This is a genomic window from Erysipelothrix anatis, from assembly GCF_009828745.1.
Taxonomy (GTDB): Bacteria; Bacillota_I; Bacilli_A; order Erysipelotrichales; family Erysipelotrichaceae; genus Erysipelothrix; species Erysipelothrix anatis.
The window spans coordinates 1-57,671 of sequence record NZ_WTSX01000008.1 but is presented as its reverse complement, the minus strand read 5'-3'; the positions used below and the strand labels follow the sequence as shown (position 1 = coordinate 57,671).

Here is a 57,671-nt window from a genome sequence, read left to right as displayed (position 1 = left end):
GTGGAGGAAAGTCAACCGTTGTCACATCAAAAAAAAGGATGGGAGACATTTACGGATACAGTTATTGCAACGCTTGGAAGTCAAGATAAACCAATTGTTTTCGTCTTGTGGGGTAAGAAGGCACAAGAAAAAAAAGTACTGATAAAAAAGCATCATATTTTTGTTGAAAGCAGTCATCCTTCACCATTGGGTGCCTATCGCGGATTTAATGGATCGCGCCCTTTCTCAACTATAAATCACCATTTAGAAGAACTTGGCGAAACGCCAATTGATTGGAGTCTCAATGTATAACGATATTCATATAGCTTTAGATGCGTTGATGCAACGTAAGAACCAAACATACGGCATCGATCACTTTAGAAAACTTTTGAAAAGTATGGGCAACCCCCAAGACCAACTGCAGACCATTCATATTGGGGGAACCAATGGGAAAGGTTCAACTACAAACTACACACGCTCAATCTTGCAAGAAGCAGGGTTTCGTGTGGGAACATTTACATCGCCACATCTCATTGTTCACAATGATCGAATTCGCATCAATAATGTACCAATTGCGGACGATATCTTCTTAAACTATATCAATCAAACATATCCTCTATGGGATGAGCATCATCTGAGCATGTTTGAGATTGATATGTTGATTTCAATTCTCTATTTCTTGGATGAAGGTGTCGATTATGTTATCTATGAAGTAGGTTTAGGCGGCCGTTTGGATGCAACCAATGTAATTAACCCAGAGATATGTGCTATTACGAATATTGGTCTCGATCACCAAGGGATATTAGGTGATACGATTACAGCAATTGCACATGAAAAGGCTGGTATTATCAAAGAGGGTGTGCAGCTTGTCACAACAATCCAAGATCGCGAAGCTTTGGATGTGATGATTAATACGGTGCACGACCACCATGGAAAACTAAAACAATTATGCATTCCTCGTTACAAGCGGGTGGACAAATCCTATTTTTTTGAACATGAAAATGTAACGTATACACTTACGAATCAGGGCAGTTATCAAGTCGGTAATGCAGCATTAGCGGCGTCAATCGTTCGGTTCATAATTCCAGAATTAGCGGCCGATGTCTTTCAACGCGGTGTCCGTCTTGCGTCATGGGCAGGACGTTTTGAAGAAATATTGCCTAATGTTTACGTTGATGGTGCGCACAATGAAATGGGAATTGAGCGTTTGGTTCAAAGTGCTGAGATTTTACCACGTCCACATGTTGCCGTTTTCGCAGCACTTAAGGACAAAGAATATGAGAATATGGTGCATCAACTTACGGAGGCATTTGATACAGTGATTGTTACAGAGTTTGATTTTTTCCGTGCTGCTCGAGCACAAGAACTTGCAGAAAATCAAAATGTCCAAACAATGACACCTTATACACAAGCGATTGATACAGCCCTCGAGAATCAAGGAACAGGGAGTATCATCGTAACGGGTTCACTTTATTTTATTTCGGAAGCACGAGAGTATTTAATTAAAAAGGTCAATGAATGACCTTTTTTTTCACGCTAATGGCACAAATGGAATCGGTAATGTTTTTGTCGATTGATTCATCGGCTTCTTGGTTGCAATTTTATACGCGTTGTATATAATGAACATGAGGAAAACGTTTTCTCGGAGGTTTGCATGAAACGTATTTTATTACAAAATTTTGAGTGGTATATGAAACCAGAAACGAATCTATGGGCAGAAATTGCACGTGATGCTTATCAGTATGCGCAAGATGGAATTACGGAATCATGGTTGCCACCAGCATATAAAGCTAAGAATGGAATTAATGATGTTGGGTATGGAGTCTATGATTTATACGATCTTGGTGAATTTAATCAGAAGAACACGGTTCGGACCAAGTATGGAACATGTTCAGAATATGAGCAAGCAATCAAAGCACTTCAAGCGCAGCGTATTAAAGTCTATGCAGATATTGTCTTAAATCATAAAATGGGTGCTGATGGCGTTGAGCGTGTGAATGCGACGGTATCACATGCCACGAATCGTCTAAATATGAAACACCAAACTGAGATAGAAGCATGGACTGTTTTTAATTTCGATAATCGTAATAACATGTATTCCGATTTTAAGTGGAACAAGCATCATTTCAAAGCAGTGGACTTTGATCATCGCTCTAAGACATCTGAAATCTATCTTTTTGATGGGAAGTCATGGTCTGAGAACATCGATGTTGAGTTAGGAAATTATGACTACCTTATGGGTGCAGATATTGATGTGTCGAACCCTGAAGTGCGCCAACATTTAAAAGATTGGGGTCACTGGTATACCAAGCGTTTCGGTTTGGATGGCTACCGAATTGATGCTGTTAAGCATATTGATTTTGACTTTTATTATGAGTGGCTTCAGGAAATGCAGTCTGAGGCACCGAAGTATGCAGTCGGTGAATATTGGAGCCCTGATTTGCGAGCGCTTCATAACTATCTTCAAGAAACACAGTACAGTATGTCATTGTTTGATGTCCCATTACACTTTAACTTTCATATTGCGAGTTTTCTTGGAGATAACTATGATTTACGAAAAATATTCAATGGCACACTCGTTGCAACACAACCTGATTTTGCAGTTACATTTGTGGACAATCACGATACCCAAGTGGGCCAATCGCTGGAGTCGTATGTCAAACATTGGTTTCGTTATCATGCGTATGCATTGATTCTATTACGTACTGAAGGTGTACCGTGTGTATTTTATCCTGATTATAAAACGCATCTTCCCAAATTGGCACGCATGATGCGCGTATCACATCGACTTAATGGTAAACAGTTCGATATGATTGATGATACTCATGTTATTGGATGGAGTTTTGACGGCGACTATCCTGGGGCGGTCGTCATGAGTAACCGCTACAATAGTATTAAAAAAATGTATGTTGGAAAACAACATGCAGGTAAAGAGTTTGTTGATTTGATGGAACACACTGAAGGTGTGGTAACGATCAATGAGAAGGGAATTGGCTTGTTCCCGGTTGCTGCTAAAGTATGCAGCGTCTATATCACAAAGGAGAATTATCATGAAAGTATTTTATGATACACTTGGAAAATTAACGTGGCGTGAACCCATTAATTTATATTATCATGGTGTGCTAATTGAAAATGGTGTTGTACCTAATTTAGAATTGGGAATTGACCATGTTGTGACGGATCAATTTGGAACGGTCTATCCAATCATCTATCGTGGTATTGTACATACGACTTGGTTTGATACTACCTTTGATGCAACGGATGAGCGCTTAGGCAGTTACGTTGAAGCAGATGAAACGACTTTTAGTGTTTTTGCTCCAACGGCAATTGCAGTATACCTACGCGTAGATAATGCCCGTATTTTAATGCACCGCAAAGATAACGGTGTTTATACGCACACGATTGCACAAAATCTTCATGGGATAATTTATAACTATGAAGTGCATGTCAACGGGGACGTCAATATCACGACAGATATTTACGCAAAAGCATCGATGCCGAATGGTTCTGCCAGTGTAGTGGTTGATTTTAATCAAATGCATCTTGAAACGAATCCAATTGAGTCTCGCTCAGGGGTCATTTTGGAAACTCAGGTTCGTGATTTTTCAATGGACCCGAATGTTGCATTTAAGTATCGTGGTAAGTTCCTTGGCATGCTGGAGTCTTATGGCGACTATGGGATGCAACATATCCTCGATATGGGAGTCAGCCATATTCAGTTGATGCCAATCAATGATTTCGGAAGTATTGACGAACTCAATCCTTTGGAAAACTATAACTGGGGCTATGATCCAATGCAGTATATGGCATTGGAAGGATCATACAGTACCGATCCCAATGATCCACTTCGTGTCATTTCCGAGTTTTCCACATTGGTGAATGGTTATCACAAACACGGTATAGGAGTTAATGTTGACGTTGTTTTTAATCATGTCTATGAAGTCGCACCATCAGCGTTTCATCAAACGGTCCCATACTATTACTTCCGTTACGACAATGTCTTTGAACTTTATAATGGAACATTCTGCGGAAATGAGGTTGCCTCAGAGCGTCCTATGGTTCGAAAAATGATCGTCGATGCATGTCGCTATTATGTTGAAACATTTAGAATTGATGGTTACCGTTTTGATTTGATGGGCATAATGGACATCGACACCATACTCGCAATTCAAGAAGCCATTCCGAATACAACGTTATACGGAGAAGGATGGCATATGGCATCAGGACTCCCTGATAGTCTTAAAGCGAGTATGGAAAATACCGCGAGCTTGCCAAGTATCGGCCATTTCAATGATCAATTCCGAAATCTAGTAGGAGGAGACACGGATGCTCGTAATTTAGGATATGTCGATACGGGGCTGACGCCACTCATAAAAGAAAGTATTTTGGGAAGTAGTAATCTTTTCGCTGACGCTGCTTTAAGTATTAATTACATTGAATGCCATGATAATTATGCCCTTGCAGATAAAGTTGTTTTAAATCATAAGCAGGTGGAAGCCATCGATGTCTTAAATGCCTTGGTGATTTTATCGAAGGGTGTTCCTTTCATGCAAATAGGTCAAAGTTTCTTCCGAAATAAACAACGCAACCATAACTCCTATAATTTACCAGATGCAATAAATCGGATTGATTGGTCTTTTGTGAAGACATATCGCGATTATCATGAAAATGTGAAGCGATTCATTGAATTTAGAACAAAAAACAAAAATTATTCTATAAATTTTGTAGGTGATGAAATTGTGTTCAAAGGTACTCATGGAGCGATATCTGTAACACCTAACAATGTTATCTTCCACGATGAATAATGTAAACGTATACATTTCCCTCTTTACAAATACAAAAGTCTTGTTATAATATGCTTAAGAAAACGATTTCCTAAATCGTGAGGAGGAAGAAGTAGTGAAACGATTTGTTAAAGTTATGACGGTACTTATGGTATCACTAGCACTAGCAGGATGTTCATCAGGCAAGCCAGCATCCGAAACAATTAATCTGAAAGTATGGGGTTCCCAAGATTCTCAAGAGTTCCTATCAAAACGTATTGAGAAGTTCAAAGAACTAAACACGGACAAGACATACAATATTGAATTAGGTGTTGTCGGGGAACCTGACGCACGTGATTATGTAACACAAGATATCGAAGCAGCTGCAGATGTCTTCGCATTTGCTAATGACCAAATCACAGACTTGGTTGAAGCAGGTGCATTATATGAAATCACTAAAGACAAAGAACGTATTGTTAAAGACAATGTTCCGGGATCAGTTGATGCAGCAACAATTGATGGTAAACTTTATGCTTACCCAATGACTGCAGATAATGGATACTTCATGTACTATGACAAGAGTGTCTTCACAGAAGAAGATGTTAAGTCATTAGATTCAATGGTTAAAGTTGCTGAAGAAAAAAATAAAAAAATCTTCATGGACGTTTCAAACGGTTGGTATAATGCATCATTCTTCTTAGGAGCTGGTGGAAAACTTGCTGTTGAAAACGGTAAACAAGTCACTGACTTCAATAATGCTCGTGGACTTCAAGTTGGTGAATACATGCGTTCATTCACAGCATCACCAGCATTCTTAACTGGCGATGACACAGTTTTACAAGCTGGTATGGGTGATACAATTGCTGCTGGTGTATCTGGAACATGGGTTGCAGAATCAATGGAAAAAACATTGGGTGATAACTATGCAGCGACAAAACTTCCAACATTCAACATTGGGGGCGAAGATGTTCAAATGGCAAGCTTCGGTGGTTATAAACTCATGGGTGTTAAAACAAAAACAGAACATCCAATTGAAGCAATGGCATTAGCAGACTTCTTAACAAATGAAGAAAGTCAATTAGAACGTTTCAACACATTGAAACTTGGACCATCAAATATTAAAGCTGCAGAAAGTGAAGCAGTTCAAGCTAACGTTGCATTAAGCGCTTTAGCAGAACAAGCACAATTCGCACACAGTCAAAAGAGTGTCCTTTCAAACTACTGGACACCATCTGAAGCATTCGGCCTTGCACTTGAAGATAAGAATCCTGCACCTATGCAAGAACTCTTAGATCAAATGGTCAAACAAATTCAAGAAGGTGTAATAGAGTAACAATTAGGGGCGTAAGCCCCTTTATTTATTAAGGAGAACGTGAAATGGAGAAACTAACTCTACCGTTTAAAAGGTATATCAACGGATTTGTTAAGGGTGATACAGCCACACGATGCGCATACTTTATCATGGGTTCGGGGGCCTTCTTAAGAAAGCAATTTATAAAAGGATACCTGTATCTATCCGCACAAATTCTATTTGTGTTGTATATGCTACGATTTGGTGTAAACCAGCTCGCAGGGCTCGTGACATTAGGAACTAATGTCCAAGGAAAAGTCTTTGACGAAGCATTGGGGATTTATATTTATACTGAGGGTGATAACTCGATGCTTATGCTTCTATTTGGAGTATTTTGTATCTTTATCATTTTAGGATTTTTACTGATTTACTTTATTAGTGTTAAAGGGGCAATTAACAATCAAAAAATGATTGAAGAAGGGCACCCTTTACCAACATTCAAAGAAGAACTTAAAACACTTCTTAACGAACGCTTCCACATTACAATTTTAGCGCTACCAACAATTTTGACCTTTGCATTCACAATTGCACCGCTAATTTTTATGATTTTAATTGCATTTACCAACTTTGATAAAAATCACCAACCTCCAGGTAATATCTTCGGCTGGGTTGGAATCAAAAACTTTACAGATATGCTCTATAATAATAAAATCATTTCTGGAACATTCTTTGCATTATTGAAATGGACCTTTATTTGGGCAATCTTTGCAACATTCTTGAACTATATCTTTGGAATGTTGTTAGCGATGCTTATCAACGCCAAAGGCATTAAAATTAAAAAATTCTGGAGAACAATTTTTATTGTCTCGATTGCGATTCCGCAATTTGTAAGTTTAATGATAATGAGTCAACTTTTACACGATCTTGGCCCTGTTAATGTCTTGCTTCAAAACTGGGGTATCATCAACGAACCGATTCGTTTCTTAACGAACGGTACATTGGCCAAGATAACAGTTATTGTTGTTAACTTATGGGTTGGGGTTCCTTATACAATGTTAATCACATCTGGAATCCTTATGAACATTCCACAAGATATGTACGAAAGTGCACGAATTGATGGTGCCGGACCGGTCCGCCAATTCTTTAGCATTACGTTACCGTACATGTTAAGTGTTACGACACCTTATCTTATTACACAGTTCATTGGTAACCTCAATAACTTTAACTTAATTTATCTATTAACAGGTGGTGGTCCATTATCCTTGAATTACTACCAAGCTGGTGAAACTGACCTCTTAGTAACGTGGCTCTATAAGCTAACGCTTACAGACAAAAACTACGCACTTGCATCAACGGTCGGTATTATTATCTTCATTATCAGTGCAGTATTATCATTAGTAGTCTTTAGAAGGGTTACATCGAAGGAGAGTGATTTCCAATGATCCGAGGTATTAAAGCAAAACGCCGTGCAACAAGTGCAGCAGGCCATACTGTCCTAACAATCCTAAGTTTTATCTGGTTACTACCAGTAGCATGGGTTGTCATGACATCGTTCCGTGGAGAAGGTGGAGCATTTACAAGTTACATTATTCCTAAAACATGGACACTCGATAACTATACACGTCTGTTTACAGATACGACATTATTTAACTTTCCACGTTGGTTTATGAACACGTTGATTGTTGCTATCTTTACATGTGCGATTTCGACTGTTATTACACTTGCAACATCGTATGCATTTTCACGATTACGCTTCAAATTGCGTAAACCCATGATGAATGTGGTATTAGTTATTGGGATGTTCCCTGGCTTTATGGCAATGATTGCAATTTATTATCTAATTAAAGCAATTGGGTTGGACCAATCACTAGCGGCACTTGTTCTTGTTTATTCAGGTGGAGCAGCGATGGGTTACTATATCTCCAAAGGATTCTTTGATACGATTCCAAAGGCCATCGATGAATCAGCGATTATTGATGGTGCGACTCGTAACGATATTTTCTGGAAAATTACGTTACCACTTTCAAAACCAATTATTGTCTATACTGTATTAACATCATTCTTAGCACCATGGGTCGATTTTATCTTTGTAAGTTTTATCATGCGTGATAACTACAATAACTATACAGTCGCTCTAGGACTCTTCGAGATGTTGAAACGTGAGAACATCTATCAATACTTTACCCGCTTCTGTGCGGCAGCGGTATTGATTGCGATTCCGATTACAATTCTCTTTATCTTTATGCAAAAATACTATGTAACAGGTGTTACCGGAGGCTCTGTTAAAGGATAATGAAAAAATTGAGTTTACTTCTAATCTTAGTCTTAATGATTTCAGGATGTGCATCGTCACAAACATCGTATGTCCATCCTGAAATACCTTCAGTCTATTACGAAATATTTGTTGCATCGTATTATGACAGTAATGGTGACGGTATGGGTGATCTTGATGGTGTTCGTGAGAAACTTCCATATATCCAAGAAACATTGGGGATTTCAAATGTATGGTTTATGCCTGTGATGCCATCACCGTCATATCATAAGTATGATGTCACCGATTATAAGGCAATTGATCCTCAGTATGGGGATTTGGAATCAATGAAAAACTTATTAACCGCAATGGAATCTCGAAGCATGACCTTGATTCTCGATTTGGTACTCAATCATACATCTATTGAGCATCCATGGTTTACCCAGGCAGTTGCTGCGAAACAGACCAACACATGTGATTCAAACAAATATTGTGAATACTACAATTTCAGTGATACGTGGCAAACGGGATATCGTGAATATGCACCGGGTATTTGGTATGAATCGGTGTTCTCTGAACATATGCCAGATTTAAATTTGGATAGTTTAGAAGTGCGCCGTGAAATCTCGGATATCGTTACATATTGGCTCGACATGGGTGTTAAAGGCTTTCGTCTTGATGCAACCAGTCATTATTATGCTGATGATGTAGCGCGTAACAATGAATTTTTAGATTGGCTCAATACTGAAGTAAAAACACATACAAAAGATGCATATATCGTTGCGGAAGCATGGATTCCGAATGCGATTGTAACGGATATGTATGCATCAAATATTGACTCTTTCTTTAATTTTGGTCTCAGCCAAGCCAACGGTATGATTGCAAAGAGCGTGAAAAAAGGTGACGGTCAATCACTTGCACAGTTTGTTGCAGAATATAATCAAGCAATTAAAGTTAATAATGAAAATGCTTTAGATGCACCCTTTTTATCGAATCATGATCAGGGTCGATCCGCAACATACTTTAATGATGTAGATCAACAGAAGATGGCTGCGTCATTATACTTGATGATGCCAGGAAATCCGTTTGTTTACTACGGCGAAGAGATTGGGATGAAGGGAAGCGGTGTTGATGAAAACAAACGCTTGCCTATGGTCTGGTCTCAAAAAGAAACAACGGGTCAAACGAAAGCACCACAAAATGCGGACTATACAGTACCTTTTGATTCGTCAGTTGCGGATCAAGAAAAGGATAAAGCATCGTTACTTAATCATTATGCACACGCAATTAAAATACGGAATAAGTATCCGCAGCTGGTTACGAGCTCACCCACTGCAGTGACATCCAGTGCAGCATTATACGTCATGAGACATGACGATATTACCGTTATTCATAATTTATCGCAGGAATTACAAACGCTGCCAGGCTCGTATTCCATTCTAGATACCATTCAAGGATCTGCAAAAGCATCGTCAGATGGATTGCAAATCGAAGGCATGAGTAGTATTATCGTTAGAGACAAATAAAACAAAAGATATGTGATACTTGCTGAAAAAAGCGTGATTTTCCACGTATTTACAGTCAGGATGCTATAATTAATCAGTGTAAGGGAGGCAACACATGGCCAGTATAAATGATGTCGCTAAAAAAGCAGGCGTAGGGGTTTCAACTGTTTCTAAGGTTTTAAACAACTACAATAATATTAGTGATGCAACACGTGCAAAAGTACTTGCAGCAGTTGAAGAACTCAACTATGTGCCAAACTCCATTGCATCTGCATTATCATCCAAGCAAGGCAAAAGGGTGGCGTTGGTCATTTTTATCAACAACCACCGCCAAGCAATTGATGAAATTAATATGCAGTATCTCTTTGGGGCGATGAATCATTCCAAAGAACTTAAAATTGAAGTAATACCTGTCTTCTCTAATCTTCTTGAAGGAAAGAATGCGAAAGAAATTCTTCAGCATTTTAATTCACTTCGAGTGAGTGCAGTTATCTACTATGGATTATCGAAAGAAGCTGTCTCGTACAAAGAATTGATAGATATGGATGTGTTCCCAAGTGTTGTGGTAGATGCACCAATCATTGGTCCACGAACTAGTTATGTCATGGTTGATCATGAAACGGCCCAATACGATATTGCCGTCAAAATGATCAAACGTCATAAAGCGAAACGTATTTTATATTTGGCTGGACGTCGTGATGGCTATGTCACAGACTTAAGAATGCAAGGTGTTGTGAATGCTTGCGATGAGTTGGGTGTCACCATGAATGCGCAATATGCAAATTTTAGTGAGAAACGGGCACGTGAATTAGTGAAACAACACGCACTAAAATCAGATCTTGTGATCTGTGCTTCAGACCTTACAGCCATTGGGGCTGTACATGGACTGAAGGAGATCGAAGAATTCCGCCCAGTTTGTGGATTTGACGGGATTACACTATTAGGGTATATTAACTATAAAATTGATACGGTACGTCAAGATTTCTACCAGGTATCGGTAAATGCGATGAATGCAGTGAGCCGCTTACTCCAAGGAAACCCATCTGAAGAAATCTTAATGGACTATGAACTGACTACGATATCATACGATGATGTCATCATGTAATAACTAGGGCGAAAGCCCTAATTATTAACATCTTTTAGAAAACGTTTTCGGAGGAAACCCATGATAAAACAAGAATTAGAACATATTTTAGATACGGATATGCGTACTGTATCGGTCGATAAATTATACGAAGCTGTGCTTGAAATTGCACAAAATCGCATTGCTAAAGTACCAGCTGTGACGGGCGAACGCAGCGTCTACTACATGTCGGCAGAGTTTCTAATTGGAAAACTATTATCCAATAATTTAATGAATTTAGGCATCTATGATGAAGTTCGCGATGTGTTAGCTGCGAATGGTCGCGATATTTCTGAAGTTGAAGATTATGAACCAGAACCATCACTAGGAAATGGTGGATTAGGACGACTTGCAGCGTGCTTTATGGATTCAATCGCAACATTAGGACTGAATGGCCAAGGGCTCGGTTTAGTCTACCACTACGGTCTGTTCCGCCAAGTGTTCCGGAATCGACTTCAAGCTGAAGAAAAAGATACGTGGTTGGACAAACCAGGTTGGTTACGTAAGACTGATTTTACAGTGCCCGTACAAATTGGCGATGTCGCAGTGACGGGTCGTATGTATGAAATTGACGTACTCGGATATAACGGTGAAAAAGCACCGCTTCGTTTATTCGATCTTGAGTCAATTGATGATTCAATCATTACAGAAGGAATTCGTTTTGATGAGCGTGCTGTGGACAAGAACCTCACATTATTCTTATATCCAGATGACTCAACCGAAGAAGGGTTACGTCTTCGCTTTGCACAACAGTATTTTATGGTTTCTGGGGGACTTGCGTGGATCTTAGAAGAACACAAAGACCATCTTGACCGTTTGGATTCTTATGCAACCATTCAAATTAACGATACACACCCATCGATGGTCATCGTGTTACTTTTAAAAGCCTTGTTGGCAGATGGTATAGCATTTGATCGTGCCGTTGAAATTATTTCAAACACCTGTGCGTACACCAACCATACAATTTTGGCAGAAGCACTTGAAAAATGGCCACTCGCATACTTTGAAGCAGTTGATGCAAGTTTAGTACCATTATTACATCAACTTCAAGATCTTGCGGCAGCACGAAGCAATGATGCTCGTACTGCGGTTATTGATCACGAAGGACGTGTACATATGGCGTCACTTGCAATCCATTTCAGTAAATCAACCAATGGTGTTGCAGCCTTACATACAGAAATCTTAAAAAACAGTGAACTCAAACCGTTCTTTGATATGTATCCTGACCGATTTAATAATAAGACTAATGGAATTACATTCCGTCGTTGGCTCCAACATACCAACCGACCGCTAACTGAATTTATCGAAACACGTATTGGTGATGGATTTAAGCAGGATGCTATGGAATTATTGAAGTTAGAGCGTTTTGTGGATGATGAAGCAAGCCTTCAAGAATTACTAACGATCAAACATACGAAGAAAGAAGACCTTGCTGCATATATTGAAAAGACGGAAGGCATTAGTGTTAATGCGGATGCTATTTTCGATATTCAAATTAAACGTCTTCATGAATACAAACGCCAACAAATGAATTTACTCTATGCAATTCACATGTACCATGAAATTAAAGCGGGATATGTTCCAACACGTCCACTTACAATGTTCTTTGGTTCGAAAGCAGCACCTGCCTATACGATCGCTAAGGACATTATTCACGCTTTACTCACGCTATCCAAAGTGATTGCGGATGACGAACTCGTAAGCCAATACTTACAAATTGTCTTTGTGGAAAACTACAATGTATCGAAGGCCGAAATGTTGATTCCTGCATGTGATATCTCTGAGCAAATTTCGCTTGCATCTAAAGAAGCAAGTGGAACAGGAAACATGAAATTTATGCTGAATGGCGCTTTAACACTGGGAACTATGGATGGCGCTAACGTTGAAATCAGCGAACTTGTAGGTGATGAAAATATTTATATCTTTGGTGAATCCAGTGATACGATTATCGAACACTATGCGAAAGCTGATTATGTATCAAGAGATTATTATGAAAAGAGCCCTCAAATTAAACAGGCCGTTGATTTTATCAATGGACCGTTAATGCTTGCAAGTGGAACAAAAGAAAATCTTGATCGCTTGCATCATGAACTAATTAGCAAAGACTGGTTCATGACTTTGATTGACCTTGAAGCATACATTGCAACTAAAAACACAATGATTGCGGACTATGAAGACCGCATGACCTGGGCTAAGAAGACATTAATTAATATTGCACGCGCAGGTTTCTTCTCAAGCGACCGTACGATTGCGGAATACAATCGTGATATTTGGAAGGTATAGTATGACACAGACAAGACGCGCTGGTGTCCTGATGCCGGTGTCCAGTTTTGAAGGGACACTTGGCATCGGTGACTTTGGATCAAGTGCTTATACTTGGATTCAAAATCTCGCAAAAACAAACGCAACTATTTGGCAAATCTTGCCACTAAACCCTGTCGGATATGGAAACAGTCCATACCAAACGTATTCATCGTTTGCAGGCGATGAAATTTATATATCGATCGAGAAGCTATATGCAACCTTGCAACTCGAGTTTGACCAAGAACCTGTTTTTGGCAAGCGCGTCAATTTTGGAGCTGTTCGTACTTTGAAAACAGCATACCTTCGTAATGCATTCCAACATTTTAAGAAAGATGCGTCTTATGATGCCTTTCTTGAAGTAGCGGTAACGTGGCTTGATGAGTATGTGACATTTATTGCTCTTAAAAAATTGAACGATAATGCGTCATGGACAGAATGGAAAGTCATGAAGGTTTCAGAGTCCGAGCTCGAATACGAACGTTTTGTTCAATATGTATTCTACATGCAGTGGATGGACCTTAAAAAGTATGCGAATGACTTAGGTATTCGCGTCGTTGGTGATATTCCGATTTACTTAGGTCATGACTCTGCTGAGGTATATCATCATCGCGATCAGTTTTTATTGAACCGTGATGGCACACCAGCTTGGGTTGCGGGTGTTCCGCCTGACTATTTTAGTACTGAAGGTCAGTTGTGGGGAAATCCTATTTATGATTGGAAAGCTATGGCACATAATGACTATGCGCTTTGGGCAGATCGTTTACGATGGAATCAAGAAATGTTTGATGTGATTAGGATTGATCACTTCCGTGCTTTTGATACCTATTGGATCATACCGGGAGAAAGTGAAACCGCACGCATTGGCGAATGGAAAATAGGTCCACGCAATCATTTCTTCGATGCTATGTACCGTCAAATTGAAAATTTGGAACTTGTAGTCGAGGATTTGGGTGATTTACGACCGGAAGTTCTTGAACTTCGTGATGACTACGATCTCATGGGTATGAAGATAATTCAATTCAATCTCAATCCGCATGAGCTTGAAGCCAACGCCCTTGTTGATTCGAATATTCTTGTTTACACAGGAACGCATGATAATCAAACTATGGCAGATTGGACGGATGAACTCACCATAAAAAAATATAAAGAAATTACCAAAAATCTTAAGGATCTTGGCCACGATTACCCATCGCTATGGCAACAAGTCGCATCGTATACACTCTCACTAAATGCGAACTGGGCGATTCTGCCGATTCAAGATCTTATGGGACTTGATAATGAAGCACGAATCAATGAACCGGGAACAATTGGGTCTCCTAACTGGGAATGGAAACTCGATTTAAATACCGATCTCACTGATGCCTTTCAATTTCTAGCAACGCTTGTCACAGCGTTTGACAGAGTTGTTGATTAAAAACATACAATCTCCTTAAAAGACCTACACCTGTAGGTCTTTATTATTCCCCGCATAAACTATATAATATAAAAAAAGGGGGCTTTATTTATGTGTACAAGTGTTTCATTAAAGAGTCGTGATGATTTGCATTTACTTGCACGAACCATGGACTTCTCATATGATCTCTCACCAGAAATGACGATAATTCAGCGTGATTATCCACTGAAATTTGGTTTGCTTGATCAACCATTAACCAATCATTTCGCATTCTTAGGTTTATCTAAAAATATTGGCGATCATATTATGGCAGACGGATTGAATGAGTATGGACTTGCAGCTGCAGTACTATATTTTGAAGGCTATGCTCATTACAATGATCAAAAAGAGGGTGCACTCAACCTTATGTCCCATGAAATTGTAAACTGGATTCTTGCATCGTATACTTCGATTGAAGAAGTGGTAGAAGCTTTTGGTCGCATTAATATTACCAATGATGCCAATCCTATGTTAGGGATTGCATCGCCATTGCACTGGGTGTTTACCGATGCAACAGGACGCAGCATCATCGTAGAACCGTTAAAAGACGGACTTAAAATCCATGAAAACAAACTGGGTGTTATGGCTAACAGTCCGGATTACGACTGGCATAAAACAAATATTCGTAACTATATAGGAGTTAATCCAAAACAAGTAGAACCTGTTGAACTCTTTGAAGAAACCTTTAAGCCATTTGGGCAGGGATCGGGTACCTTTGGTTTACCTGGCGATTACAGTCCACCTTCACGATTCATTCGTACGCTTTTTGCGAAATTAACACGCGTGCCAAACTATGGCGAGGAAGATCTAGTCAACAGCGCATATCATATTCTAAGCGGTGTTGATATTATGAAAGGATCCGTTGTGACACAACGTAACTCCTTAGACTACACGCAATACACTACATGTATGATGACAAATACGCGTACGTATTACTTTAAGATGTACAACAACTCACAAATCGTTCGCGTAAATCTTAACGACTTCACGCTGGATGGGCAAGATGCCTTAAGTCATCCTGTACCAACCCAACAAGTATTTGGTTCAATAAAATAATAAAGAGAAAGGCCGTAAGGCCTTTTTTGTATGTCTATTTACTTTAACAATGCCCACTTTGCCAATACCATCTTGTGGTATGACATATGCAGATCATCTGTTCTACTTATAGTTAAAAAAAGCAACACATCGACATGTGTTGCTTGCTTCATTATAAAACTTTACTGAGGAATTCTTGAGTACGAGGGCTTGTTGGATTATCGAAAATTTGAGAAGGTGTTCCAGCTTCTTCAATAATACCGCCGTCCATGAACAATACGGTATCACTGATGTGTTTCGCAAAGTTCATTTCGTGTGTTACGATCACAATAGTCATTCCCGAGTCTGCTAATTGATTGATAACATCCAAAACATCTTTTACCATTTCAGGGTCTAATGCACTGGTTGGTTCATCAAAGAGCATGACATCAGGATTCATCGCCAAGGCGCGCACAATCGCTAACCGTTGTTTCTGACCCCCTGATAGTTTCGTTGGGAAAGTATCAGCCTTGTCAGCCAATCCAACGCGCTCTAGGAGTTCTAATGCTTGTGCTTTAGCATCTTCCTTAGAAATACCTTTCTCAAGTGTAGGAGCTAATGTGATGTTCTCAAGTACCGTTAAATTGGGAAAGACGTTGAAGTGTTGGAAGACCATTCCAATTTCTTGGCGAATCTTGTCCAGTGATTTCCCTTTAGCACTTAAGACTTGTTCTTTAAATTCAATCGTTCCATCTGTCGGAACTTCGAGAAGATTCAAGCATCTTAGAAATGTCGATTTACCCGATCCTGAAGGCCCGATAATTGAAATAACTTGACCTTTGTTGATGGTGAAGTCGATGCCTTTGAGGACTTCGAGACTACCATAGTTCTTTTTAAGATTTTTAATTTTGATGAGTTCGTTAGTCATGGTTTGTTTGTCCTTTCTTTTCAAAGTATTGAACAACTTTTGAAAGTGAGAATGTCAGAATAAAGTAGATAACCCCAACAATCATTAATGCTTCAAGTTTCATGTGTGTTGCAGCTGAAACAATGGATTGTGATGTCATTAAACTGTTAATAAAGAAGATAGATGCTAATGATGTTTCTTTAATCATTGTGATAAATTCGTTTCCAAGTGCCGGTAAGATATTTTTAACGGCTTGTGGCATAATAACTTTAATCATCATGTTGCGATCAGAAAGACCCAAGCTCTTCGCAGCTTCAAATTGTCCTTTGTCGACAGCTTGAATTCCAGCACGGAAGATTTCTGCAACGTAGGCACTGGAGTTGAAGATTAAGGCAAAGATGACCCACATTTGATCACTAATACCATTCGGGAAGAACTGTGCCCCTCCAAATACAAATAAGTAGAGTTGTAAGAGAATTGGCGTTCCACGTACTAGTTCAATATATGCAGTCGCAAACCATTGTAATGGTTTAAACTTCGACATTTTAGCGAGAGCAAGTAATGCTCCACCAATTGTTCCGAAGAAGACAACGATTAGTGATAACCAAATTGTTCCCAATGTTCCTTGCCAGAAGACATTTCCGTAGGCTCCTAACAATGTAAAGACATTTGGTTTAGCGGCACCAAGTTCTCCAACCTGTGCAGATAATGCTTTCGCATCACTTAACCATTGTGTATAAAGACCAGCGTCTTTAACTGCGATAATGCTTGTATTGACTGCTTCAAGTAATTCTGGTTCACCCAATGGCATGATAACCATTGTACCGATGGCATCGCTAACTGCAAAGAGTGTATCACTAAGTTTAAGTTCTGGATTGTTGGCAAGGAAACCTTCACCTGATTTACAGCTTACCGCAACAGCGTCTGTCTTACCAGCTTTTAGTTCTAATGCACCGTCTTCTAGAGCTGTAACGAATCGAACGTTAGCCCCTGGGAGTTGTTGCTCCGTATATTGTTGTTGGACTGAACCGTTTTGAACGGTAACTGTCGCATTATTGAAATCATCAAGTGATGTGAATGTATTGTCAGAACGAACGAGGAATCCTTGGCAAAGGGATTCGGAGTTATCGTAAGGTTCGCTGAACTGAATAACTTTAGCACGGTCATCTGTATACGTAAAACCGGATAATCCGATATCAAATTTACGTTCTTTGACAGCCGTCGGGATGTCATCAAAATTCATCGCTTTAACGGTTAACTTAACCCCTAAGTCATCCGCAATTTGTTGGGCAAGATCGATGTCAGCACCAACGTATTGATCTTGACCTAATTTTGAAGGATCAATAAACTCGAATGGCGCATAGTCAGGGGAAGTTCCAACAATGAGTTCTCCACGTTGTTGAATTTCCTCAAGCATATTTTGAGGTGGTGCGGTCTCAGTTGATGTTGTATTTGCACCACACGCTGTGAGGACTAACACCATGATGAGACTTAATAATAGTTTCTTCATATTCTTTCTCTCCTTATAATAAAAAAACTCTAGACAAGATTTGTCTAGAGACGAAGTTATCGCGGTACCACTCTAATTGCTAAATATCATTTAGCCACTCTTTTTGGTAACGCAGTATCTGCGGGTTTTGCTACTTCAGTTCACATAACCATCTTCCAAGTGCGGTTCATTATTGTTGAGTCACTAAGCTTCCACCATCCTTAGTTCGCTATCACATCCCAATAATTACTCTCTTGTTCTTTGATGTTATTGATGATCTAGAAATAAAAAAATCTCTAGATATTTGTATCTAGAGACGTCATTAACGCGGTGCCACTCTAATTGCTTATCATGTATGATAAACCACTTTCCTATAACGCTAGGTTGGCGATTAGACCTACTAAGTTCAATCTAATATCTCCCAAGTGCGGTTCGACTTATTGTTTCCTATCAGGCTTCCACCAACCCTGACTCGCTTGAGGCATTCTTAAGTTTACTCTCTTGTTCAACGATTTAAGAGTAATATACTAGGTTTCACTTGGATTGTCAAACTTTATTATTATTTATTTTGATGTGGTTTTTGAGATGACAGATCGAACCATCTCTAAACGAACCTCTTTGTCAGCAATATCTTCGTCAGAATAATGTGTTAGGTCAATGCCAATTACACGGTAGTGATGCTGCAAGTAAAAGTTAATTGCTGGGACATTACACGTCTGTGTTTCTAATACTACTTCGCGACATCCACGTGTTTGTGCAAATTCATACGCGGTGTTCATAAGCAGTGTTCCGACACCTTTTCCACGTGCGTGTTCGACTACCAAAATTTCGGATAACCGTACTCGTTGATGCCAAGTTTCCACACCAACTTCGAGATACCCAACAATCTGTTCATTGTCATCTATTGCCGCAAATACATGGGCATCTTCAAGATGATCTGGAAACAACGCACCTGTAAATGATTTGTTTATTGGGCTCGTAAACTGTTTTTTAACCAAGCGCACACTAAATAGTTCTTGTGGATCCACGAGAACATCATAATAAGCATCTGTAGTGTAGTTAAACTGTAAGACGACTCCTTGATACACTTGCCGGTCTAAGGTGATTATTTTCATAGGGATGCACCACTTTCTATCTGTACACTAATCATACCAAAAGTGACGATTTATTCACACGTATTTAAGTGTCCTCAGTTATAATGAAGGTATGAAAATATTCCTATTAGAAGATGACGCAGGCATCGTATATGGATTGCGTAAATATTTTAAAAATAACAACTGGGATCTAACAGTTGCTTTTAGTGTTCAAGAGGGAGAACGGTTATTAAACAATACTTTTGATATCATCATTTTAGATGTTGGTTTACCGGATGGGAATGGGCTTGATTTTGCACGTTATGTTCGAAGTCAGTTTGAAACGCCCATCATTTTCCTCACAGCTATGGATGACGAAATTACCATCTTAGAAGGATTCAGTATTGGGGCTGATGACTACATTACAAAACCATTTCGTTTAGCGGAATTAGATAGTCGTATTCGTGCTATTGCGAAGCGTTCTTTGGCACTGCGGATTCATGATGGTGATATAACCATTCACTTGAGTAATGCGACAGTGTACTATCAAAAGACGCTCATCATGCTTAGCGTTCAAGAATATCGATTACTCGTGATGTTTGTGGAGCATAAAGGGGAAATTGTAAGTCGAGAAAGATTGAATCAGATGTTATGGCAAGGATCTCAATATATAACGGACAATGCACTTACAGTTACGATTAAACGGCTTCGCGAGAAACTTGCGAACATACGGGTTATCGAATCCGTTCATGGAAAAGGATACCGCTACTTATGAAACAATTTCGAAATCGTGATGTCAAAAAGTTTTTGATCCAAGTTAGTATTGGATTTTTTGTTGCAGTTGTTATTGAACACTTATTACCGTTTGCGGGGCTTATTTTTTTTGCTGTATTTTCGACAATCTGTTTCTATCAGTTTGTACGCCAACGAAACCAAGCAATAGAAGGTGTAGTCGCATACCTACGAACATTAAATAGCGGAGATTACCATCACGATATTCAGGCATATGAAGAAGGGGAATTGTCTACATTGCATGCCGAGTTGAATAAAACGATGATTGCGATGAAAGGGACAGCATATCAACTACAACTACAAAAACAAGGCTTGAAAAAAGCAATGGAAGATATTTCGCATCAGCTAAAGACGCCGCTAACTGCTTTATCGATAATGGTGGAGGTCGAAACATTGGAACCAGAACTTTCTGAGACTATGTCCCTACAACTACGTCGTATGGAAAATCTTGTTTTGTCTTTAAATAAAATCGTTCAATTAGAGACTCATATGATTGTATTCAAGCTTGAACGCATTTCGCTCAATAATTTGATGACACAATTACTTACGGCAATAGAACCACAGCTTTATGAAGCTGAACTAACCGTTAATAATTTACTCCATGACATGATAATTCAGTGTGATTATAATCAAACATATGAGGCATTGTCGAATGTTTTAGTAAATAAAATAAGATATGCAAAAACTATGATTACGATCCAAACCCGCAAGAGTGGTAGGGCAACTGAGGTTGTCATCAAAGATGATGGTGTTGAAATTTCACCGCGCGATCGTGAACGGATTTTTGAAAGATTTTATAGTGGGATGAATAAAGCACCAGATAGTGTTGGTATCGGTCTGTCTATGGCTCGAGAAATTATGCACCAGCAACACGGAGCGCTTTATGTCGAAGCTGATAATTCCTTTGTTTTTCGTTTTTTAAGTGTGACGGAAGTGTCATAACTGTAGGTACTTGTTTGACTTAGAATTGGGGTGCGAGGAGGATGTACAATGGAAATACTAAAAATTGAGAATCTAAGAAAAGTATACAAGACCCCTGACTATCACGTTGATGCGCTCCAATCAATATCGCTTAGCGTTCAAAAAGGAGAGTTTATAGCTATAACTGGACCAAGTGGTAGTGGAAAGTCAACATTACTTCATATTTTAGGAGGTGTGGACCAACAAACAAGCGGTACGGTTGCCATTGATGAGTTGCAAATGGAAACCTTGGACGACACCAAATTGACACTTTTCCGTAGACGTCATATTGGTTTAATCTACCAATTTTACAATCTTATTCCTATGTTGTCTGTGGAAGAGAATATTCAATTGCCTATTTTACTGGATGAAGGAATAGTGGATATGAACTATTACAATGAGCTTGTTACGATGCTGCAACTTGAAAATCGGCTTAATCATTTGCCCAATCAACTATCAGGGGGTCAGCAACAACGGGTTGCGATAGCACGGGCCTTGATGAACAAACCCTCACTGCTGCTAGCGGATGAACCGACAGGAAATCTTGATCAGGAAAATTCGCGCAGTATTATGACCATGTTACGGTATGCAAATGAAACCTATAATCAAACAATCATTTTAGTCACCCACGATATCGATATTGCACGAATGGCTGATCGTACAATTCATATCGAAGATGGGCAGATCGTATATGATGGTACTAATCAATGAGCATTCTTAACAAACTTATGAAACGACAGTTGGGTCACGATTCGTTCGCAGCCGTCATGACTATTTTGAGTGTCGTACTTTCGGTCGCATTACTGACAATGGTTGGACTAATCACCCAGACAATTTATGATGCTCAGATGCATAATCAGCTGAGTTACACCGAAAAATGGAATGCTCAATTAAACGGAACGGATTTACCCACTACCATAAGTCAAATGGAAGCATCAATTGATACTGTATCTTATAGTAGGCCACTCTTAATCAAACATGGTAACAATATTATTCGGGGCGTAATGAGTGATGCTAATTTTGATTCAATGCGATCTGATAGTGATGTAAAATACAATGGCAATCGGAACTTTATATCGGGTCGTGCTCCACTTAATGAAACGGAAGTCGCTTTTGGTTCTTATTTTGCTGACTCTATGACCCTTGGAGATACGGTTGTTGCAGTGTTGGATAATGGAGAACCAATTGACATGAGTCCGCTGACAGTTGTTGGTTTCTTTGAGAATGATGCGGGTACTGGTTATGGATACTACAGTCAGTTATCCAATCCAATGTATGCAACACAAGCAGATATTATCTTTAAACCGGGTACCCAAAGAATTGATAAATTGGTTGAAACTGCAATCGCAACAAATGGAGATAACATTCTTGTAACTTACAACCAAAGCTACAATCGCGAACTTGGAATGATGCGTGGTGTTGCGCCAGAAAAAATGCTTGCAATCGGTATTGCTGCGGTTGTGATGACTGTCTTCGGCCTTGCAACGTTCACGATGGTCCAAAATGCATTCTTTGCCACTATGAGTCGTCGGCAAAAGGACTTTGGTTTACTTCGAAGTATCGGTGCGAGTAAGAAGCAGATTCATGCAATGATGCGAAAAGAAAGTTATGTGCTTGCCGCTCTAGGAATCATCTTTGGAATTGGTGTAGGAATCTTAATGACGCGAAGTATTCAGCTGATTTATAACAATGCATCCACGCTCACAACGACTCTTAATATGGAAAGTTATGCTCCCTTTCATCTCAGGTTAACATGGCAGTTAATTGGAATCTTAATGCTTATCGGTTTCATTTCAGTCATGATACCGATTGAATTTATGATTACTAAAATGTATCGGATGACAGCATTGGAAACAATAAAAGAATCGACGCGTTATAAACGCAAAGGGCAATTACCGCTTTGGGCCCGATTGAGCCGCAAAGAACCCATTCGTTTAGCTGGAAAATCAATGCAACGTGACGGGTATAAGTATCGAGGAATTCGAGTCGCAATTGTGATTGTAGTGATGCTTACGGTTTTAGTTGTCTCATTATTTCAAACGGTATTGAGACATGCAGTTCCCCAACCGGTTGCTTATAATCTGTTTTTTAGATTGGATAATGGCGGTGAGGTACCAGCTCTCGATACGCTTGCGCAACAAGAGCCGTTTGTTCAAGAAATCGCCAAAGTCTTGCATAACAGCGATCATACCAATCAGGTAGTGATTACACGAACATTTCCAATCAATATATCAGAACTGATGATGGGGGACATCGATTACTCAAAATCCATCTATAATGCAGATTTAAGTGAATCTTATACAGTCGCAAAACAAATGAATTCGACGAAGATGATAGTTCTAGATGATTCGTTATTTGCGTCGGTATTCCAGAAGACTTCGTCAAGCGAACCGATGCTTGTGATTGATAATTATTATGAAGGATATCTGGAAAAAGGATCTGAGTACGTTCAATATGCGGGTCCGATTTTGGATTTTGAAGGCATTGAAACGGTGACATTGACAAACAGTGATCATCAAAATGTTAATGTTAAAATTCATCAAGTTATAAATGAGGACAATACAAATTTAGATATACTTAGAATAGGACATGGACAAATGGCCAGCCCTATCATTTTGACAAACATGACAACATTCAATGAGATTAATAAAGTGCTTTCAGGTCCCTCAGCGTATGAAGAGAACCATAAACCGTTCTCCGAAACGATATTTAACATATCCAGTAGTGATGCGATGGCAACCGAGGAATTATTAACGAAACATTTTCCGGGACTTCATATTGATAATAATCAAACGAGGTATGAGTCTCGTGTGATCGTGCTTGCAACAGTGGATAATATCACAAAATTAATTACAGGAATGATTGGATTTATCGTTTTTGCTAATTTAATTAGTATGTCAATGATTCTGTATCGTGAACGTCGCAGTGAATTTGCAATGATGCGATCAATGGGCATGACGCAAACACAACTAAGTAAGACAGTAATGGTAGAAAGCACAATCGTAACAGTGCGCCCCATGATGATCGGATTAGTGCTCGGTGTGCTTGGGTATTCTGCAATGATCTACATTATGAATAAGGATCTACCTGCAGTGGATCAGATGCCATTTTATCTCGATATTCGAAGTATTGTGTTACTCGCAATTGCAATTGTAGTGATATGCATAATTAATGCTAAAGTAGCCTTGCGCACCCTTGAACGACATAGTATTATCGAAAATTTGAAACGACTTTAGTCGTTTCTTTTTTATGTCATACTTTTGCCCTATTTGATGTGTATGCTTATGAGGAGGTGGATAATGAAAAAACTAACAATATTACTTCTGCTCTTAGTTTTGCTAGTGGGTTGCACCCAAAGCCAAGAAACGGAGCCTTTAGAAGCACCAAAACAAGTCGTTCAAACAAAGGATCATGATCCGTATCGGATTGAATATGATGCAGTCTCTGATACAGATACAACGCATGACATAAAGGTGATTGAAACAACGCAAACATTCAATTCTCAAACATTAAACCGTTATATGTATACCGATCAAGACAACACGGCATATCCGGCAGGGTATCCAATCGTTGTAAAAAAAGATACAGCACTAACCTTGAATGTTGAGAATCAAACGCAAACGGATACGAATATTCACTGGCACGGTTTATCCTTACCCAATGATCAAGACGGTCCTGCGTTACTGATAAACCCTCACCAGACCTTTCAATATAAGTTCACGCCTGACTATCAAGGGACCTACTGGTACCATTCACATAATCGTCCGGTTCGAGACCAAGTTGATTTTGGGATGTATGGGCCGTTGGTTATTTTAGAACCAGAAGATGCAAAATATACGATAGATCAAATCCTAGTGATCGATGACTGGGCTGTAAATCAAGTCAGCGGTCATATGCAAATTGAAGGTGATACGGATACAGTTAATGGAAAAACAGGGTCTGAAATTAAGCCAATTTCTTTTAATAATACGGATTTAGTGAAGTTACGATTTATCCAGGCAGCAACAGCGAAGAGTACAGTTATTAGCTTTCCATTTGAGGTCAATGTAACGCATACCGATGGGATGCCACTTGAAGCTCCTTTTAAAACAACCGAATTAGAAATTGCACCAGGAGAGCGCTATGATGTTGAATTAACCCATCAAGGAAATACAAATGAGACATTTGCAATCACCAATGATCGTAATCAAGGATTTAAGATTCCTTTGATTTATGAGGCGAAAGAGGAAGGAAATCCTCAAACAACCACAAATCAACAACCATCGCTTTACCAAATCGCGGAAACTGCAATTCCACAACAACCCAATGTATCAATACGAATGGGTTCAACCATGAGTCGTGGTATGGGTCATGAGTGGACATTAAATGATGAAGTTTTCCCCAATACGGAATCGTTCAATCTACAAAAAGATACAGTCTACCGTATACGTTTTACCAATGAAAATCGTATGAACAATCATCCGATGCATATCCATGGGGCTCATTTTAAAATTTTAAGTGTGAATGGCGAAGCCGTTGAAAGAACAGTGTGGAAAGATACTGTTGACGTACCAGCTGGGAGCTCTATAGATATTGCCATCCAATTTAAAAACCCTGGCGAGTGGATGCTTCATTGCCATATTTTAGATCACGAAGATGGTGGTATGATGACGAGTATTATTGTGGAATAAAAAGTACACGAGTGTGTTATGAAAATATAGAAACAACCTTAAATATGTGGTATGATACTTCCACTATGGGTCCGCTTCTCGGTGTGTAATGACCCTTAATTTTGATTTAGAAATTAAGGAGGCATTATGATACAAATAGAGCATATTTCTAAAACATATAAAGTACCCATCCGTGAGGGTGGTATCAAAGAAGCAATCCGTGCCCTTTACAATCGTCAGTACCAAATCATTAAGGCTTTAGACGATATTAGTTATACCATTCCCAAGGGTCAAATTGTTGGTTACATCGGTCCAAATGGAGCGGGGAAAAGTACGACGATTAAAATTATGACAGGCATTCTACAACCCGATACTGGATCATGCACCATCAACGGTCGTGATCCTTTTCGTTCGCGAAAAGAGCATGCCAAACAAATTGGGGTTGTCTTTGGCCAACGGACACAGTTATGGTGGGATATTCCCGTTATTGATTCATTTGAACTACTCAAAGATATCTACGCGATTTCGGATGAAGATTACCAGCACCGATTGTCGGAACTTTCGACACTCTTAGATCTCAATCCGTTATTAAAGATACCCACTCGACAATTGAGCTTAGGGCAGCGAATGCGGTGTGATATTGCTGCTGCATTAATCCACAATCCGAAGGTGCTGTTTTTGGATGAACCAACGATTGGGTTGGATGCACCTTCAAAAATAGCAGTTCGCCGATTTATTAAATCAATCAATAAACGCTTTGAAACAACAATCGTTTTAACAACTCACGACATGCAAGATATTGAATCGTTGGTAGACCGAATTATATTAATAGGCAAGGGACGTATTTTATTTGATGGTACTATGCGCATGCTTAAAAATCAGTATGAACTCGAAAAGCAGATCAAGATTCGTTTCAACGGCAGGCTTATTGAGCATTCGAGCTATGTTATCGAGTTGCAAGACGACCAAACAGCAATGCTTCGTGTTGTCGGTGCCGTCAGTGATGCGGTCCGTGTTTTAAGTGATACCGTTGATATCGTGGATATGGAAATTGTGAGCACATCTTTAGATGATATTATCGTCAAGGCCTACGAGGCATATCAAATATGAAACTGTATCTATCGTTTTTTAAAATACGTTTTAAAGCGGGTCTTCAATACCGTGCTGCAGCCCTTTCGGGAATGATAACCCAATTTGCATGGGGCTTTATGCTTATTGTCATGTTAGGGGTCTTTAACGGTAGTACGATGGCACCCGCCGATTTATCAACGTACGTGTGGCTTAATCAAGCGCTACTTGCCTTAACTGCGATTTGGGCACTGGATAGTAGTGTATTCGAAACGATTGAAAATGGTGATGTCGCTTATGAAGCAGTGAAACCGGTGAATCTCTACACACTGTGGTTTGTTCGCAATGTGGCCCATCGGCTATCTCGTTGTGCATTACGGTTTGCGCCAATTCTTCTGATTGCATTGTGGTTACCAGCACCCTTTACATTACGGTTGCCATCAACACCTACCCACTTCTTAGGATTTCTCCTCTCACTTGCACTTACAGTCACAATTGAGGTTGCGATAACAATGTGGATGTATGTCTTTGTTATGCATACGAAGTCATCATTGGGTATCCGAACATTCTTTGTAGCTTTGTTTGAAATGTTTTCTGGAAGCAGCATTCCCTATGCGTTCTTTCCGATTGCATTTCAAAACATCCTCAAATTAACCTTCTTTTATGGTTTGCAAACAGCTACATTTAATCTTTATCTTGGGCTTGCAGAACCACTTTCAACTCTGAGCATACAATTCTTTTGGGCCTGTGTCCTAATTGGTACGGGGTATGTTGCAATGCAGTACAAACTCAAGTCATTCGAAATTGTGGGAGGATAATATGAAACTGTATTTTAAAATCGTTGCAATGCATGTTAAGTCACAATTACAACATCGAACCGCATTTCTTGCGTTATCTTTAGGACAGGCTTTATTAACATTTAGTGGTATTTTTGCAGTTATAATTTTAGCGTCCAATGTTACGACAGTTGAGGGGTTTAGCACACCAGAAATTTTGCTTGCGGGCGCAGTTGTAACTTTATCATTCGCAATTGCAGAATGCGTCTTTCGTGGGTTTGATACCTTTCCAAGGTTGTTGAGCAACGGTCAATTTGATCGTATCCTCGTCCGGCCTCAAAATGTGCTGCTTCAGGTCTTAGGGAGCACAATGGAATTAAGTCGGTTCGGAAGAATTGTAGTTGCGAGTATCATTCTTGTGGTGGTCTCACAAACTGTAGTGCTATACCATATTTGGTTACTGGTAATCATGGTTGTGTCTGGGATCGTTCTTTTTGGTTCTTTATTTATAATTTATGGATCCTGTAGTTTCTTTACGACTGATTCCTTAGAAGTGTTCAATATTTTAACGGATGGTGGTCGTGAGTTTGGCCAAATGCCGTATGGTTTGTATGGAAAGAATATCCTAAAAGTATTAACCTTCATACTCCCTTTGGCATGTTTTCAATATTATCCGTTGTTGGTAGTACTTGGACGTGATGTTCCAACATACTTTCAATGGACGCCGCTTGCGTGCTTTCTCTTCGTGATTCCTGCATTGGTGATGTGGCGATGGGGACGTAATCATTATCGATCAACGGGATCATAAAAAAGACTGGTGTCACATTACTGTGATTGCCAGTCTTTTAATAGATATCCAAAGTAGTGAATGTCATACCAAATATCGTCGTAGCGGAATGCTTCCCGTTTGGTTCCTTCATGCTTGAAGCCTAGTTTCTCATAAACATGACGGGCTCTCGGGTTGAAGTCAAAGACATCCAACTCGATACGGTGCAGTCCTAAAGTTCCGAATGCATAGCCTAATAGAAGTTGAATTGCTTCGCTTCCATAACCAAAGTTTGCATGTGCTGGATCCATAAGAATCCGAAGATTGCAAATATTCAGGATTTCATCCCATTCGTTCAAGACGATTTCCCCAACGACAATGCCATTTGCGACAATAGCAAAGTCGAGGCGGTCGGTTGCACTTGGTAGTGATTGATACCATGTTGTATAACGTTGAAGATCTGCTTCGGTGGGTGCTTTTTGAGCATCCTTAGATGTAAAAGCACTTCCGGTTAAAAAGGTCACTTCGGGAATGTTGATGATTTCAATCATTCGTGGAATGTCTTCAGTCTCAAAACGACGAAGTTGAATATTTTTGCCGATCAGTGTTGGTTTATGTTCGAAAATCGTTTCGGTTGTTTCGCCATCCATCCGTTTTGATAACGTTAAGATATCGTCAATTGATTGAGCACTTAAATCCATGGTGAGAATTGTTTGAAAGGTTGCCAATTCATTTGCACTCAATACATTAAATTCTGTTGGGTATGTTGGTGAAGTTTCCGGTGTTTCAAGATAATGCTGCTTGAGAACGAGATAATGATACATCAAATTGGGTTCGATATGAGCGCCTTGTTCGATGCGTGTATCGAGTAAATCTTTAATTGTCTTTTGATGAATTTCTCCGAAAGGAAAAACGTGTTTGAAGTAATCTTGAGCATCTTGCTCTTGTTGCTGTTTGGTTCGAAAAAGTTTTTGTAAGTCCATAAGGCCACCTCTACCTTAAGTATACAAATTATGCACTATGGGCTGCAACATATTCTTGTGCATATGTATTTAAACGATTGAGTGTGCTTATAATATCGTGATCGGAAGTAGCTGGATTGGTGCTACACATACGAACGACAGTCTTTGATTTTAATTCTGTCGTGAATACGCCTGCAAATCCTGAATCTACAATGGACTTCGCAATGCTTGCATTTAGGGCATCGTTTTCTTCTTTTGAATAGTTGGGGTGATTGTAACGGAAATTGATAATTGCGAAATGTGCATGAGATACAATTTCCCAGTTTTCCATCGTGCTCAGTGTGAGTTCTCCTAACTCTGCTAATGTTTGACCATAATCGACACGGCGGCTAAATTCGTCCGTACCAAGAACTTGCAGTGTGAGCCATAATTTTAGCGCACGTGCGGGCCGAGTTAGTTCAATTCCTAAAGAAGAAAAGTCGACTGAACCACCATCAATATCTTGCAGATATTCCGGCGTTGCACTAAAACTATTGAGAAGGTCTTGTTTGTCCTTAACGATAATCATGGCACAGCTGTAAGTTTGGAACAGTAATTTGTGAGCATCCCAGCTTACGCTGTCTGCACGCTCGATGCCTGCTAAATGATGACGTTGGGTTGTCGATAACAAGAACGATGCGCCATAGGCACCATCCACATGGAGCCAAATACCATACGATGCTGCGATGTCGGCAATGCCATGAAGGGGGTCGACTGTTCCAGTGTTGGTTGTTCCTGCGCTCGCAATAATTGTTGTTGGGACAAGGCCATTTGAGAGGTCTTGTTCGATCATTGTTTGAAGTTGATGGACGTCCATTTGGAAGGCATTATTGGTTGGAACAAAACGCAATTGCTTGCGGGTGTACCCGATAATATACAATGCTTTTTCAACAGAGTGGTGTGTTTGGTCGGATAAATATACCACACCAAGATGACGGTTATCTTCGGATAATATTTTGTCACGTCCTGCAATAACACCTGTTAAGTTAGCCATGGAACCACCTGAAACAAAGACACCACCAGCTTTTCCGGTGAAGCCAATTTGTTGAGCTAGCCATTGGATGACGTTTTCTTCGATAGTACTTGCGGAAGAACTGTTAATCCAGTTACTTGCATGTACATTAAACGCTTGAGTCATGACATCACCTAACCATGACAACTTTGATGCAGGTCCGGGGATAAACCCAAATGCGCGGGTATGGTCTTGTTTTAGGATATGTGGATAAACGTCTGTGAGTAGTTCTTGGACAACCGCATCAACGCTTCGCCCTTCCTTGCTAAAGGTTTGGTTTGCGAAGTATGCAATGGTTTCGTCCGGAGCAACACTGCGAGCTGGGGCATCGGTTGTATCGTTAAAATAGGCGTCGATAAACGCAAGTGCTGCTTCATAGACCGCTTGATCTTCTGATAGATTTAAATTTTTCATGGGGAACTCCTTTACAATGCTTTCGATTAAATATACCATGTCAGTATACATAAGAAAAATTAAACTAATTAATGTGACCTATAAATAATATTAATAGGAGGTACCCATGGATTTACGACATATTCAATCATTTGTAAAGGTTGTGGAAAAGCAAAGCTTTAGTAAGGCTGCGCAGGAGTTGGGTTATACTCAAGCAGCAATCACAATTCAGATTAAACAACTTGAAGAAACGCTAGGCACGAAGTTGTTTGACCGAATCCATCGTAGAGTGCGCTTAACTGAAGATGGAGAAGCCTTTATTTTTTATGCTAACGATATTTTACGTACATTCAATCGTGCGCGATCTTTCAAGCATGATGAGGAATCGGTAAAGACAATTATTCGCGTTGGGACCGTCGGTTCGTTGGGAAGTCACTTCTTCCCGGATTTTATCTATACGTTTAGCCAACAATATCCGTTAGTTGAACTCAAAATAATTATTGGCACGACGAAAAGTCTGACTGATATGTTACATCGTAACGAAATTGATATCATGTACACGATTGACGAACTCATTTATGAGCCCGAACTTGTAAACATGATGCGAGAACCTGAGCCAATTTATTTTGTAACTAAAGATCCAAACATTAAAGCACAAAAATATTCGTTGGATGCTATTAGTGATTATCCGTTTTTACTCACAGAAAAAGGAGAAGCGTATCGGTATGAACTCGAACGTCACCTTGCACATGAATCGGTTGATCTCAACGCGATTGTTGAAGTGGGTGAGATTGGCATTATTACAAAAGTGCTCAAGAAAGGTTTGGGAATTGCGTACCTTCCATATTTTTCAGTTAAAGATGATGTTGACAGTCATGTACTAAACATTGTTGATGTCGATATTCCCCACGTTACAATGTGGCGCCAGGTTATGGTGCATGAAAAGAAATTTTTAAGCAAAGGTATGAAGGATTTTTTAGAAACGATCACCAAAATATAAAAACACCACTTCATGTGGTGTTTTTACAGTCTTAGTCGTGCTTACTCTCGCGTAGCGTGAAATAGGTTCCGATACCTGCTAAAGCGGAGAGGACGAGTAATCCTTTAGAGTTAAAAATAATGCCAGCACCTAACAAGACTGTTGCTACAGTGCCATTGATTTTAGCGTGTTTCCGAAGGCTTTCGTTGTCATCCTTTGGTAATGTCACGTTGACACCTATTTTCTTATTTATTGCATTTATTTTTTGGTTGATTTCGCGAATCATTGGATTTCCTCCTTTGTGATGTGTGGTAGTGTCGCGCGCAGCAACAGTTCATAAATTTCGTGCTGGGAATGCGTTGTTTGATGATCAATTTTGAGTGTGGCGAGTAGTGTGTTGAGCGTGTCAAATGTAAAAGTATCAGAAATAGTAGATGTAAGATGGCACGTTTTTAATGCTGCTTCAAAGCTGTCATAATTACTCGAAAAAAGTGATTCTACCTGTTGTGGATCAAGTTTTTTGAGAAACAACGAGAAGTCATGATTGTTGAACGTATACAGGAACGGTTTGGAAGCATATTCTTGATACAACATTAAATTTAGAGCAATAAAGCCTTCAGATGATGGTTGAGCTTGGGTTATTTGTTTTGCCCGTTGCGCAAGCTCGTTTTGAATATACATAAAGGCCGCATAGAATAAGTCCTCTTTGGTCTCAAAGAGTAAGTAAAATGAACCGGTTGCTATATTCGCATCAGCTGTTAGTTTTGCGATACTCGTTTTTGAATAACCGTAAGTTGTCCAGAACTGTACGCATGATTGAATAAGTTGGTGACGCAAGATATTTTTCTCTGTTTCAGAGAATCCTTTTGGTCCAGTTTTCATCATAATCTCCAATCGTGAATAATTTAGTTACAATATTCATAATTAGAGTATAATCGTAATTCAAGAATATTTCAAGTAAAAAAAACACCCGGTTTAAGCGGGTGTTTTAAAATTAACGTTGTTTGATTGCAGGCGAAGCACTGTATTCATAAAGATAAGGGACGCCATGGACACTAAAGTTAAAAGCAAGTGGATACGCAGACTCTTTGACTACGTCAATGTCTTGAATGTCACGTAAAGGAACATTCAATGTTGTCATAATTTCATTGAGAATGGGGCTATCTGTTGTTTCGAGGTATTGAGTGTCAAATTGTTGAAGTTCGTGAAGGGCATCAAACTCTTGGATGATACCATCTTCATATTGTTTGGCACGAAGATCAAACGCATCAATGTGTTGGATGTATAGTTTTTCCCAGAGATTTTCCCGGGTTTCGAGTTTCTCATATTCTTGAACAAGAAGTGCGGAGAACGCAGTAGAGAAGGCACGATCATAATAGACGTGTCCCAACATACACCAAGTACCTTCGCCTATAACGACATCAAGAATTTTTCCATCAGCATCTGCACTGACATAATACTCTCCCGCTTCAGAGACTTCATGCTTGACAACAGGATATGTTGCATGAAGTTCATAAGCATGAAATACATTCTCAGTAAAATAATTATCGGATGAACAAATGTATGTATTCTTTAGTTTATCCAAGACGAGCATCAGTGTTGAAGTGTTATTGTAGCGGTTGAAATCATGGTTAATCACAATGTTAACATTAAATTTGTCACCCAAGTATTCAAACAACTCGTACTTGTAACCAAGAACTAATGTAATATCTGTAATACCAACAGCTTGGAGTTGTTTGATTTGACGTTCAATTAAAATTTCGTCTTTAACTAATAAAAGGCCCTTTGGTTTTTCAAATGAAAGAGGCGCAAAGCGAGAAGCCATTCCCGCAGCCATAATGACGGCATTATCAACTTTATACGGCTCCAGTGCGTTCAAGCCAGCATCGGTAATGTTGAGATCAGCATCAATGAATCCCAATTCAAGCAAATGTTGAGATTGAGAATCTGTGTTGTGAAGTTTTTTTTCGTAAGCATTTCGTAAGTAAGTGAATTCTGTTGCGTTCATAGTAACTCCTTAAGGCATTGCCCATTTAATCTATGGATATCTTACACCAATCAATTATGAACTTCAATGACGCATAAATCACAATATTTGTTATACTATAAGAAAGGAGTTAATCATGAAAATTAAACGTATAGAGCCATTAGATGCACAACAAATTGCAATCTTGGTCGACATTTGGGAACGTGCGGTCTTTGAGACGCATGACTTCTTACAAATCGGGGACTTCCGTAAATATAAAACAATGATCCCTAATTATTTTGAATATACGGATGTTGTTTTAGGCGCTTATGAAGGAGATCAATGTGTCGGATTTGCAGCCCGTAAAGGCGTGAATCTCGATATGCTCTTTGTAGACCCAATTTATTTTGGCAAGGGAATCGGTAAGCAACTTCTTAAAGCAATGGAAGCATTGGGTGTAACAACCCTCGATGTAAACGAAGACAATCCTAATGCTCACGCATTTTATGAAGCAATGGGTTATCGTGTGGTGCGTCGAAGTGCTGTGGATGATGAAGGTAAGCCTTATCCAATTCTTCATATGGAAAAGTAAGCAATTAATTGCTTACTTTTTTTTCGCTGTGGAAGTATTACATATCGTTGAATGTTTGCTGGAATTTTGTGATATGATTATCATACAAATAAATAGTAAGTATTGGGGTAAGAAATATGGGTAAAATACTGAATTCAAAAGGACGCATTGAGTTTTCATTCAATGCATTTAAAAAATGGGCAATAAACTATAAGCTATTTAATATTCTTATGGTTATTGCGGTAGTGTTAATCGGGTACACCCTTTGGGAAGATCGACCCAATTCAATGCGAACACCATTTTACACAAATACGCGTAACTATAATGAGGTAACAGGAAGTTACGATTTTAACGAATTTTATGAATTGCTATCGCAAGAGAAGGGTGCATCGGTTAAAGATGTACATTTTAAGCTTGAGACACCTTATTGTTATGAAATGAATGATGTTTCACTTTGTGTTAAAGGGTACGAACTATTCCAAACAGAAAGCAATGTGCCATTAACATCAGTCTATAAATACAATAAAGCAAGCCACTTTGTGATTTTGCGGATGGAAGTTGCGAACAATCGTGATAATCCAATTACAATTGGAGAATTCCGCCAGACATACGGATCAGTTTCCGACTTTACAAAATCTCTAAGCAATGAAGAGTTTGAGATTCCCAACAACATTGGGAGCTTTGGTCGTGACGCACCATTTAACGTAAATCCGCATGAAACATATGATGGCTATTTATTCTATCCACTAACAAGTGAAGCATACCGACAATTATACTTTGAAGGAAGTTACTGGATTGAGATGCCAGATATTCTAGATACTTCGACATTCGATGATCGAAATCTTATGGGAATATCCAAAATGATTGAGCTGCCAATGGTAGAACCTGTCATGGCCGCTTATCTTGAAACGGTCAACAATTTACCGATTGATCAAACAACACGAAATACAAGTTTCTCAAAAGTATCAACGCGCTATGAACCACATGTATCAATGATAAATGCTCAAGAGACAATCGCGGTCACAATCGATACGATAGAAGAAGGTTATGCTGAATACCGTCCATATTATATTCATGAACGGAAAAATCGTTCATACCTCCTTGGCAAAACAAACTATCAAGTCGTAAAAATACGATTGACGAATTTGGGAATGTCATCGATTAATACACAGGTACTCAACGCTTCACTGGATTTAACATCAAGTAATTACAAATCAACGGGATACCTCGTGGCATCACGACTGCAAGTTGATGCCAATGGGACAGCCGATCTTATTTTCGAATTTTTAAGAGATGAACGCGGCATGAATGCTCTTGTTCCAAATGAGACATATCGCTTTATCTTATCAAATGATAGAAAGGAAATTCTGCTTGAGGGTGAATTCAAGCTAGAACAATAGGGGGATAATAAAATGGCAATGATCGATATCGTAAAATATGAAGGTGACAATCAAGAATTCGCATGGAAATTCCCAAATGATGCACTTTCAACAAAATCACAAGTAATCGTTAATGAATCACAAGTGGCAGTGCTCTTTAAAGGGGGGAAAGCATATGATATCTTCGAACCCGGACGCCATACTTTAAATACAGAAAATATTCCATTACTCAATACAATCATCAACCTTCCGTTTGGTGGAGAATCGCCATTCAAAGTCGAAATATGGTATGTCAATATGGTTCATGCCCTGGATGTAAAATGGGGAACACAGACACCGGTGAATATTCAAGATCCGAAATATGGTATCTATGTTCCTGTGAGTGCTTATGGACAATTTGGAATGACGATACATGATCCTAAAACATTCTTGAAAAAGATGGTCGGAACCATTCCAAGTTTCGGGCGCGAACATATCACGAAATATTTTAGAGGCATGTATACCAGCCATGTAAAAGATGAAATTTCGACGTATCTTCTTGAAAAGAAAATTCCAGTCTTGGATTTAGGTGCGTACTTAACGGAACTGTCTGCCTTTATGAAACAACAAATGAAACCGGAATTTGATGCCTATGGGATTGAATTACTCAATTTCTATGTTGAAGACATTAGTACGGATGACGATGATGAAGGTGTTGTTCGTCTCAAAAAAGCACTATCAAAACGCGCAGAAATGGATATCATCGGCTATGAATACAAAGAAGAACGAACATTCGATGCATTAGTGGGTGCTGCACAAAATGAAGGAAGCACAGGCGGCTTCATGGGAGCTGGGATTGGCTTGGGTGTCGGAAGTGCTGTGGGTCAAAACCTCGGAGCAGCCATGAACGACGTTACTCAAAGCGTTTTGACATCAGATACGAAGACATGCAGCAATTGCAATCATCCTGTAAAAGAAGGTGACAAGTTCTGTGGAAATTGTGCGCAGATCTTGGAAGAGCCAGAACGACACTGCACATGTGGGGCAGTTGTAGGAGAACAGCAAAAGTTCTGTCATGAATGTGGTCAAAGCCTACATAAGAAATGTGTTGCTTGTGATGCACCACTTAAAAACGATGCGAAGTTCTGCCCAGAGTGCGGAAAGGCGGTTGTAGAGGATGAAGCGTAAAGCAGATACAGCCCTAGTCTCGGGGATAATTATTATCGCCTTAACCGTACTTATTGGAGTGCTAGCAGATATATTGGGTTCAAGTTATATTGTTTGGGTTTTGGTTGCGGAATTACTTGCGACAGGGCTAACCTACCAATCTTTACAAAAAAATACACTGACCAAGATTGCAGTGATGCCAATCATGGTTGTATATGTTTTGCTTGCAATGGTCTTTGCGATAATTATGTTCGCAATTCCAAATTCCTCAGAAGCTATTTTGCATATTGGTGAAGCTGTCCTACTTGGAGCTGTCATTATTGCCTATCTTGTCATTAATACAACTGCGCATGCAAATCATAAGGAATCATAGTCATGGCGAAGTTAAGTGAGAGAAAAAAGGACTTACGCCGCAGTGAATCCGGTAAAGTTCTTAAAAAACAAGCATTGCGTAATATCGGGATCGCCGTATATGTATTTGGGATGTTTACGTGGTATCAGCAAGCGTTTGGTGATTATTACTATGCATTTGAAATGGGTAAGTACTTTGCCTTTGTATTTATCGCGGTAGGTCTTTTGATGATTTATCGAGCAACGCGCTTTAATCTACAAATTGACATGTACAATCAATATTACTATTGGATTTATCAAAACGAAATGTTTACACTTCAGGAACTTGCGAAGGCAAGTGACAAATCAGAAGCGACAATTATTCGAGAAATTAATAGTTTGATTAATGATGGTTTTCTTAAAAACATTCATTTGAATGAAAAACTGCGAACCGTTGAAGGGGCCTTCGTCACATCTGTCAAAGAACAGATTCAACGCAAGGTTATTCGTTGTAGTGGTTGCGGTGCTCGTAATGAAGTCGTTGAAAATGAGACTCGTGAATGTGAATATTGTGGACGCAAACTTGTTTACAACCACAAATAAAATAACCCACTCAGCAATTTGAGTGGGTTATTCTTTTCAACGGCATATAAAAAACACGTGGAAATTCACGTGTTTGAATATCATCATGGGGCGACCGACGGGACTTGAACCCGCGAGTGCCGGAGCCACAACCCGGTGCGTTAACCAACTTCGCCACGATCGCCATGTGCTTTGACATTATAGCCCAAATACCTGACGGTGTAAACAGATTATTCAAAAAAAATTGATGAACGACAATGAATTCAAAAGTGATGCATGTACGCACCACTTTTGTTGCTCTTTAGACTATCAAAAAAAGAAGTTTACGACATCTAATATTTGATACAATAAAGAATAGAATGGGGAATAACTATGACTAATTTTGATTTAATCCAGCTCTTAAATGAAGGTGTGCAGTCGGTTCATATTGAATGTGACCACGATACGTTTGTTGAAATTCAGAAAAAACTACCACAAACCAATTTAATTACGATTGCCTTTGATGATGGTATGTACGAGTTTATGAAAGTTAGTAAGCTCCTCAATTTCTATAAAGACATTAATCATTCGCACGTAGATATCTATGATGTGATGACTTGTTTGGATTTACATCGATATGCGCAACATAAAGTATCTCAGCTTGATACGGGAGTTAAACGCCGTTTGATGATTGCACAGGCATTGCTTATGAATCCACAGTTAATCCTGATTGAAGATCCCTTAGCCAATCTCGATAACACGTCGGCGAAAATAATTGTTGGTGCAATCGAATCGATGAGTGAGACGACTCGTATTATTACCACATCACCGTCTTTTCGGAATGTGTGTTTAATGCCCGGAAACTTGTACTACAGTCGTAACGAAACCATTATTCCAATTTATGAATCAGTTCAAAATATCATGCCAAGCATTCAGACAACGAATACACTCGTGGTGAAAAGTAAAGGCAATGAATATGTCATTGATATTCAAGATATTTATTATGCAGAGAGTATCGATTCCGTAACCCACATCTATGTCAAAAATTCGTTAATCCCAACCCAATTTACACTGGAGGAATTAGAGACACAATTGCAAGCATACCAATTTTTTAGATGCCATCGTTCCTATCTTGTTAACATTCCCAAGGTTTCAGAAATTCAACAATGGATCCGTAATAGTTACGTACTCGTCTTAACGGGACAAAGCGATGTGGAGATTCCCCTTAGCAAACGACGCTATAGTGAATTTAAAGCAGTGCTCCACTCAGGCCAATAATGCGCCACTCAGCGAATGATATGCAGTATTCACGGGCTTTCTCACGCCATTCGGTGAAAGAAGCTTAAAATCAAATTAAGAACCTCTATACTGGTCTTAGGCAAACAAGCCAGGAGGTTTATGTATGAATAAAATCGTATCAATTAACGATTTATCAATCGCATTTAACACTAAAAAAGTTTTAAAGCATATGTCCTTTGATGTGTACGAAGGAGAAATATTTGGGTTCTTAGGACCAAGTGGTGCTGGGAAAACCACAACAATCAAAGCTCTTACCAAACAACTACGAGTTCGCCCCAATAGTATTGAACTATTTGGGAAACCACTTGAAGATCATAATGCATCAGTTTATGACCGACTTGGTATTATGACGGATAGCAATGATGTGTATGATGCACTCAGTGTGTATGATAATTTAAAATTCTTTGCCAATTTGAAGCATGTTGATTTGGACCAAGTTGATCAATTGCTGAAAGAAATTGGTCTCTATGAGGATCGAAAGACACTCGCTAAAAAGCTATCCCGCGGGATGCGACAACGCCTCATCCTTGCTACAGCACTCATCCACAAACCCGCACTATTATTTTTGGATGAACCAACCGCCGCTTTGGACCCAAAGACAACCGCTGATATCCATAACCTGTTTCAACGGATTAATCAGAATGGAACAACTATCTTCTTAACCACACATTCAATGGAAGAAGCTGATAAACTGTGTGATCGTATTGCATTTCTAGACAATGGAACCATTGTTGAGATGGGGTCATCAGAGGCACTAAAACTTAAATATGCAGAAAATGAAGTCATTGTTCATTACAATGACGGTACACAAAAGCGAGTCACGAAAGATCAACAAGGACTTCAAGAACTTGCGAATGAAACGAAAATTATTAACACAATTCACTCGATAGAGCCTAACTTAGAAACAATATTCTTAGCAGTAACAGGGAGAAATAATTATGACAATGCGTAAATGGAAAGCACTTATTCAAAAAGACTTTAAATTAACATTCAGCAATAAAAGTTTTCTGGTTATTATGCTTATGCCAGTAATCTTTGCCGTTTTTTACACGACGATACTGCCAATGCCACCAGGACCAGAAGCGGATATGATTATCTTAATTATGATTACGGTTTTAGGTTTGATGATGCTCGGATCTTCGGCGATGGGGATGTCGATTGCTGAAGAAAAAGAAAAGAAGACATTGCGATCACTAATGTTGTCCGATGTATCCGGTTTGGAATTCTTAGTAAGCAAAATGATCGTTGTCACGCTACTCTTTACGTTGATTCAAGTTATATGCTTCCTAATTGTAGGTGTTGCGCTTAATTATTTACCATATTATATATTATTGGTATTTCTGAGTGTACTCTCACTACTATTCATAAGTTCTATTATTGGATTAATAGCACCAAATCAACAAGCTGTTGGAATCTATGGATTACCTGTAATGATGTTGACGGCAGCACCTATGTTTTCGATTATGGGTGAAAACAGTGTCGTGCTAACAATCAGCAAATTCTTACCTACAGGACCGATCACGTTGATGCTCTTTCGTGAAGTGGATCCCAGTTTAGTTTATCCAAGTTGGTTAGGCTATGGATCGATGCTCTTATGGATTGTCATTGCCATACTCGCATTTACGACCTATTATAAGCGAAAACAACTCGATAATTAGACATAATAAAAAAGCTCCCTTGTTCAAGGGAGCTTGTATTTTTATCATGGGGCGACCGACGGGACTTGAACCCGCGAGTGCCGGAGCCACAACCCGGTGCGTTAACCAACTTCGCCACGACCGCCATATGCTTTGACATTATAGCCCATAAAAAATCGTTTGTAAATAGGGTATATTAAAAATAACGAAATATGATATAGTTACTGTAATAATGGAGGAAAAAACACGATGAAAATTGCAGTGATCACAGACTCATCCGCAGGAATTTCTAAGGCACAAGCTGAAGAATACGGAATCTACGTGGCACGTATGCCAATAACCATAGACGGGAAAGAATATATGGAAGAAGAAGGGATTTCACGTGAAGACCTCATTGCAGCAATGCGACGTGGTTCAACTGTTGGAACATCTCAGCCACCATTGGGGGCAATGATGGAACAATTTGAAACACTCTTGAAGACATATGACCATATTATATTTCTTCCCATTTCAAGTAAGTTAAGCGGTACATTTCAAACAGTCTCAAGCATTATCGATGACTTTGATCGCCGTATAACTGTAATTGATTCAAAATTTGTGGCAGCTCCATTACTTTTATTATCAAAAGATGTAAAACAAATGGTGGATAATGGTATGACACCCGATGCGATTAAAAGCCATGTGGAACAAAATGCAGACATGTTTGCACCATTGATTCCCGAAGATATTCAATACCTCAAACGAGGGGGGCGAATTACGCCAACGGCAGCCGCGATTGCAAACTTACTGAAAATCATTCCTGTTCTTAAAGTTGCGAACGGTGAAATTGATTTATTGGAAAAAGTACGTACTCATAAAAAAGCAGTAAAAGTTGGTGTTGAGAAAGTAACAGAAGGCCGCAATCCAGAAGCATACCATTGGGTCGTGCTTGACGGAGATTGCGATCCTAAATTACTACAACAAACGATTGATGATGTTGAGAAAATTACGGGACAAACGGTTATTCGTGAGTTGTTGTATCCAATTGTCCTTGCCCATACAGGGCCCGGTTCAATTTCAATCGCAGCTTACAAAAAGATTATTTAAGAGGAGTAAATCATGAATTCAATTGAAACAAATCTAGTCGCAGCGCTAGAAACCATCATAAAAGAAGCATTCGGTATCGATCATGAACCGGGCTTAGTTATGTTAGAAATTCCAAACAAATCTGAAATGGGTGATTATTCATCCAATATTGCAATGCGCTTAACCAAACGTGTGGGGAAAAATCCACGCGAAATAGCAACTATTATTACAGAAGCCATTGCAGCAAACCCAATGATCCAAAAGGTGGAAGTTGCGGGACCAGGATTTATTAACTTTTTTATGAAACCATCAGTATTGGGCGATGTTATCAATACGGTCTTAGATGCTAAAGATAACTATGGTCGCTCCACAGTAGGCGCTGGAAAAAGTGTCCTTGTAGAGTACGTTAGTGCAAACCCAACAGGACAACTTCATGTTGGACATGCTCGCGGTGCGGCATGGGGTGATTCATTAACACGAATCATGACGTATGCAGGTTATGATGTCTTACGTGAATATTATGTTAATGACCTTGGAAATCAAATCACAATGCTAAGCCATTCACTGTATGCACGTTATCAACAAGCGTATGGTATTGAAGCTGTGATGCCTGAAGACGGCTATCATGGTGAAGACATTAAACAAATTGCCCAAGATGTTATTGCACGTGAAGGTGACGCATGGCTCACAAAACCACAAGAAGAATGGGAACCATTCTTTAAAAAAATTGGTATTGAGTTTGAACTGGAACGTATTGAACGTGATCTTGGTAAATTTGGGGTTTCATTCGACTCATGGGTCAGTGAAAAATCCGTTTACGACAATGGTAGTGTTGTCCGTCGCTTAGAAGAAATGAAAGCAAATGGCGAAACTTATGAAAAAGATGATGCATTATGGTTTGCATCCACAAAATATGGTGATGATAAAGACCGAGTGCTGATTAAATCAGATGGTTCATACACATATCTTGTACCAGATATTGCTTACCACCTCTACAAACTAGAACGTGGTTATCAACGTCTTCTCAACCTTTGGGGTGGCGATCATCATGGATATATTCCACGAATGAATGCTGCGCTTGAGTCCTTTGGATATAAAGACGTCATGGATGTCGATATCATTCAAATGGTACGCCTTGTGGAAAATGGGGAAGAAGTTAAGATGTCCAAACGTACAGGAAATGCTGTAGGTCTTGTGGATCTTATTGATGATATTGGTGTTGATGCAGCCCGTTATTTCTTTGCAAGCCGTGCACTACAGACACCACTTGATTTTGATTTGGGTCTTGCCCGAACACAATCAAATGACAACCCTGTTTTTTACGCACAATATGCGCATGCGCGCATCGCATCAATCTTGCGTCAAGCAGGTGATGTAAATCGTGTACCTGTTATTGATTTACTAACACATCAAAAAGAAGTAGAGCTACTTAAACATATTAACGAATTCAGCTCTGTAGTTGCGGATACAGCTAAAAATCGTACCGTTCATAAAATTACAAACTATATTCAAGAATTAGCAGCATATTTCCATAGTTTCTATGGAGAATTAAAAGTCAATGATCCAAGTAATCCAGCTTTAACACAACAACGTCTAAACTTACTTGTGGCAACACAAATTACATTAAAAAATGCACTAAACCTTGTTGGGGTTTCAGCACCTGAACAAATGTAGTTGCACATCCTAGTGTATCAGTGTATTATATAAGTATCACAAGGAGGTCATGGCATGTCGTTAAATAAAAGTACGGTAGCAATCTACCGACAAATAATTGACTACTTTCAATATGAAATAGCATCAGGCCGTGCTGTACCAGGGGAACGTATTGATTCGATTCGTAACTTAGCACTTAAGTTTAAGGTGAATCCAAATACAGTACAAAAAGGCTTAACAGAATTAGAACGTGATGGATTTATCATCACAGATAGAACAAACGGAAAATTTGTGACAGAGGATGAAGTTAAAATTCAAGAATTGAAACAGAAACTAACGCACGATTTAACTGTTGACTTTGTTCAAAGGGCGAAAGATTTAAATATAGGCAGCGAGGCACTTCTAGAAGCAGTCACGCTGGTGTGGGAGGAATAATATGAATCAACCATTCTTAAGTATGCGTAATGTATCGAAACAATACGGATCATATCCTGTGCTTCGAGGCATTAATTTAGAATTAGACGGTGGTAAGATTATCGGTTTGTGTGGACCTAACGGTTCTGGAAAAACAACGATGATTAAATCCATTATGGGATTACTCAGAGATTTTGATGGCGAAATTTTGGTCCAAGGTAATGAAATTGGTGCAATTTCAAAAGCAAAAATCTCATATTTACCTGATGTAGAATATTTAGAACCAACACTTACAGGAATCAATGCAGCAAAACTGTATAAAGATATCTACCCTGATTTTGACATGGCAGTGTTAGAAGACTTGTTCTTAAAACTAAAACTGGATCCAACGATGCCAGTTTCCAAAATGTCAAAAGGGATGCGTGAAAAATTTCAGCTAGCATTGTGCTTGTCAAGAAAAGCTGATATCTATATTTTTGATGAACCGATTGCAGGGGTTGACCCAGCATCACGTGATTCAATTTTAGATACAATTCTTGGTAATTATGCAAACGATGCGTTATTGATTATTGCCACGCACTTAATTGCTGATATTGAGCCAGTCTTGGATGAAGTTGTTTTCCTTAAAGAAGGACAAATTCACCTTCACCGAAACTGTGATGATCTACGTGAAGAGTACAATGCATCGGTTAATGATGTATTCCGTGAGGTGTTCAAATGGTAATCAAACTTGTTAAAAACGAAATTAAAGCAACAGCAAAATCATTCTTGCCAGTGCTTATTATGACAATTATTGGTGCAGTCCTTGCCGTTGTCATTGTGTTCCAAATGAAAGATGTCACAAGTGGTCTTGAACTAACGACATTCGGATCAATTTTCCTTGGTGTCGCGATGCTAGCAATCTATGCCATGATTATTGCATCAATTGTACTAACCTATAAAGCACTTATTGATATGCTTTACAAAGGTATTTATAAGAAAAGTGCTTATCGCTTATTTACATACCCTGCATCATCAACTGAAATTTTCATAGCCAAAACAATTACAGCATCCTTCTGGAGTCTTGTTTCATTTGGAGGAATCTTTGCCATTTACTTTGGTGCAATCAGTATTTTCTTTATCGATGCATCCACATGGCGTCAAATTACCAAAATCTTTAGTTTCTTATTTGGCTCAATCTTTGAAGGGAATGCAACCTTTGCATCATTCCTCATTGTACTTGGTCAATTTACACAAACAATCTTGTGGGTATCCGTATTATTGTTTGCAGGAAGTATTGCGAACTCAAGCCGATTCAGAAACAATCGTGGTTTATTAACATTTGTATTCTTTATCGGAATGTATTTCCTAATTTTAATTATGTCAAATATCATGTTACCAGGATCTGGATTTGACATCACGAGTATCGAAAATGGCACAGGTGGTGGAATTTCAAATTCATACCAAGTCATATCATTGATTAAAGATGTTATCTTTATCATTATTAGTGGTGTTGGAACGATTTGGTTCTGGAACAACAAACTTGAAATCTTAAACTAAAACAAATAAAAACTCCGGTGTAAATATCGGAGTTTTTGTGTGCTTAAAAATCTAAGGTCATGTAAGGTTTGTGGTCCAACGTTAGTATTGATATTGATGAATCGCTGAGATATCCGTAAGAATTAGGATGTCCGCCCTTTGGGAGTGCAATTGAACCAGGATTATACATAAGGGTGTTACCGGATATTTCGAGGACAGGGATGTGCGTATGGCCTGAAATAAAGATGTCAGCGTTTGATTGAGGGCCAAACGTATTTGGATCAACCAAGTGTCCGTGTGTAATATATATCTTCTTATTATTAAGTTGTGTCAGGGTGTAGTCTTGCATCATTGGAAAGTTCAACAACATTTGGTCGACTTCAGCATCGCAATTACCACGTACCGCTAAAATAGGAACGGTTTCGGAATTTAATAAATCGGCAACAGCTTGTGGATTGTAGTCATCCAAGATTGGATTTCGTGGACCATGATAGAGGGAATCACCGACCAAGATTATTTGATCATAAGGCAAAGGTGTTGCTAAAACCTCCTGCAACCGCTGGTGACTTCCGTGGATATCGGAAATAATTAATGTATTCATCGTAATACCTCCTAAAACTATTATAAAAGAAAATGTGAAGTCGTGTAACACAATTCACGAAATTGACATAAACTACAAGTCTTAGTATGCTAAAATAACTACAGGAAGTGGACATATGAAAAATACAACCAAACAATCAAAAGGACTTGTGCTCTTTATAACAATACTATCACTTGCAATTATGAGTGTTGGGGGCTTTTACATTATGAAGGGATTTCAAGGAAACAAAAATAATTCTGGTGTCGGAACCGTAAGTCAAAATAATTTTTATACATTACGTAAAAATGCAACACCACATCAAAAGGAAATCTATGATCAATTATCGGATGCACTAAATCAAGATGTGCGTGACGATCAAAAAATAGCTGGGCTTGTAGCTCAGAGTTTTGTTGCGGATTTCTATACATGGACAAATAAAACAAAATTTAACGATGTTGGAGGACTCCAGTTTATTCACCAAGATATTCGAAAACCTGTCTTTGACCAGGCACTCGATAATATTTATGGGGATATGAACTATTACCTTCAAAAAGGCGACATTGCCAATACGTTGGAGGTCAATCAGTCAACAACGAAACCAACAACGAATGTTAAATTTTTAATGCAGGAAGAGGAAATGGATGAAGACGGTGTTATCACGAAAGAAGCTATCACAGTTGATGCTTTCCAAGTTGAAATCACATGGACTTATAAAGAAGCAACTGCAGTGAAAACCGGAGACTTCCAAAAATCATCGACCATAACAATCGTGAAAGATACCGATGGCTTATACTCAATCGTGGAGGTAACTGATGGACAACCAACAGACACCAACAACCAAGCCTAAATTTTCATTGTGGGACAATGTATACGTTGGAATGGGCGTAGCGCTTATCAGCAACGGACTTGTTATCGCACTACTCTTTATAGTAGGAAACTACATGAAAATCCATGCAGAGTACTTTACGTGGGCAATAGGAATCCTTGTGATTCTTGCGTTACTTCTTAATATTACATTCCTCGTGGGATATGCAAAAAATAAACGCATATTTCGCATCGTAACGGTCGTCATTGGGTTACTCCTAATAACCGTGGGGAGTGTTGCAACATACTACCTTTACCGTACGGATTTCCTCATTAATCAAATTGTTAATACGACAGGTCAAGAGAATGTCGAGCATGTCGTTGTATCCATTGATGGTACACTAACAGAAAATGATTTAGATGGAAAACGTGTTGGATTTGTAACAAGCACAAATCCTGAGTTTGCACCGTTGATGCAAGATACGATTCATCGTTACTCACGGACAGTCGAGTTCGTTGAATATCCAAGCAACAAAGAACTTGTCCAAGCGGCGATTGATAAGGAAATTCCATTTGCTGTCTTACCGAAAAACTATACACGTGTTGCGGAAACAGTGGATGCTCCAGTGAATCCATTTGAAAAATCAAAAGCAATTATTCAATTTTCAACATCGATAACATCAGATATTTCGAGTGTCGATGTTATTAAAGAACCGTTTACCATGCTTATGCTGGGAAACAATGACAACTTATCAGACTCAATCATTCTGGCAACCTTTAATCCACAAACGATGAAAGCAACGATGACAAGTATTCCTCGTGACAGTTATGTTCCAATTGCATGCTACCCTGGACAGTCGTCAGATAAAATCAACCATGCTCGAGGTATCAGCCGTGAATGTATGATTGATACTGTGGAAAACTTCTTGGATATCCAAGTGGATTTCTACTTCGAAACAGACTTCTATGCACTCGTTAAGATTGTTGATGCTTTAGGAGGCCTTGAAATTGAATCGCCACATCAATTTGCGGGATCATTCCCAATTGAAGGTTCAAATCCTGTGGAGTACGACGATATCACTGTTCCTGCAGGTCTTAATCATTTAGATGGTAAGCAAGTTGTTACCTTTGCACGTGAACGTCATACGTTCCCTGATGGTGACTTTGCCCGTCAACGAAACCAACAATATGTAATTCAAGAAGTTGCGAAAAAGATTATCAACACCCGCAATCCGAATACCCTTGTAAGTGTTCTCGATGGCGCAAAAGATAACATTTCTACGAACATGTCAGTCAGTGATATGACAGGACTTATGGGGTATGCAATTCAAAGTATTCAATCATCACCACTTGAACCTATGGATACCTTCAGAATTACACAGTCGCAAGTCTTAGGCGTTCCAGATTTCGTGGGTGATGCGTCTGTGGTTCGTCCATACTCAACATATGTCAATAACACACGTACATTGATCGATCAAAATATGGAAAAAGAACCTCGATTGCAAAATGATACATCCTTTGGCTTTACACTCTTAAAACCCTATGATGCTTTCACTCAAAATCCAGATTTAGAACCATTTGATGGGCTATTCTGGTCACCGAACGGTCCGACACGCTTACCGGTGTCAGAACGCGAAGAGACAACAGAGCAGGAACAAACAAGAGAGCCACAAACAAATAATCAAAACGAATCTCAACAGAATACACAAACAGAACGTCCGACTGATAACGAAGAAGAAGCGGTGGAAGAAACAAAACCACCAATTACGAAACCAACAGAACCGGAAACCAAACCTGATACGGATAATGAGAACCAAAAACCAGACGATAACTCAGGAACAAATTCAACAAAACCAGATTCAGGTTCATCTGGTCAAGCACAAAAGCCAACGAATAGTTAGCACAGAAATTGTAATTTAATGAAAGCAAAACCGTCGTGTGCACGTCATTGCAGCGATGGTTTTATTTCGATAAGGAGGCAACCGATGCGACACCGAAAACAACCCAAAGCCAAGCGTTTTTTTGATGCACCATTCTATGGTATTCTCATAACCTTTGCAACCAATATTGTAATAGCGATGATGATCGTTCTTGCAGGTAATTATATGAAAATCCATTCGGAGTACTTTACGATGGGAATTGGAATATTGGTTATTCTAGCACTTGTCTTAAATCTAACGTTCTTAATCGGGTATGCGAAACGTGTTCGATTCATGCGAACTATCACTGTTTTCTTTGGAATTGCTTTACTTACAGTGAGTGGAGTTGCTACTTATTATCTATATAAAACAGATTCTTTAATAAACCAAATTATCAACATTTCGGGAGAAGAAAGTATTGACTACGTTATTGTCTCAATTGATGGAACGAAAACAGACAAAGATTTAGCCGGCGCGAAAGTGGGTTATATTCAAAGTGTCAATCCAGAATTTGAAACGCTTATTCAAGAGAATGTACAGAGATACTCACGAACTTCGGAACTGGTCGAATATAAAGATACCAAGAGTTTGGTGGATGCAGCCCTTAACAAAGAAATTCCGTTTGCGGTACTTCCTAAGAACTACACACGACTTGCTGAAACTGTTGATGCACCTGTGAATCCGTTCGAGCCATCAAAGAGTATTGTGAACTTTTCGGCATCTGTATCTTCAGAAGTATCTAATGTTGATGTTGTACGTGAACCCTTTACCTTACTCATGCTGGGAAACAATGATAATCTATCCGATTCCATCATTCTTGCAACATTCAACCCAAACACGATGAAAGCAACAATGACAAGTGTCCCACGTGATAGTTATGTCCCTATAGCATGTTACCCAGGCCAAACTTTTGATAAAATAAATCATTCGCGTGGTATTAGCCGTGAATGCATGATTGATACTGTGGAGAATTTCCTTGATGTTGATATCGATTTCTACTTTGAAACAGATTTTTATGCTCTTGAGAAAATTGTCGACGCGCTTGGGGGACTAGATATTGAGTCGCCATTACAATTCGCGGGTTCATTCCCAATTGAAGACTCAAATCCAGTCGAATACGAACCAATAACTGTACCTGAAGGGATGAATCATCTCGACGGAAAACAAGTTGTTACATTTGCCCGCGAACGCTATAGCTTCGCAGATAATGATTTTGCTCGCCAACGAAACCAACAGTATGTCATTCGAGAGATAGCGGCAGCTATTATTAATACTCGCAATCCCAATACACTCGTAAATATTTTGGATGGAGCTAAAAACAATATTTCAACGAACATGTCCGTTAATCACATGACATCTCTGATGGGGTATGCAATCACAAGTATCCAAACGTCACCACTAGAACCAATGGAAACATTCAGAATTGTCCAATCACAAATACTTGGAGAACCCGATGAAGCACCGAATGGTGCAAGCGTAATTCGTCCATATACTACGTATGTGCATAATACGCGAACACTCATCGATCAAAATATGGAGACAACTCCGCAGCTTCAAGGCGATACAGCCTTCGGTTTCACGTTTTCAAAACCATATGATGCGTTTACTCAAAACCCTGACTTAGAAACATTTGATGGTCGCTTGTGGTCGGAGAATGAGTTAAAGAGTAATCGAGATCGTTCAAAAGATAAATCCATTGCGAATCAAGAAACCAAGATAAATGGCACCAATGATTCGAAAACATCACAAACGAACTCCAAAAATACGCAGGACTCAAATAGCTCAAAAAACGAAAGCATCGATAGTATGACTGCAAATGGCGAAGTTAAAGTACCAGACTTTAGCACGATGAGTCGTGACGCTATCAATAAATGGGCAACAAAGCATAAAATTGACATCGAATTTGCACAATCAGAACAGAGTTCAGAAATGTTCAATGATGGCCAATTTTGGTCGCAATCGAGTCTTGAGGGTGATGTACTACCACAAGGGTCCACAATTGTGATTCATTATGTTGTGAAAACATAAAAATGTGTTTACAATTGTAATCGTTTATGCAAGAATTAATAGAGAAGGATAAGGAAGTGATGCCACTTCCTTTCGTCTTTGTTGAAAAGAAAGTCGGACTGTACGATAATAGTAACGTTAAAACAGGAGAAGTTTTATGAAACACGTATTTATTATTAATCCAATTTCAGGACTGGGGAATGTAAAAGATGTTGCTGGTTGGGTTCATGAATATTTTGAAAAAAGTAATGAAAGTTATGAAATTCGTTTTACGGAATCTGTTGGTCATGCACAACGCATTGCATCTGAATATACAGAAGAAGTCGTCTTATATTCCGTTGGTGGTGATGGAACAGCCCACGAGATTCTAAACGGAATGCACTTTGACTCACAACTCGCAATAATACCTGTGGGAACAGGTAATGATTTTTGGCGAATGATCGCAGCGGATAAAAAGGATATTAAAGATGTACTTTATCGAACAATTGAAGGCGAAGTTCATAATATTGATATTGGAATCGCGAATGATCACTATTTCCTAAACTGCCTAAATATCGGAGTAGACGCTGATGTTAACAAACGCGTCAATGCAGTTCGTACAACAATCTTCCCCCGTTCACTTGTATATATCTACAACGCGGTGATTGCACTAGCGGTAAAAAAGAAAACGCATTTAGATATAACGATGAATGGCGAGACACAACGATTCGATACGCTACTCACATCTGTAATGAACGGAAAGTGGTACGGCGGCGGGTTTAAGAGTGCCCCATTGGCAGATATTGAAGATGGATTGTTAGATGTAACCATTGTTAGTGATGTTCCTTTTTGGAGATTGCCGAAATTATTTCCAATGTACTATAAAGGAAATCATCTAGGACTTGATGTTGTGGAAACTCAAAAAGTCACAGAATTACATATTCATGCAAATCATCCAGTTGCAGTAGGATATGATGGAGAAGTCTTTGAATATACGGATATTGCAATCAAAGTATTACAAGGAAAACTCAAATTTAGAATGCCTGTGGGCAACAACACTTAATTTTTGAGTAGTTGTGGTATAATATACAGGCTTAGGAGGTAATACACATGAAAAACTTAACAAAAGCTAACTTCAATGAAGAAATTTCAGATGGCGTTGTATTAGTAGATTTTTACGCTGACTGGTGTGGACCTTGCAAGATGATCTCCCCGATTCTTGCTGAACTATCAGAGGTACATGCTGACAAGGCTACAATCGTCAAAGTTAATGTTGATGAGGAAGGCGAGCTTGCACAACGTTTCGACGTTATGTCAATCCCAACGCTTATCTTGTTTAAAGACGGAAAACCTGTTGGTCGCAAAACAGGATTCATGCCAAAACCAGAACTTGAAAAATTCATCACATCAGCTGAATAATTTAAACACCAACAATTTTGTTGGTGTTTTTTTTCATATGTATTGCATTTCAAAAATGAATATGTATAATAAAACTTGTGTTTAAGGTTACTAATATATTTGTTTAGCAATACTAAACAAGCGAGGTGCATATGGAAATCGGGAAAAAACTCAAACAATTACGCATAAAAAACGGATTAACGTTAGAAGAGCTAGCAAGTCGTAGTGAACTGTCGAAAGGCTTTTTATCGCAATTGGAAAATGATTTAACATCGCCATCAATCGCAACGCTTAGTGATCTTGTAGAAGCGTTGGGTACGGACTTATCAGCATTCTTCAAACAAGAAAAAGAGGAACAGATTGTTTTTAAATCAGATGACTACTTTATTGATGAGAATGAAGACCATACAATCCACTGGATTGTTCCCAATGCACAAAAAAATGAAATGGAACCCATCATGCTTGAACTTAAAGCAGGTGGTGTTTCAAATACGATCGAACCCCATGAAGGTGAAGAATTCGGTTATGTACTGCAGGGAAAAATACTTCTTAAGTATGGTGATGAAGAACTCACCGTATCTAAAGGACAAACATTTTATATTAACGGGAGCAAAACGCACGTGATTGAGAATCCGTACCAACAAACGGCTCGACTCATTTGGGTATGTACCCCACCGATTTTTTAAGGAGGAAACGCATGGAAAACAAACCATTGATTCAATTTCGAAATATCGTTAAGAGTTTTGATGACCAACTAGTCTTAAAAGGAATTAACCTTGATATTTTTGAAAATGAATTTGTAACACTACTGGGACCATCAGGATGTGGCAAAACAACATTACTGAGAATTCTTGGAGGATTCTTAGAACAAAATTCAGGAGAAGTTTACTTCGATGAATTAGAGATTACAAAACTTCCGGCCTACAAACGTGAAGTCAATACAGTTTTTCAACGGTATGCACTCTTTCCACATTTAAATGTCTATGAAAATATTGCATTTGGACTTCGCATCAAAAAGGAAGATGAAAGCATCATTAAACAAAAAGTTGAACGGATGCTTGAACTTGTAGGCCTTGTTGGCTATGAACACCGCAGTGTTACCGCAATGTCAGGTGGACAGCAACAACGGATTGCGATTGCACGTGCGCTTGTTAACGAACCCATGGTTTTACTCCTTGATGAACCCTTGGGAGCACTCGATTTAAAACTACGTAAAGAAATGCAACACGAACTCAAAGCTATTCAGCAAGATGTTGGAATTACTTTCGTTTATGTTACCCATGATCAAGAAGAAGCATTAACGATGTCCGACAAGATTGTAGTTATGAATGCGGGTGAGATTCAACAAATCGGAACCCCAACAGATATTTACAATGAACCAGAGAACCGCTTTGTTGCAAACTTTATTGGTGACTCAAATATCTTTGAGGGTACAATGATTCGCGATAACCTTGTCGAGTTTGACGGCACTCAATTTGAATGTGTTGATCATGGATTCGATGAAAATGAAAAAGTTGATATTGTTATCCGACCTGAAGACATCGATATTGTTGATGTTGAACTTGGGAAACTAACGGGTGTTGTTGATTCAATTCTCTTTAAAGGCGTTCACTATGAAATAGTCGTAAAAACGGAAAATCGTGAATTTATTATTCATACAACCGATATATCTGAAATAGGAAAAGAAGTAGGCATCCACTTCTTCCCAGAAGATATCCATGTTATGTACACGATGGAGACTTATTAGTGAAAAGCTATCGTAAGTTAATCACACCTTATGCTGTCTGGATGTCACTCTTCGTAGTATTACCGATGTTTATCATCCTAATCTACGCACTGACAACAAAAGGCAATGATGTTGTGACGCTACAATTATCATTAGATAACTTCAAAAAATTCTTTGATCCAGTCTTTATCAAAGTCTTGCTCGAATCCCTAAAAATTGCAACTGTAACAACGGTAATTTGTTTAATTATAGGATACCCACTTGCATACATCATTTCACGCCGTAGCGAAAAGATGCAAACTCTCTTAATTCTGTTGGTGACACTACCGATGTGGATTAATATGTTGGTCCGAACATATGCTTGGATTAGCATTCTGTCAGATGTTGGTATCATTAATAATATTCTCGGATTCTTTGGGATTCCACCTATTAAAATGATGTATACCGACTTTGCCGTAATTCTAGGTATGGTTTACAACTTCTTACCATTTATGATTATTCAAATTTATACAGTGTTATCCAAGCTGGATGAATCACTCATTCAAGCAAGTCACGATCTTGGAGCAAATCGTTTCCAAACATTTAGAAAAGTTATTTTCCCATTATCCCTTTCAGGTGTTATTTCGGGAATTACATTAGTATTTTTACCATCATTATCAACGTTTATTATTCCGAAATTTCTCGGAGGTGGAAGTTATGTCTTGATTGGTAACCTCATTGAGAACCAATTCATTAATATTGGTGATTACAACTTCGGATCAGCCATTTCACTCATTATGGCAATTCTCATCCTCGTTTCGATGCACTTTGCACAACGTGCCGACAAGTCGAATACTGACGAAGTGATGAAGGGAGGGAAAATCTAATGAAAAAAGAACGTAAATTTGGAAGTATCTTAACACTTGCAGCAATGCTGATCTTCTTCTACGGTCCAATTATCGTTATGATTGTCTTCTCGTTCAATAGTTCGAAATCATTGACATCATGGACAGGTTTCTCAACAGACTGGTATTCCAAACTCTTTGAAAGCCGAGATATCATGGATGCAGTATCAAATTCGGTAAGCATTGCGATTATTGCAACAATCATCTCAACAATCGTAGGAACTCTAACAGCAATTGGTATTTCACGACACAAACCACTCGTTCGTAAGATTTACCTAAACATCAATAATCTTCCGGTGCTTAATCCAGAGATCGTTACAGCGATAGGGTTAATGCTACTCTTTATATCCTTGCCGAAGCTCGGCAAAGGATATATGACAATGCTTATTGCCCATATAACATTCTGTACACCTTATGTAATCCTAACCGTACTGCCAAAGCTTCGATCGTTAGATCCAAGCATTGCCGATGCAGCTATGGACCTGGGTGCAACACCCTTTGCAGCATTACGTAAAGTAATTCTGCCACAACTAACACCAGCCATAATTTCCGCTGCGCTAATTGCCTTCACCATGTCATTTGATGACTTCGTGATTTCATACTTTACAACAGGTAATGGTGTCAGCAATATTTCAATTTATGTCTATACGATGTCAAAACGTATTAATCCAATGATTAATGCACTCTCAACAATTATTGTTGTTATTATCACGATAGCCCTCATTTTAATCAACGTACTCCCACTCATCGTGAAAAAGAAAGATAAACGAAAGGTCGAAACCATATGAAAAAAATTTTAGTAGGACTTGCAGCACTAATTGTGCTTGCAGGATGTGCATCCGGTACATCAAAAGAAACACAAACACTCCGTGTATTTAACTGGGGTGAATACATAGACGAAACCCTTATTACAGAATTTGAAAAAGAATTTAATGCAAAAGTAATTTATGATCGCTTTGAATCCAACGAAGCAATGTATACAAAACTTCAAGATGGTTCAAGTTATGATATCTTAATTCCTTCAGACTATATGACACAACGTATGCGCGAAGAAGGTTTGCTTCAAAAAGTTGATTATTCTAAAATTCCTAACTACGCAAATGTTAATCCAAGTCTAAAAGGACGTCACATGGATCCAAATGATGAATATACAGTGCCATACTTCATGGGAAGTGTTGGAATTGTTTACAATAAGAATAATGTTGATCAAAAAGACTTAGATGCTCTTGGATGGAATATTTTCATGGATCAAAAATATGCAGGTAAAACATATTTCTACGATTCAGAGCGTGATGCTTTCATGGTTGCTTTAAAAGCTAATGGATACTCCATGAATACGACAAACCCAGAAGAATTAGAAATAGCATACAACTGGTTGGTTGAAATGCGCCAAACAATGTCTCCAATTTATGTAACAGACGAAGTTATTGATGGAATGGCTACAGGGGTCAAAGACCTTGCTGTAGTGTACTCAGGGGATGCAAGCTATATTCTATCAGAGAATCCTGATATGGCTTTCTATGCACCGTTACAAGGAACAAACGTATGGTCAGATACAATGGTTATCCCTACAAACGCACAAAACCCAGAACTTGCACATGAATGGATGAATTTCATGATTAGCGAAGATGCATCTACACGTATCTCTGAGGAAGTAGGTTACACAAGTCCGTTACCTACAGTTGTGGAGGCATTAACAGCACCAGGTGCTAAATATGCTGAAGTAAGCTCATACGTGCCACGTGATGGTTATGAGAAGGATGAAGAGTTTTTCTATGATGCAAACATGAAAGTTATTCTTTCAGATTATTGGCAAAAAATTAAAGCAGTTTAAGTAGTAATGTGAGGGTTATGCACAGGAGTTTATGTGCGTAACTCTCGCTTTTTATTAGCGAATCAAAGATCACCAATTAATTCACGAAAATAAATGTACAACATATTAAATGTAATACATACAAATGTGCGTTTGGCTCGCTAAAATAGCGGATATATTAAATATTCAAATTCTCGATTCAAGAATGAAAAATTCTACTAAATTATAAAAGAATTAAATAATTATTAATCGTATCAGCATACTCAAACGCACTGTTTAGTGGGTTATTGATAGTGTTGGGAAAATATTGCTAAAAAACGTAATTCTTTTTCAATAATATGCTTGCATTTTGTTTCTGTTATTGTATAATGTAAAAGCAGTCAAGGAAACGGCAAGTCAATCGCAAGATTAAAAGTCGCTTAAAATGGTTCCTTAGCCAAGTGGTAAGGCAACAGACTGCAACTCTGTCATCGTCGGTTCGAATCCGATAGGAACCTCCAATATGGGGATGTGGCGGAATTGGTAGACGCAACGGACTTAAAATCCGTTGAAGGCAACTTCGTATGGGTTCAAGTCCCTTCATCCCCACCATTACTTTTTAACTGGTGGATCCACAATTCAATAAACGATGTACATTCGCGCTCGTAGCTCAACTGGATAGAGCACTTGATTACGGCTCAAGAGGTTATGGGTTCAACTCCTGTCGAGCGCGCCATATTAGTCGGGATGTAGCACAGCTTGGTAGTGCACCTGGTTTGGGACCAGGGGGTCGCAGGTTCGAATCCTGTCATCCCGACCATTTTATTTTAAAACACATTTATACATGGCGGGTTAGCTCAGTTGGCTAGAGCGTCCGGTTCATACCCGGAAGGTCGCGAGTTCGAATCTCACACCCGCTACCATTTATCTAAAACAAACTACTGTAGTATTGGACCCTTAGCTCAGTTGGTTAGAGCTACCGGCTCATAACCGGTTGGTCGTAGGTTCGAGTCCTACAGGGTCCACCAAATAAAACAAAATTTCCTTATGGAGGAGTACCCAAGTGGCTGAAGGGACTGGTCTTGAAAACCAGCAGACGTGAGAGCGTGCGGGAGTTCGAATCTCCCCTCCTCCGCCATAAATTTTGCTTGATTTGTTAAGTAAATGTGATATAATGGTGTAGCAGTAAAAATTACATATCGCGGGATGGAGCAGTCTGGTAGCTCGTCGGGCTCATAACCCGAAGGTCGTAGGTTCAAATCCTTCTCCCGCAACCAATGGCCCTGTAGCTCAGTCGGTAGAGCAACGGATTGAAGCTCCGTGTGTCGCCAGTTCGATTCTGGCTGGGGCCACCAATATGAAACAAACCCACTATTTAGTGGGTTTTTATTTGTGCATTTTAAAACCCCCAGATAGTCTGGGGGTTCGATTATAGCTTTAGCGATGTATTCTGTTTTAAACCTCCATTTGATAATATTTAAGTGTAGTCTGCAAACTATCTAAAATTATCAAAGGA

53 protein-coding genes, 11 tRNA genes and 2 other annotated features (1 of these 66 running past the window's edge) are annotated in these 57,671 nt (G+C 39.0%); of the genes, 53 read left to right on the top strand and 11 right to left on the bottom strand.

Going from position 1 to position 57,671, the window contains the following annotated elements; genetic code table 11:
* The 12 genes from ung to GVV19_RS07045 all read left to right on the top strand — a co-directional run.
* Positions 1 to 291, top strand: partial view of a uracil-DNA glycosylase gene (ung, locus tag GVV19_RS07100; RefSeq protein ID WP_328598621.1) — the 3' portion only. The gene continues 375 nt to the left of window position 1, outside the view; the window shows 291 of its 666 coding nt (coding positions 376–666); the start codon falls outside the window, past its left edge; the stop codon is at positions 289 to 291.
* On the top strand, positions 284 to 1,501 hold the full coding sequence (locus tag GVV19_RS07095; RefSeq protein ID WP_159646675.1) for a bifunctional folylpolyglutamate synthase/dihydrofolate synthase: 1,218 nt from the start codon (positions 284 to 286) through the stop codon (positions 1,499 to 1,501). Before ung ends, GVV19_RS07095 begins: the two co-directional genes overlap by 8 nt.
* A 132-nt stretch (positions 1,502 to 1,633) precedes the next feature.
* Positions 1,634 to 3,046, top strand: coding sequence for an alpha-amylase (locus GVV19_RS07090; protein WP_159639502.1), 1,413 nt, complete (start codon positions 1,634 to 1,636; stop codon positions 3,044 to 3,046).
* On the top strand, positions 3,030 to 4,784 hold the full coding sequence (locus tag GVV19_RS07085) for an alpha-amylase family glycosyl hydrolase (protein ID WP_159646673.1): 1,755 nt from the start codon (positions 3,030 to 3,032) through the stop codon (positions 4,782 to 4,784). Before GVV19_RS07090 ends, GVV19_RS07085 begins: the two co-directional genes overlap by 17 nt.
* Before the next feature lie 94 nt (positions 4,785 to 4,878).
* On the top strand, positions 4,879 to 6,075 hold the full coding sequence (locus tag GVV19_RS07080; RefSeq protein WP_159646671.1) for an extracellular solute-binding protein: 1,197 nt from the start codon (positions 4,879 to 4,881) through the stop codon (positions 6,073 to 6,075).
* Between the two features lie 44 nt (positions 6,076 to 6,119).
* Positions 6,120 to 7,475 carry a carbohydrate ABC transporter permease gene (locus GVV19_RS07075; protein ID WP_159639499.1) on the top strand — a complete coding sequence of 452 codons (1,356 nt, stop codon included), beginning with the start codon at positions 6,120 to 6,122 and terminating at the stop codon, positions 7,473 to 7,475.
* The gene (locus tag GVV19_RS07070; protein ID WP_201288199.1) at positions 7,472 to 8,326 is read left to right on the top strand and encodes a sugar ABC transporter permease; all 855 of its coding nucleotides are present in this window, start codon (positions 7,472 to 7,474) and stop codon (positions 8,324 to 8,326) included. The genes GVV19_RS07075 and GVV19_RS07070 overlap by 4 nt, the downstream gene beginning before the upstream one ends.
* Positions 8,326 to 9,810 (top strand): alpha-amylase family glycosyl hydrolase, encoded by a 1,485-nt coding sequence (locus tag GVV19_RS07065; RefSeq protein WP_159646669.1) that lies wholly within the window; start codon positions 8,326 to 8,328, stop codon positions 9,808 to 9,810. The genes GVV19_RS07070 and GVV19_RS07065 overlap by 1 nt, the downstream gene beginning before the upstream one ends.
* Before the next feature lie 94 nt (positions 9,811 to 9,904).
* Positions 9,905 to 10,894, top strand: coding sequence for a LacI family DNA-binding transcriptional regulator (locus GVV19_RS07060; RefSeq protein ID WP_159637659.1), 990 nt, complete (start codon positions 9,905 to 9,907; stop codon positions 10,892 to 10,894).
* A 60-nt stretch (positions 10,895 to 10,954) separates the two neighbouring features.
* On the top strand, positions 10,955 to 13,195 hold the full coding sequence (glgP, locus tag GVV19_RS07055) for a glycogen/starch/alpha-glucan family phosphorylase (protein ID WP_159646667.1): 2,241 nt from the start codon (positions 10,955 to 10,957) through the stop codon (positions 13,193 to 13,195).
* Position 13,196: 1 nt separating this feature from the next.
* Positions 13,197 to 14,630: a 4-alpha-glucanotransferase gene (gene malQ, locus GVV19_RS07050; protein ID WP_159646665.1), complete on the top strand. Its 1,434-nt coding sequence runs from the start codon at positions 13,197 to 13,199 to the stop codon at positions 14,628 to 14,630.
* 90 nt (positions 14,631 to 14,720) lie between these two features.
* Complete coding sequence (locus tag GVV19_RS07045; RefSeq protein ID WP_159646663.1) at positions 14,721 to 15,704, top strand: choloylglycine hydrolase family protein; 984 nt, start codon at positions 14,721 to 14,723, stop codon at positions 15,702 to 15,704.
* Between the two features lie 151 nt (positions 15,705 to 15,855).
* On the opposite strand, the gene GVV19_RS07040 is transcribed toward GVV19_RS07045, so the two are convergent.
* From GVV19_RS07040 to GVV19_RS07030, 3 genes are all read right to left on the bottom strand, one after another.
* Complete coding sequence (locus GVV19_RS07040; protein ID WP_159646661.1) at positions 15,856 to 16,590, bottom strand: amino acid ABC transporter ATP-binding protein; 735 nt, start codon at positions 16,588 to 16,590, stop codon at positions 15,856 to 15,858.
* Entirely contained in the window at positions 16,583 to 18,079 is a 1,497-nt protein-coding gene (locus GVV19_RS10815) for an ABC transporter substrate-binding protein/permease (RefSeq protein WP_159639493.1), read from the bottom strand. The genes GVV19_RS07040 and GVV19_RS10815 overlap by 8 nt, the downstream gene beginning before the upstream one ends.
* A 43-nt stretch (positions 18,080 to 18,122) precedes the next feature.
* Positions 18,123 to 18,329: a binding site (T-box leader), on the bottom strand.
* A gap of 38 nt (positions 18,330 to 18,367) precedes the next feature.
* Positions 18,368 to 18,576 (bottom strand) — a binding site (T-box leader).
* A 45-nt stretch (positions 18,577 to 18,621) separates the two neighbouring features.
* Positions 18,622 to 19,173: a GNAT family N-acetyltransferase gene (locus GVV19_RS07030; RefSeq protein WP_159646659.1), complete on the bottom strand. Its 552-nt coding sequence runs from the start codon at positions 19,171 to 19,173 to the stop codon at positions 18,622 to 18,624.
* A 91-nt stretch (positions 19,174 to 19,264) separates the two neighbouring features.
* Between GVV19_RS07030 and GVV19_RS07025 the strand changes: the two genes are divergently transcribed.
* From GVV19_RS07025 to GVV19_RS06990, 8 genes are all read left to right on the top strand, one after another.
* Positions 19,265 to 19,906 (top strand): response regulator transcription factor, encoded by a 642-nt coding sequence (locus GVV19_RS07025; protein WP_159637574.1) that lies wholly within the window; start codon positions 19,265 to 19,267, stop codon positions 19,904 to 19,906.
* Positions 19,903 to 20,865 carry a sensor histidine kinase gene (locus GVV19_RS07020; protein WP_159646658.1) on the top strand — a complete coding sequence of 321 codons (963 nt, stop codon included), beginning with the start codon at positions 19,903 to 19,905 and terminating at the stop codon, positions 20,863 to 20,865. The genes GVV19_RS07025 and GVV19_RS07020 overlap by 4 nt, the downstream gene beginning before the upstream one ends.
* 48 nt (positions 20,866 to 20,913) lie before the next feature.
* Positions 20,914 to 21,594: an ABC transporter ATP-binding protein gene (locus GVV19_RS07015; RefSeq protein WP_159646657.1), complete on the top strand. Its 681-nt coding sequence runs from the start codon at positions 20,914 to 20,916 to the stop codon at positions 21,592 to 21,594.
* Complete coding sequence (locus GVV19_RS07010; protein ID WP_159646656.1) at positions 21,591 to 24,119, top strand: ABC transporter permease; 2,529 nt, start codon at positions 21,591 to 21,593, stop codon at positions 24,117 to 24,119. Before GVV19_RS07015 ends, GVV19_RS07010 begins: the two co-directional genes overlap by 4 nt.
* Positions 24,120 to 24,182: 63 nt before the next feature.
* Positions 24,183 to 25,553 carry a multicopper oxidase family protein gene (locus tag GVV19_RS07005; protein WP_159646655.1) on the top strand — a complete coding sequence of 457 codons (1,371 nt, stop codon included), beginning with the start codon at positions 24,183 to 24,185 and terminating at the stop codon, positions 25,551 to 25,553.
* Positions 25,554 to 25,679: 126 nt separating this feature from the next.
* Positions 25,680 to 26,642 (top strand): ABC transporter ATP-binding protein, encoded by a 963-nt coding sequence (locus GVV19_RS07000; protein WP_159646654.1) that lies wholly within the window; start codon positions 25,680 to 25,682, stop codon positions 26,640 to 26,642.
* On the top strand, positions 26,639 to 27,418 hold the full coding sequence (locus GVV19_RS06995) for an ABC transporter permease (RefSeq protein ID WP_159646653.1): 780 nt from the start codon (positions 26,639 to 26,641) through the stop codon (positions 27,416 to 27,418). The genes GVV19_RS07000 and GVV19_RS06995 overlap by 4 nt, the downstream gene beginning before the upstream one ends.
* Position 27,419: 1 nt before the next feature.
* The gene (locus tag GVV19_RS06990) at positions 27,420 to 28,184 is read left to right on the top strand and encodes an ABC transporter permease (protein ID WP_159646652.1); all 765 of its coding nucleotides are present in this window, start codon (positions 27,420 to 27,422) and stop codon (positions 28,182 to 28,184) included.
* Positions 28,185 to 28,201: 17 nt separating this feature from the next.
* Here GVV19_RS06990 and GVV19_RS06985 read toward each other — a convergent pair whose 3' ends face one another.
* Together GVV19_RS06985 and GVV19_RS06980 are read right to left on the bottom strand one after the other, a co-directional pair.
* Entirely contained in the window at positions 28,202 to 29,125 is a 924-nt protein-coding gene (locus GVV19_RS06985) for a GNAT family N-acetyltransferase (RefSeq protein WP_159646651.1), read from the bottom strand.
* Positions 29,126 to 29,153: 28 nt separating this feature from the next.
* Positions 29,154 to 30,569, bottom strand: a complete 1,416-nt coding sequence (locus GVV19_RS06980) for a pyridoxal phosphate-dependent decarboxylase family protein (protein ID WP_159646650.1) — start codon at positions 30,567 to 30,569, stop codon at positions 29,154 to 29,156.
* A gap of 106 nt (positions 30,570 to 30,675) precedes the next feature.
* Here GVV19_RS06980 and GVV19_RS06975 point away from each other — a divergent pair, with 106 nt between their 5' ends.
* Complete coding sequence (locus GVV19_RS06975) at positions 30,676 to 31,548, top strand: LysR family transcriptional regulator (RefSeq protein ID WP_159646649.1); 873 nt, start codon at positions 30,676 to 30,678, stop codon at positions 31,546 to 31,548.
* A 31-nt stretch (positions 31,549 to 31,579) separates the two neighbouring features.
* Here the strand turns inward: GVV19_RS06975 and GVV19_RS06970 are convergent, their stop codons facing one another.
* From GVV19_RS06970 to GVV19_RS06960, 3 genes are all read right to left on the bottom strand, one after another.
* Positions 31,580 to 31,813: a hypothetical protein gene (locus GVV19_RS06970; RefSeq protein WP_159639481.1), complete on the bottom strand. Its 234-nt coding sequence runs from the start codon at positions 31,811 to 31,813 to the stop codon at positions 31,580 to 31,582.
* Positions 31,810 to 32,409 carry a TetR/AcrR family transcriptional regulator gene (locus tag GVV19_RS06965; RefSeq protein ID WP_159639480.1) on the bottom strand — a complete coding sequence of 200 codons (600 nt, stop codon included), beginning with the start codon at positions 32,407 to 32,409 and terminating at the stop codon, positions 31,810 to 31,812. Before GVV19_RS06965 ends, GVV19_RS06970 begins: the two co-directional genes overlap by 4 nt.
* A gap of 112 nt (positions 32,410 to 32,521) precedes the next feature.
* Positions 32,522 to 33,535, bottom strand: coding sequence for a sugar phosphate nucleotidyltransferase (locus GVV19_RS06960; RefSeq protein WP_159646648.1), 1,014 nt, complete (start codon positions 33,533 to 33,535; stop codon positions 32,522 to 32,524).
* A gap of 115 nt (positions 33,536 to 33,650) precedes the next feature.
* On the opposite strand from GVV19_RS06960, the gene GVV19_RS06955 reads away from it, so the two are divergent.
* The 5 genes from GVV19_RS06955 to GVV19_RS06935 all read left to right on the top strand — a co-directional run bounded on the left by GVV19_RS06955 (position 33,651) and on the right by GVV19_RS06935 (position 37,522).
* On the top strand, positions 33,651 to 34,085 hold the full coding sequence (locus GVV19_RS06955; protein WP_159646647.1) for a GNAT family N-acetyltransferase: 435 nt from the start codon (positions 33,651 to 33,653) through the stop codon (positions 34,083 to 34,085).
* Positions 34,086 to 34,201: 116 nt separating this feature from the next.
* On the top strand, positions 34,202 to 35,464 hold the full coding sequence (locus GVV19_RS06950; protein ID WP_159646646.1) for a hypothetical protein: 1,263 nt from the start codon (positions 34,202 to 34,204) through the stop codon (positions 35,462 to 35,464).
* Between the two features lie 12 nt (positions 35,465 to 35,476).
* Positions 35,477 to 36,610, top strand: coding sequence for an SPFH domain-containing protein (locus tag GVV19_RS06945; protein ID WP_159646645.1), 1,134 nt, complete (start codon positions 35,477 to 35,479; stop codon positions 36,608 to 36,610).
* Complete coding sequence (locus tag GVV19_RS06940; RefSeq protein ID WP_159646644.1) at positions 36,600 to 36,962, top strand: hypothetical protein; 363 nt, start codon at positions 36,600 to 36,602, stop codon at positions 36,960 to 36,962. The genes GVV19_RS06945 and GVV19_RS06940 overlap by 11 nt, the downstream gene beginning before the upstream one ends.
* Before the next feature lie 2 nt (positions 36,963 to 36,964).
* Positions 36,965 to 37,522, top strand: a complete 558-nt coding sequence (locus tag GVV19_RS06935; protein ID WP_159646643.1) for a hypothetical protein — start codon at positions 36,965 to 36,967, stop codon at positions 37,520 to 37,522.
* Positions 37,523 to 37,608: 86 nt separating this feature from the next.
* Here the strand turns inward: GVV19_RS06935 and GVV19_RS06930 are convergent.
* Positions 37,609 to 37,685: transfer RNA gene (locus tag GVV19_RS06930), tRNA-His, on the bottom strand.
* Positions 37,686 to 37,873: 188 nt separating this feature from the next.
* On the opposite strand from GVV19_RS06930, the gene GVV19_RS06925 reads away from it, so the two are divergent.
* The 3 genes from GVV19_RS06925 (at position 37,874) to GVV19_RS06915 (ending at position 40,437) form a co-directional block, all read left to right on the top strand.
* A complete protein-coding gene (locus tag GVV19_RS06925) occupies positions 37,874 to 38,758 on the top strand; it encodes a LytTR family transcriptional regulator DNA-binding domain-containing protein (protein ID WP_159646642.1) in 885 nt (294 codons plus the stop codon).
* 124 nt (positions 38,759 to 38,882) lie between these two features.
* Positions 38,883 to 39,731, top strand: a complete 849-nt coding sequence (locus tag GVV19_RS06920; protein ID WP_159646641.1) for an ABC transporter ATP-binding protein — start codon at positions 38,883 to 38,885, stop codon at positions 39,729 to 39,731.
* On the top strand, positions 39,718 to 40,437 hold the full coding sequence (locus GVV19_RS06915; protein ID WP_159646640.1) for an ABC transporter permease: 720 nt from the start codon (positions 39,718 to 39,720) through the stop codon (positions 40,435 to 40,437). The genes GVV19_RS06920 and GVV19_RS06915 overlap by 14 nt, the downstream gene beginning before the upstream one ends.
* 47 nt (positions 40,438 to 40,484) lie before the next feature.
* Here the strand turns inward: GVV19_RS06915 and GVV19_RS06910 are convergent.
* Positions 40,485 to 40,561 (bottom strand) — tRNA-His (locus tag GVV19_RS06910).
* A gap of 104 nt (positions 40,562 to 40,665) precedes the next feature.
* Between GVV19_RS06910 and GVV19_RS06905 the strand changes: the two genes are divergently transcribed.
* The 5 genes from GVV19_RS06905 to GVV19_RS06885 are packed head-to-tail and all read left to right on the top strand — an operon-like array spanning position 40,666 to position 45,087.
* Positions 40,666 to 41,502 (top strand): DegV family protein, encoded by an 837-nt coding sequence (locus tag GVV19_RS06905; RefSeq protein ID WP_159637438.1) that lies wholly within the window; start codon positions 40,666 to 40,668, stop codon positions 41,500 to 41,502.
* A gap of 12 nt (positions 41,503 to 41,514) precedes the next feature.
* Entirely contained in the window at positions 41,515 to 43,155 is a 1,641-nt protein-coding gene (gene argS, locus GVV19_RS06900; protein ID WP_159639470.1) for an arginine--tRNA ligase, read from the top strand.
* Between the two features lie 54 nt (positions 43,156 to 43,209).
* On the top strand, positions 43,210 to 43,569 hold the full coding sequence (locus GVV19_RS06895) for a GntR family transcriptional regulator (protein WP_159639469.1): 360 nt from the start codon (positions 43,210 to 43,212) through the stop codon (positions 43,567 to 43,569).
* A gap of 1 nt (position 43,570) precedes the next feature.
* Positions 43,571 to 44,272 carry an ATP-binding cassette domain-containing protein gene (locus GVV19_RS06890; RefSeq protein WP_159637402.1) on the top strand — a complete coding sequence of 234 codons (702 nt, stop codon included), beginning with the start codon at positions 43,571 to 43,573 and terminating at the stop codon, positions 44,270 to 44,272.
* Positions 44,266 to 45,087 (top strand): hypothetical protein, encoded by an 822-nt coding sequence (locus GVV19_RS06885; RefSeq protein ID WP_159646639.1) that lies wholly within the window; start codon positions 44,266 to 44,268, stop codon positions 45,085 to 45,087. The genes GVV19_RS06890 and GVV19_RS06885 overlap by 7 nt, the downstream gene beginning before the upstream one ends.
* Positions 45,088 to 45,130: 43 nt before the next feature.
* On the opposite strand, the gene yfcE is transcribed toward GVV19_RS06885, so the two are convergent.
* The gene (gene yfcE / locus GVV19_RS06880; RefSeq protein WP_159646637.1) at positions 45,131 to 45,667 is read right to left on the bottom strand and encodes a phosphodiesterase; all 537 of its coding nucleotides are present in this window, start codon (positions 45,665 to 45,667) and stop codon (positions 45,131 to 45,133) included.
* 115 nt (positions 45,668 to 45,782) lie between these two features.
* Here yfcE and GVV19_RS06875 point away from each other — a divergent pair, with 115 nt between their 5' ends.
* The 19 genes from GVV19_RS06875 to GVV19_RS06785 all read left to right on the top strand — a co-directional run bounded on the left by GVV19_RS06875 (position 45,783) and on the right by GVV19_RS06785 (position 57,510).
* Positions 45,783 to 46,493, top strand: a complete 711-nt coding sequence (locus tag GVV19_RS06875; protein ID WP_159639466.1) for a hypothetical protein — start codon at positions 45,783 to 45,785, stop codon at positions 46,491 to 46,493.
* Complete coding sequence (locus GVV19_RS06870; RefSeq protein WP_159646635.1) at positions 46,459 to 48,351, top strand: LCP family protein; 1,893 nt, start codon at positions 46,459 to 46,461, stop codon at positions 48,349 to 48,351. The genes GVV19_RS06875 and GVV19_RS06870 overlap by 35 nt, the downstream gene beginning before the upstream one ends.
* An 84-nt stretch (positions 48,352 to 48,435) precedes the next feature.
* The gene (locus tag GVV19_RS06865) at positions 48,436 to 50,397 is read left to right on the top strand and encodes an LCP family protein (protein ID WP_159639464.1); all 1,962 of its coding nucleotides are present in this window, start codon (positions 48,436 to 48,438) and stop codon (positions 50,395 to 50,397) included.
* A 136-nt stretch (positions 50,398 to 50,533) separates the two neighbouring features.
* Positions 50,534 to 51,418, top strand: a complete 885-nt coding sequence (locus tag GVV19_RS06860; RefSeq protein ID WP_159646633.1) for a diacylglycerol/lipid kinase family protein — start codon at positions 50,534 to 50,536, stop codon at positions 51,416 to 51,418.
* A gap of 47 nt (positions 51,419 to 51,465) precedes the next feature.
* On the top strand, positions 51,466 to 51,774 hold the full coding sequence (gene trxA / locus GVV19_RS06855) for a thioredoxin (RefSeq protein ID WP_159637344.1): 309 nt from the start codon (positions 51,466 to 51,468) through the stop codon (positions 51,772 to 51,774).
* A gap of 131 nt (positions 51,775 to 51,905) precedes the next feature.
* Entirely contained in the window at positions 51,906 to 52,439 is a 534-nt protein-coding gene (locus tag GVV19_RS06850) for a helix-turn-helix domain-containing protein (RefSeq protein ID WP_159637338.1), read from the top strand.
* A gap of 11 nt (positions 52,440 to 52,450) precedes the next feature.
* Positions 52,451 to 53,500 carry a spermidine/putrescine ABC transporter ATP-binding protein gene (potA, locus tag GVV19_RS06845; RefSeq protein WP_159646631.1) on the top strand — a complete coding sequence of 350 codons (1,050 nt, stop codon included), beginning with the start codon at positions 52,451 to 52,453 and terminating at the stop codon, positions 53,498 to 53,500.
* Positions 53,500 to 54,345 carry an ABC transporter permease gene (locus GVV19_RS06840; protein ID WP_159639461.1) on the top strand — a complete coding sequence of 282 codons (846 nt, stop codon included), beginning with the start codon at positions 53,500 to 53,502 and terminating at the stop codon, positions 54,343 to 54,345. Before potA ends, GVV19_RS06840 begins: the two co-directional genes overlap by 1 nt.
* A complete protein-coding gene (locus GVV19_RS06835) occupies positions 54,345 to 55,151 on the top strand; it encodes an ABC transporter permease (RefSeq protein WP_159639460.1) in 807 nt (268 codons plus the stop codon). The genes GVV19_RS06840 and GVV19_RS06835 overlap by 1 nt, the downstream gene beginning before the upstream one ends.
* Entirely contained in the window at positions 55,148 to 56,197 is a 1,050-nt protein-coding gene (locus GVV19_RS06830; protein ID WP_159637298.1) for an ABC transporter substrate-binding protein, read from the top strand. Before GVV19_RS06835 ends, GVV19_RS06830 begins: the two co-directional genes overlap by 4 nt.
* A gap of 405 nt (positions 56,198 to 56,602) precedes the next feature.
* Positions 56,603 to 56,676, top strand: a tRNA-Cys gene (locus GVV19_RS06825).
* 4 nt (positions 56,677 to 56,680) lie between these two features.
* Positions 56,681 to 56,767: transfer RNA gene (locus GVV19_RS06820), tRNA-Leu, on the top strand.
* Positions 56,768 to 56,814: 47 nt separating this feature from the next.
* Positions 56,815 to 56,891: transfer RNA gene (locus tag GVV19_RS06815), tRNA-Arg, on the top strand.
* Positions 56,892 to 56,898: 7 nt separating this feature from the next.
* Positions 56,899 to 56,975: transfer RNA gene (locus GVV19_RS06810), tRNA-Pro, on the top strand.
* Positions 56,976 to 57,001: 26 nt separating this feature from the next.
* Positions 57,002 to 57,078: transfer RNA gene (locus tag GVV19_RS06805), tRNA-Met, on the top strand.
* Between the two features lie 28 nt (positions 57,079 to 57,106).
* Positions 57,107 to 57,183 (top strand) — tRNA-Ile (locus tag GVV19_RS06800).
* A gap of 21 nt (positions 57,184 to 57,204) precedes the next feature.
* Positions 57,205 to 57,293, top strand: a tRNA-Ser gene (locus tag GVV19_RS06795).
* A gap of 62 nt (positions 57,294 to 57,355) precedes the next feature.
* Positions 57,356 to 57,432 (top strand) — tRNA-Met (locus GVV19_RS06790).
* Between the two features lie 2 nt (positions 57,433 to 57,434).
* A tRNA-Phe gene (locus GVV19_RS06785) sits at positions 57,435 to 57,510 on the top strand.
* Positions 57,511 to 57,671 lie beyond the last annotated feature (161 nt).

What these genes read in the sequence shown, in the direction of transcription:
- GVV19_RS07085 (WP_159646673.1), top strand. Translation starts at nt 3,030, where the DNA reads ATGAAAGTATTTTATGATACACTTGGAAAATTAACGTGGCGTGAACCC.
- GVV19_RS06915 (WP_159646640.1), top strand. Translation starts at nt 39,718, where the DNA reads ATGACAATGCGTAAATGGAAAGCACTTATTCAAAAAGACTTTAAATTA.
- GVV19_RS06985 (WP_159646651.1), bottom strand. Translation starts at nt 29,125, where the DNA reads ATGGACTTACAAAAACTTTTTCGAACCAAACAGCAACAAGAGCAAGAT.
- GVV19_RS07065 (WP_159646669.1), top strand. Translation starts at nt 8,326, where the DNA reads ATGAAAAAATTGAGTTTACTTCTAATCTTAGTCTTAATGATTTCAGGA.
- argS (WP_159639470.1), top strand. Translation starts at nt 41,515, where the DNA reads ATGAATTCAATTGAAACAAATCTAGTCGCAGCGCTAGAAACCATCATA.
- GVV19_RS07030 (WP_159646659.1), bottom strand. Translation starts at nt 19,173, where the DNA reads ATGAAAATAATCACCTTAGACCGGCAAGTGTATCAAGGAGTCGTCTTA.
- GVV19_RS06980 (WP_159646650.1), bottom strand. Translation starts at nt 30,569, where the DNA reads ATGAAAAATTTAAATCTATCAGAAGATCAAGCGGTCTATGAAGCAGCA.
- glgP (WP_159646667.1), top strand. Translation starts at nt 10,955, where the DNA reads ATGATAAAACAAGAATTAGAACATATTTTAGATACGGATATGCGTACT.
- GVV19_RS07000 (WP_159646654.1), top strand. Translation starts at nt 25,680, where the DNA reads ATGATACAAATAGAGCATATTTCTAAAACATATAAAGTACCCATCCGT.
- GVV19_RS06835 (WP_159639460.1), top strand. Translation starts at nt 54,345, where the DNA reads ATGAAAAAAGAACGTAAATTTGGAAGTATCTTAACACTTGCAGCAATG.
- potA (WP_159646631.1), top strand. Translation starts at nt 52,451, where the DNA reads ATGGAAAACAAACCATTGATTCAATTTCGAAATATCGTTAAGAGTTTT.
- yfcE (WP_159646637.1), bottom strand. Translation starts at nt 45,667, where the DNA reads ATGAATACATTAATTATTTCCGATATCCACGGAAGTCACCAGCGGTTG.
- GVV19_RS07005 (WP_159646655.1), top strand. Translation starts at nt 24,183, where the DNA reads ATGAAAAAACTAACAATATTACTTCTGCTCTTAGTTTTGCTAGTGGGT.
- GVV19_RS07020 (WP_159646658.1), top strand. Translation starts at nt 19,903, where the DNA reads ATGAAACAATTTCGAAATCGTGATGTCAAAAAGTTTTTGATCCAAGTT.
- trxA (WP_159637344.1), top strand. Translation starts at nt 51,466, where the DNA reads ATGAAAAACTTAACAAAAGCTAACTTCAATGAAGAAATTTCAGATGGC.
- GVV19_RS06945 (WP_159646645.1), top strand. Translation starts at nt 35,477, where the DNA reads ATGGCAATGATCGATATCGTAAAATATGAAGGTGACAATCAAGAATTC.
- GVV19_RS07060 (WP_159637659.1), top strand. Translation starts at nt 9,905, where the DNA reads ATGGCCAGTATAAATGATGTCGCTAAAAAAGCAGGCGTAGGGGTTTCA.
- GVV19_RS07010 (WP_159646656.1), top strand. Translation starts at nt 21,591, where the DNA reads ATGAGCATTCTTAACAAACTTATGAAACGACAGTTGGGTCACGATTCG.
- GVV19_RS07040 (WP_159646661.1), bottom strand. Translation starts at nt 16,590, where the DNA reads ATGACTAACGAACTCATCAAAATTAAAAATCTTAAAAAGAACTATGGT.
- GVV19_RS06975 (WP_159646649.1), top strand. Translation starts at nt 30,676, where the DNA reads ATGGATTTACGACATATTCAATCATTTGTAAAGGTTGTGGAAAAGCAA.
- malQ (WP_159646665.1), top strand. Translation starts at nt 13,197, where the DNA reads ATGACACAGACAAGACGCGCTGGTGTCCTGATGCCGGTGTCCAGTTTT.
- GVV19_RS06865 (WP_159639464.1), top strand. Translation starts at nt 48,436, where the DNA reads ATGCGACACCGAAAACAACCCAAAGCCAAGCGTTTTTTTGATGCACCA.
- GVV19_RS06830 (WP_159637298.1), top strand. Translation starts at nt 55,148, where the DNA reads ATGAAAAAAATTTTAGTAGGACTTGCAGCACTAATTGTGCTTGCAGGA.
- GVV19_RS06920 (WP_159646641.1), top strand. Translation starts at nt 38,883, where the DNA reads ATGAATAAAATCGTATCAATTAACGATTTATCAATCGCATTTAACACT.
- GVV19_RS06995 (WP_159646653.1), top strand. Translation starts at nt 26,639, where the DNA reads ATGAAACTGTATCTATCGTTTTTTAAAATACGTTTTAAAGCGGGTCTT.
- GVV19_RS06935 (WP_159646643.1), top strand. Translation starts at nt 36,965, where the DNA reads ATGGCGAAGTTAAGTGAGAGAAAAAAGGACTTACGCCGCAGTGAATCC.
- GVV19_RS06850 (WP_159637338.1), top strand. Translation starts at nt 51,906, where the DNA reads ATGGAAATCGGGAAAAAACTCAAACAATTACGCATAAAAAACGGATTA.
- GVV19_RS06960 (WP_159646648.1), bottom strand. Translation starts at nt 33,535, where the DNA reads ATGAACGCAACAGAATTCACTTACTTACGAAATGCTTACGAAAAAAAA.
- GVV19_RS06860 (WP_159646633.1), top strand. Translation starts at nt 50,534, where the DNA reads ATGAAACACGTATTTATTATTAATCCAATTTCAGGACTGGGGAATGTA.
- GVV19_RS07070 (WP_201288199.1), top strand. Translation starts at nt 7,472, where the DNA reads ATGATCCGAGGTATTAAAGCAAAACGCCGTGCAACAAGTGCAGCAGGC.
- GVV19_RS06970 (WP_159639481.1), bottom strand. Translation starts at nt 31,813, where the DNA reads ATGATTCGCGAAATCAACCAAAAAATAAATGCAATAAATAAGAAAATA.
- GVV19_RS06890 (WP_159637402.1), top strand. Translation starts at nt 43,571, where the DNA reads ATGAATCAACCATTCTTAAGTATGCGTAATGTATCGAAACAATACGGA.
- GVV19_RS06875 (WP_159639466.1), top strand. Translation starts at nt 45,783, where the DNA reads ATGAAAAATACAACCAAACAATCAAAAGGACTTGTGCTCTTTATAACA.
- GVV19_RS07095 (WP_159646675.1), top strand. Translation starts at nt 284, where the DNA reads ATGTATAACGATATTCATATAGCTTTAGATGCGTTGATGCAACGTAAG.
- GVV19_RS07045 (WP_159646663.1), top strand. Translation starts at nt 14,721, where the DNA reads ATGTGTACAAGTGTTTCATTAAAGAGTCGTGATGATTTGCATTTACTT.
- GVV19_RS10815 (WP_159639493.1), bottom strand. Translation starts at nt 18,079, where the DNA reads ATGAAGAAACTATTATTAAGTCTCATCATGGTGTTAGTCCTCACAGCG.
- GVV19_RS07090 (WP_159639502.1), top strand. Translation starts at nt 1,634, where the DNA reads ATGAAACGTATTTTATTACAAAATTTTGAGTGGTATATGAAACCAGAA.
- GVV19_RS06950 (WP_159646646.1), top strand. Translation starts at nt 34,202, where the DNA reads ATGGGTAAAATACTGAATTCAAAAGGACGCATTGAGTTTTCATTCAAT.
- GVV19_RS06940 (WP_159646644.1), top strand. Translation starts at nt 36,600, where the DNA reads ATGAAGCGTAAAGCAGATACAGCCCTAGTCTCGGGGATAATTATTATC.
- GVV19_RS06895 (WP_159639469.1), top strand. Translation starts at nt 43,210, where the DNA reads ATGTCGTTAAATAAAAGTACGGTAGCAATCTACCGACAAATAATTGAC.
- GVV19_RS06870 (WP_159646635.1), top strand. Translation starts at nt 46,459, where the DNA reads ATGGACAACCAACAGACACCAACAACCAAGCCTAAATTTTCATTGTGG.
- GVV19_RS06925 (WP_159646642.1), top strand. Translation starts at nt 37,874, where the DNA reads ATGACTAATTTTGATTTAATCCAGCTCTTAAATGAAGGTGTGCAGTCG.
- GVV19_RS06905 (WP_159637438.1), top strand. Translation starts at nt 40,666, where the DNA reads ATGAAAATTGCAGTGATCACAGACTCATCCGCAGGAATTTCTAAGGCA.
- GVV19_RS07025 (WP_159637574.1), top strand. Translation starts at nt 19,265, where the DNA reads ATGAAAATATTCCTATTAGAAGATGACGCAGGCATCGTATATGGATTG.
- GVV19_RS06990 (WP_159646652.1), top strand. Translation starts at nt 27,420, where the DNA reads ATGAAACTGTATTTTAAAATCGTTGCAATGCATGTTAAGTCACAATTA.
- GVV19_RS07015 (WP_159646657.1), top strand. Translation starts at nt 20,914, where the DNA reads ATGGAAATACTAAAAATTGAGAATCTAAGAAAAGTATACAAGACCCCT.
- GVV19_RS06965 (WP_159639480.1), bottom strand. Translation starts at nt 32,409, where the DNA reads ATGAAAACTGGACCAAAAGGATTCTCTGAAACAGAGAAAAATATCTTG.
- GVV19_RS06885 (WP_159646639.1), top strand. Translation starts at nt 44,266, where the DNA reads ATGGTAATCAAACTTGTTAAAAACGAAATTAAAGCAACAGCAAAATCA.
- GVV19_RS06955 (WP_159646647.1), top strand. Translation starts at nt 33,651, where the DNA reads ATGAAAATTAAACGTATAGAGCCATTAGATGCACAACAAATTGCAATC.
- GVV19_RS07075 (WP_159639499.1), top strand. Translation starts at nt 6,120, where the DNA reads ATGGAGAAACTAACTCTACCGTTTAAAAGGTATATCAACGGATTTGTT.